Origin of the sequence: Prochlorococcus marinus str. MIT 0917, from assembly GCF_027359575.1 — a bacterium.
Taxonomy (GTDB): Bacteria; Cyanobacteriota; Cyanobacteriia; order PCC-6307; family Cyanobiaceae; genus Prochlorococcus_B; species Prochlorococcus_B marinus_D.
The window spans coordinates 836997-894667 of record NZ_CP114784.1 but is presented as its reverse complement, the minus strand read 5'-3'; the positions used below and the strand labels follow the sequence as shown (position 1 = coordinate 894667).

57 protein-coding genes, 3 tRNA genes and 1 other RNA gene (2 of these 61 cut by a window edge) are annotated in these 57671 nt (G+C 35.7%); 29 read left to right on the top strand and 32 right to left on the bottom strand.

Annotated elements, in window-relative coordinates:
• On the bottom strand, window positions 1-999 hold the 5' portion of the coding sequence (purD, locus tag O5637_RS05270; protein ID WP_269606714.1) for a phosphoribosylamine--glycine ligase. 306 nt of this gene lie to the left of the window's left edge; the window shows 999 of its 1305 coding nt (coding positions 1-999); the start codon lies at window positions 997-999; the stop codon falls past the left edge of the window.
• A 189-nt stretch (window positions 1000-1188) separates the two neighbouring features.
• Between purD and purC the strand changes: the two genes are divergently transcribed.
• From purC to msrA, 7 genes are all read left to right on the top strand, one after another.
• Window positions 1189-1932 carry a phosphoribosylaminoimidazolesuccinocarboxamide synthase gene (purC, locus tag O5637_RS05265; RefSeq protein WP_269606712.1) on the top strand — a complete coding sequence of 248 codons (744 nt, stop codon included), beginning with the start codon at window positions 1189-1191 and terminating at the stop codon, window positions 1930-1932.
• 51 nt (window positions 1933-1983) lie between these two features.
• Window positions 1984-4287, top strand: a complete 2304-nt coding sequence (locus O5637_RS05260; RefSeq protein ID WP_269606711.1) for a BamA/TamA family outer membrane protein — start codon at window positions 1984-1986, stop codon at window positions 4285-4287.
• Window positions 4287-5132 carry a UDP-3-O-acyl-N-acetylglucosamine deacetylase gene (gene lpxC, locus O5637_RS05255; protein WP_269606709.1) on the top strand — a complete coding sequence of 282 codons (846 nt, stop codon included), beginning with the start codon at window positions 4287-4289 and terminating at the stop codon, window positions 5130-5132. The genes O5637_RS05260 and lpxC overlap by 1 nt, the downstream gene beginning before the upstream one ends.
• A 63-nt stretch (window positions 5133-5195) precedes the next feature.
• A complete protein-coding gene (gene fabZ / locus O5637_RS05250; protein WP_269606920.1) occupies window positions 5196-5603 on the top strand; it encodes a 3-hydroxyacyl-ACP dehydratase FabZ in 408 nt (135 codons plus the stop codon).
• A gap of 4 nt (window positions 5604-5607) precedes the next feature.
• Entirely contained in the window at window positions 5608-6462 is an 855-nt protein-coding gene (lpxA, locus tag O5637_RS05245) for an acyl-ACP--UDP-N-acetylglucosamine O-acyltransferase (protein WP_269606707.1), read from the top strand.
• Entirely contained in the window at window positions 6462-7637 is a 1176-nt protein-coding gene (lpxB, locus tag O5637_RS05240; protein ID WP_269606705.1) for a lipid-A-disaccharide synthase, read from the top strand. The genes lpxA and lpxB overlap by 1 nt, the downstream gene beginning before the upstream one ends.
• A gap of 5 nt (window positions 7638-7642) precedes the next feature.
• Window positions 7643-8245: a peptide-methionine (S)-S-oxide reductase MsrA gene (gene msrA, locus O5637_RS05235; RefSeq protein WP_420063729.1), complete on the top strand. Its 603-nt coding sequence runs from the start codon at window positions 7643-7645 to the stop codon at window positions 8243-8245.
• 67 nt (window positions 8246-8312) lie between these two features.
• Here msrA and O5637_RS05230 read toward each other — a convergent pair whose 3' ends face one another.
• Both O5637_RS05230 and O5637_RS05225 read right to left on the bottom strand, forming a co-directional pair.
• A complete protein-coding gene (locus O5637_RS05230; RefSeq protein ID WP_269606703.1) occupies window positions 8313-9800 on the bottom strand; it encodes a leucyl aminopeptidase in 1488 nt (495 codons plus the stop codon).
• Window positions 9801-9837: 37 nt separating this feature from the next.
• Window positions 9838-10437: a GIY-YIG nuclease family protein gene (locus O5637_RS05225; RefSeq protein WP_269606701.1), complete on the bottom strand. Its 600-nt coding sequence runs from the start codon at window positions 10435-10437 to the stop codon at window positions 9838-9840.
• 318 nt (window positions 10438-10755) lie between these two features.
• Here O5637_RS05225 and O5637_RS05220 point away from each other — a divergent pair, with 318 nt between their 5' ends.
• Genes O5637_RS05220 through pyrF form a run of 3 tightly spaced genes read left to right on the top strand, consistent with a single transcriptional unit; the run spans window position 10756 to window position 13082 of the window.
• Window positions 10756-11073 carry a DUF1825 family protein gene (locus O5637_RS05220; RefSeq protein ID WP_269606699.1) on the top strand — a complete coding sequence of 106 codons (318 nt, stop codon included), beginning with the start codon at window positions 10756-10758 and terminating at the stop codon, window positions 11071-11073.
• 26 nt (window positions 11074-11099) lie between these two features.
• Window positions 11100-12347 (top strand): tyrosine--tRNA ligase, encoded by a 1248-nt coding sequence (gene tyrS / locus O5637_RS05215; protein ID WP_269606698.1) that lies wholly within the window; start codon window positions 11100-11102, stop codon window positions 12345-12347.
• Window positions 12348-12356: 9 nt separating this feature from the next.
• Window positions 12357-13082 carry an orotidine-5'-phosphate decarboxylase gene (gene pyrF, locus O5637_RS05210; protein WP_269606697.1) on the top strand — a complete coding sequence of 242 codons (726 nt, stop codon included), beginning with the start codon at window positions 12357-12359 and terminating at the stop codon, window positions 13080-13082.
• On the opposite strand, the gene plsY is transcribed toward pyrF, so the two are convergent.
• The 5 genes from plsY to O5637_RS05185 are packed head-to-tail and all read right to left on the bottom strand — an operon-like array spanning window position 13075 to window position 17291.
• Entirely contained in the window at window positions 13075-13683 is a 609-nt protein-coding gene (gene plsY / locus O5637_RS05205; RefSeq protein ID WP_269606695.1) for a glycerol-3-phosphate 1-O-acyltransferase PlsY, read from the bottom strand. The genes pyrF and plsY overlap by 8 nt on opposite strands.
• A gap of 20 nt (window positions 13684-13703) precedes the next feature.
• Window positions 13704-14732, bottom strand: coding sequence for a DUF3086 domain-containing protein (locus O5637_RS05200; protein ID WP_269606693.1), 1029 nt, complete (start codon window positions 14730-14732; stop codon window positions 13704-13706).
• Between the two features lie 34 nt (window positions 14733-14766).
• Window positions 14767-15177 carry a DUF3119 family protein gene (locus O5637_RS05195; protein WP_269606692.1) on the bottom strand — a complete coding sequence of 137 codons (411 nt, stop codon included), beginning with the start codon at window positions 15175-15177 and terminating at the stop codon, window positions 14767-14769.
• Between the two features lie 4 nt (window positions 15178-15181).
• Window positions 15182-15931: an MlaE family ABC transporter permease gene (locus O5637_RS05190; RefSeq protein ID WP_269606690.1), complete on the bottom strand. Its 750-nt coding sequence runs from the start codon at window positions 15929-15931 to the stop codon at window positions 15182-15184.
• A 4-nt stretch (window positions 15932-15935) separates the two neighbouring features.
• Window positions 15936-17291: an MFS transporter gene (locus tag O5637_RS05185; RefSeq protein WP_269606917.1), complete on the bottom strand. Its 1356-nt coding sequence runs from the start codon at window positions 17289-17291 to the stop codon at window positions 15936-15938.
• Between the two features lie 137 nt (window positions 17292-17428).
• Between O5637_RS05185 and O5637_RS05180 the strand changes: the two genes are divergently transcribed.
• Window positions 17429-17499, top strand: a tRNA-Gly gene (locus O5637_RS05180).
• 12 nt (window positions 17500-17511) lie between these two features.
• On the opposite strand, the gene O5637_RS05175 is transcribed toward O5637_RS05180, so the two are convergent.
• Window positions 17512-19572, bottom strand: a complete 2061-nt coding sequence (locus O5637_RS05175; protein WP_269606688.1) for a glycogen debranching protein — start codon at window positions 19570-19572, stop codon at window positions 17512-17514.
• Between the two features lie 754 nt (window positions 19573-20326).
• On the opposite strand from O5637_RS05175, the gene O5637_RS05170 reads away from it, so the two are divergent.
• The 4 genes from O5637_RS05170 to O5637_RS05155 all read left to right on the top strand — a co-directional run bounded on the left by O5637_RS05170 (window position 20327) and on the right by O5637_RS05155 (window position 22191).
• Entirely contained in the window at window positions 20327-20602 is a 276-nt protein-coding gene (locus O5637_RS05170; protein ID WP_011295240.1) for an HU family DNA-binding protein, read from the top strand.
• Window positions 20603-21257: 655 nt separating this feature from the next.
• On the top strand, window positions 21258-21530 hold the full coding sequence (locus O5637_RS05165) for a hypothetical protein (protein WP_269606685.1): 273 nt from the start codon (window positions 21258-21260) through the stop codon (window positions 21528-21530).
• Window positions 21531-21705: 175 nt separating this feature from the next.
• A complete protein-coding gene (locus O5637_RS05160) occupies window positions 21706-21894 on the top strand; it encodes a hypothetical protein (protein ID WP_269606683.1) in 189 nt (62 codons plus the stop codon).
• Between the two features lie 57 nt (window positions 21895-21951).
• Window positions 21952-22191, top strand: a complete 240-nt coding sequence (locus O5637_RS05155; RefSeq protein ID WP_269606681.1) for a hypothetical protein — start codon at window positions 21952-21954, stop codon at window positions 22189-22191.
• On the opposite strand, the gene O5637_RS05150 is transcribed toward O5637_RS05155, so the two are convergent.
• The gene (locus O5637_RS05150; RefSeq protein WP_269606679.1) at window positions 22188-22400 is read right to left on the bottom strand and encodes a hypothetical protein; all 213 of its coding nucleotides are present in this window, start codon (window positions 22398-22400) and stop codon (window positions 22188-22190) included. The genes O5637_RS05155 and O5637_RS05150 overlap by 4 nt on opposite strands.
• 56 nt (window positions 22401-22456) lie before the next feature.
• Window positions 22457-22750 (bottom strand): high light inducible protein, encoded by a 294-nt coding sequence (locus tag O5637_RS05145; RefSeq protein WP_269606677.1) that lies wholly within the window; start codon window positions 22748-22750, stop codon window positions 22457-22459.
• 468 nt (window positions 22751-23218) lie between these two features.
• Here O5637_RS05145 and O5637_RS05140 point away from each other — a divergent pair, with 468 nt between their 5' ends.
• From O5637_RS05140 to O5637_RS05130, 3 genes are all read left to right on the top strand, one after another.
• Window positions 23219-23671, top strand: a complete 453-nt coding sequence (locus O5637_RS05140) for an NAD(P)H-quinone oxidoreductase NdhF (protein WP_269606676.1) — start codon at window positions 23219-23221, stop codon at window positions 23669-23671.
• Window positions 23672-23804: 133 nt separating this feature from the next.
• On the top strand, window positions 23805-25037 hold the full coding sequence (locus O5637_RS05135) for a glycosyltransferase (RefSeq protein ID WP_269606674.1): 1233 nt from the start codon (window positions 23805-23807) through the stop codon (window positions 25035-25037).
• 49 nt (window positions 25038-25086) lie between these two features.
• Window positions 25087-25839, top strand: a complete 753-nt coding sequence (locus tag O5637_RS05130) for a sugar transferase (protein ID WP_269606672.1) — start codon at window positions 25087-25089, stop codon at window positions 25837-25839.
• A 2-nt stretch (window positions 25840-25841) separates the two neighbouring features.
• Here the strand turns inward: O5637_RS05130 and cbiB are convergent, their stop codons facing one another.
• The 5 genes from cbiB to O5637_RS05105 all read right to left on the bottom strand — a co-directional run bounded on the left by cbiB (window position 25842) and on the right by O5637_RS05105 (window position 30461).
• A complete protein-coding gene (cbiB, locus tag O5637_RS05125; RefSeq protein WP_269606915.1) occupies window positions 25842-26837 on the bottom strand; it encodes an adenosylcobinamide-phosphate synthase CbiB in 996 nt (331 codons plus the stop codon).
• A gap of 15 nt (window positions 26838-26852) precedes the next feature.
• Window positions 26853-27848, bottom strand: a complete 996-nt coding sequence (ilvC, locus tag O5637_RS05120) for a ketol-acid reductoisomerase (protein WP_269606670.1) — start codon at window positions 27846-27848, stop codon at window positions 26853-26855.
• 129 nt (window positions 27849-27977) lie between these two features.
• Window positions 27978-28580 carry an ATP-dependent Clp protease proteolytic subunit gene (locus tag O5637_RS05115; RefSeq protein ID WP_269606668.1) on the bottom strand — a complete coding sequence of 201 codons (603 nt, stop codon included), beginning with the start codon at window positions 28578-28580 and terminating at the stop codon, window positions 27978-27980.
• 58 nt (window positions 28581-28638) lie between these two features.
• Window positions 28639-29313, bottom strand: a complete 675-nt coding sequence (locus O5637_RS05110) for an ATP-dependent Clp protease proteolytic subunit (RefSeq protein WP_269606666.1) — start codon at window positions 29311-29313, stop codon at window positions 28639-28641.
• A 38-nt stretch (window positions 29314-29351) separates the two neighbouring features.
• Window positions 29352-30461, bottom strand: coding sequence for a PIN/TRAM domain-containing protein (locus tag O5637_RS05105; protein WP_269606664.1), 1110 nt, complete (start codon window positions 30459-30461; stop codon window positions 29352-29354).
• 108 nt (window positions 30462-30569) lie between these two features.
• On the opposite strand from O5637_RS05105, the gene hemW reads away from it, so the two are divergent.
• Entirely contained in the window at window positions 30570-31799 is a 1230-nt protein-coding gene (gene hemW / locus O5637_RS05100) for a radical SAM family heme chaperone HemW (RefSeq protein WP_269606662.1), read from the top strand.
• Here hemW and panB read toward each other — a convergent pair.
• The gene (panB, locus tag O5637_RS05095) at window positions 31786-32559 is read right to left on the bottom strand and encodes a 3-methyl-2-oxobutanoate hydroxymethyltransferase (protein WP_269606660.1); all 774 of its coding nucleotides are present in this window, start codon (window positions 32557-32559) and stop codon (window positions 31786-31788) included. The genes hemW and panB overlap by 14 nt on opposite strands.
• Before the next feature lie 42 nt (window positions 32560-32601).
• Between panB and ffs the strand changes: the two genes are divergently transcribed.
• Window positions 32602-32698: signal recognition particle sRNA small type (ffs, locus tag O5637_RS05090), an RNA gene on the top strand.
• 25 nt (window positions 32699-32723) lie between these two features.
• On the opposite strand, the gene ftsZ is transcribed toward ffs, so the two are convergent.
• The 6 genes from ftsZ to O5637_RS05060 all read right to left on the bottom strand — a co-directional run bounded on the left by ftsZ (window position 32724) and on the right by O5637_RS05060 (window position 37897).
• Window positions 32724-33821, bottom strand: a complete 1098-nt coding sequence (gene ftsZ, locus O5637_RS05085) for a cell division protein FtsZ (protein WP_269606658.1) — start codon at window positions 33819-33821, stop codon at window positions 32724-32726.
• Between the two features lie 169 nt (window positions 33822-33990).
• The gene (locus O5637_RS05080; protein WP_269606655.1) at window positions 33991-34821 is read right to left on the bottom strand and encodes a cell division protein FtsQ/DivIB; all 831 of its coding nucleotides are present in this window, start codon (window positions 34819-34821) and stop codon (window positions 33991-33993) included.
• Entirely contained in the window at window positions 34809-35219 is a 411-nt protein-coding gene (locus tag O5637_RS05075) for a hypothetical protein (RefSeq protein WP_269606653.1), read from the bottom strand. Before O5637_RS05075 ends, O5637_RS05080 begins: the two co-directional genes overlap by 13 nt.
• Window positions 35220-35255: 36 nt before the next feature.
• Window positions 35256-36317, bottom strand: coding sequence for a D-alanine--D-alanine ligase family protein (locus O5637_RS05070; protein WP_269606651.1), 1062 nt, complete (start codon window positions 36315-36317; stop codon window positions 35256-35258).
• A gap of 53 nt (window positions 36318-36370) precedes the next feature.
• On the bottom strand, window positions 36371-37762 hold the full coding sequence (miaB, locus tag O5637_RS05065; RefSeq protein WP_269606649.1) for a tRNA (N6-isopentenyl adenosine(37)-C2)-methylthiotransferase MiaB: 1392 nt from the start codon (window positions 37760-37762) through the stop codon (window positions 36371-36373).
• A gap of 62 nt (window positions 37763-37824) precedes the next feature.
• A tRNA-His gene (locus tag O5637_RS05060) sits at window positions 37825-37897 on the bottom strand.
• 206 nt (window positions 37898-38103) lie between these two features.
• Between O5637_RS05060 and O5637_RS05055 the strand changes: the two genes are divergently transcribed.
• Both O5637_RS05055 and O5637_RS05050 read left to right on the top strand, forming a co-directional pair.
• Window positions 38104-39423 (top strand): amidohydrolase family protein, encoded by a 1320-nt coding sequence (locus tag O5637_RS05055; protein ID WP_269606647.1) that lies wholly within the window; start codon window positions 38104-38106, stop codon window positions 39421-39423.
• Complete coding sequence (locus O5637_RS05050) at window positions 39416-40768, top strand: FAD-binding oxidoreductase (protein WP_269606644.1); 1353 nt, start codon at window positions 39416-39418, stop codon at window positions 40766-40768. The genes O5637_RS05055 and O5637_RS05050 overlap by 8 nt, the downstream gene beginning before the upstream one ends.
• Before the next feature lie 21 nt (window positions 40769-40789).
• Here O5637_RS05050 and O5637_RS05045 read toward each other — a convergent pair whose 3' ends face one another.
• The 4 genes from O5637_RS05045 to murA all read right to left on the bottom strand — a co-directional run bounded on the left by O5637_RS05045 (window position 40790) and on the right by murA (window position 44694).
• The gene (locus O5637_RS05045; protein ID WP_269606641.1) at window positions 40790-42028 is read right to left on the bottom strand and encodes a bifunctional folylpolyglutamate synthase/dihydrofolate synthase; all 1239 of its coding nucleotides are present in this window, start codon (window positions 42026-42028) and stop codon (window positions 40790-40792) included.
• Window positions 42007-43188 (bottom strand): aspartate aminotransferase family protein, encoded by a 1182-nt coding sequence (locus tag O5637_RS05040; RefSeq protein ID WP_269606639.1) that lies wholly within the window; start codon window positions 43186-43188, stop codon window positions 42007-42009. The genes O5637_RS05045 and O5637_RS05040 overlap by 22 nt, the downstream gene beginning before the upstream one ends.
• An 8-nt stretch (window positions 43189-43196) precedes the next feature.
• Window positions 43197-43278: transfer RNA gene (locus tag O5637_RS05035), tRNA-Leu, on the bottom strand.
• Window positions 43279-43317: 39 nt separating this feature from the next.
• Window positions 43318-44694, bottom strand: a complete 1377-nt coding sequence (gene murA / locus O5637_RS05030) for a UDP-N-acetylglucosamine 1-carboxyvinyltransferase (RefSeq protein ID WP_269606637.1) — start codon at window positions 44692-44694, stop codon at window positions 43318-43320.
• A gap of 243 nt (window positions 44695-44937) precedes the next feature.
• On the opposite strand from murA, the gene O5637_RS05025 reads away from it, so the two are divergent.
• The 3 genes from O5637_RS05025 to trpC are packed head-to-tail and all read left to right on the top strand — an operon-like array spanning window position 44938 to window position 48142.
• A complete protein-coding gene (locus O5637_RS05025; protein WP_269606635.1) occupies window positions 44938-45774 on the top strand; it encodes a TrmH family RNA methyltransferase in 837 nt (278 codons plus the stop codon).
• A complete protein-coding gene (lpdA, locus tag O5637_RS05020; protein ID WP_269606634.1) occupies window positions 45771-47213 on the top strand; it encodes a dihydrolipoyl dehydrogenase in 1443 nt (480 codons plus the stop codon). The genes O5637_RS05025 and lpdA overlap by 4 nt, the downstream gene beginning before the upstream one ends.
• A 41-nt stretch (window positions 47214-47254) precedes the next feature.
• The gene (gene trpC / locus O5637_RS05015; protein WP_269606632.1) at window positions 47255-48142 is read left to right on the top strand and encodes an indole-3-glycerol phosphate synthase TrpC; all 888 of its coding nucleotides are present in this window, start codon (window positions 47255-47257) and stop codon (window positions 48140-48142) included.
• Between the two features lie 33 nt (window positions 48143-48175).
• On the opposite strand, the gene sodX is transcribed toward trpC, so the two are convergent.
• From sodX to O5637_RS05000, 3 genes are all read right to left on the bottom strand, one after another.
• Window positions 48176-48553 (bottom strand): nickel-type superoxide dismutase maturation protease, encoded by a 378-nt coding sequence (gene sodX / locus O5637_RS05010; RefSeq protein ID WP_269606630.1) that lies wholly within the window; start codon window positions 48551-48553, stop codon window positions 48176-48178.
• Window positions 48528-48998, bottom strand: coding sequence for a superoxide dismutase, Ni (sodN, locus tag O5637_RS05005; RefSeq protein ID WP_269606914.1), 471 nt, complete (start codon window positions 48996-48998; stop codon window positions 48528-48530). The genes sodX and sodN overlap by 26 nt, the downstream gene beginning before the upstream one ends.
• Before the next feature lie 94 nt (window positions 48999-49092).
• Complete coding sequence (locus tag O5637_RS05000; protein ID WP_269606628.1) at window positions 49093-49650, bottom strand: FKBP-type peptidyl-prolyl cis-trans isomerase; 558 nt, start codon at window positions 49648-49650, stop codon at window positions 49093-49095.
• 164 nt (window positions 49651-49814) lie between these two features.
• Between O5637_RS05000 and O5637_RS04995 the strand changes: the two genes are divergently transcribed.
• Window positions 49815-51293 carry an apolipoprotein N-acyltransferase gene (locus O5637_RS04995; protein ID WP_269606626.1) on the top strand — a complete coding sequence of 493 codons (1479 nt, stop codon included), beginning with the start codon at window positions 49815-49817 and terminating at the stop codon, window positions 51291-51293.
• Here O5637_RS04995 and mnmA read toward each other — a convergent pair.
• Window positions 51290-52504, bottom strand: a complete 1215-nt coding sequence (gene mnmA / locus O5637_RS04990) for a tRNA 2-thiouridine(34) synthase MnmA (protein ID WP_269606624.1) — start codon at window positions 52502-52504, stop codon at window positions 51290-51292. The genes O5637_RS04995 and mnmA overlap by 4 nt on opposite strands.
• On the opposite strand from mnmA, the gene O5637_RS04985 reads away from it, so the two are divergent.
• The gene (locus tag O5637_RS04985; RefSeq protein ID WP_269606622.1) at window positions 52504-54096 is read left to right on the top strand and encodes an NAD(P)H-hydrate dehydratase; all 1593 of its coding nucleotides are present in this window, start codon (window positions 52504-52506) and stop codon (window positions 54094-54096) included. The genes mnmA and O5637_RS04985 overlap by 1 nt on opposite strands.
• 157 nt (window positions 54097-54253) lie before the next feature.
• The gene (locus O5637_RS04980; RefSeq protein ID WP_269606620.1) at window positions 54254-55195 is read left to right on the top strand and encodes an RpoD/SigA family RNA polymerase sigma factor; all 942 of its coding nucleotides are present in this window, start codon (window positions 54254-54256) and stop codon (window positions 55193-55195) included.
• An 18-nt stretch (window positions 55196-55213) separates the two neighbouring features.
• Here O5637_RS04980 and pdhA read toward each other — a convergent pair whose 3' ends face one another.
• On the bottom strand, window positions 55214-56290 hold the full coding sequence (pdhA, locus tag O5637_RS04975; RefSeq protein ID WP_269606618.1) for a pyruvate dehydrogenase (acetyl-transferring) E1 component subunit alpha: 1077 nt from the start codon (window positions 56288-56290) through the stop codon (window positions 55214-55216).
• A 115-nt stretch (window positions 56291-56405) separates the two neighbouring features.
• Between pdhA and O5637_RS04970 the strand changes: the two genes are divergently transcribed.
• On the top strand, window positions 56406-57671 hold the 5' portion of the coding sequence (locus O5637_RS04970) for an IMS domain-containing protein (RefSeq protein WP_269606616.1). The gene runs 789 nt beyond the window's last position; only the first 1266 of its 2055 coding nucleotides appear in the window; its start codon is at window positions 56406-56408; its stop codon lies off the right edge, out of view.

Genomic DNA, 57671 nt, shown 5'->3' with positions numbered 1-57671 from the left:
AAGTTTTGGTGCTTTTTCAATCTCTCCTCGAGCGCAAGCAAAAAGTACAGAAGCAAATTCCTCTCCCATTAATGGCATTAAAGCTTGACATTCTGGATCACCAAAGCGGCAATTAAATTCAATAACTTTTGGTCCAGATGAAGTAAGCATTAAGCCCACATAAATGACGCCTATATATTTGATTTTCTTTTTTTTCAAGCCTTTTAAAGTTGGGTTAAGAACAAGCTCCGTTAAGTCTGCAAGATCTTTTTCATTAATTAAAAGCGCAGGTGCATAAGCTCCCATTCCTCCAGTATTTGGACCATTGTCTCCATCAAGTAATCTTTTGTGATCTTGAGCTGGTGGAAGAACAATTAATTTTTCTCCATCACATAAAGCAAAAATAGAAACTTCTGGGCCTTCAATTTTTTCTTCAAGGATCACTTTATTTCCCGCAGAGCCAAACTTTCCAGAAAATATCTCCTTAATTGCTTCCTTAGATTGCTCAATGGTTTCGCAAACAGTTACACCTTTGCCTGCCGCAAGTCCATCTGCTTTGATAACAAGAGGTTGGTTAAATCTTTTAAGAATTTCTAGTGCTTCCTCCTTAGATCCTGTAGACCAGTACTTGGCTGTAGGGATATTGTTTTCTATCATAAGAGCTTTAGACCACTCTTTACTTGCCTCTAATTGAGCACCGTCTTTGCCTGGACCAAAAACTGTTAATCCTTCTTCACGCATTTTATCGGCCAAGCCCTCGGCTAAAGGGACTTCAGGACCAATTACGACTAAATTAATTCCAAGTCTTTGACATTCCTTAATGATCGTTTTTGCATCTTCATGTTTAGGTTTTAGGCAAATACATTTTTCAAAGTTGGTGGTACCTCCATTCCCAGGACAAACATATATTTGTTCGATAGATTGATTTTTTGATAGCGCCCAAGCAATAGAGTTTTCTCTTCCTCCACTTCCAACTATTAATATTCTTTTTAATTCCTCAGTGTTTTGATTCTTTGTCATAGTTTTACTTTCGCTTGAATGAAAAAATAGTTTTAGTTGATCTTTAATTACCTTTTGATTATTAGTTAATACATAGGTTGAAGAGAAGTTGTTTAGTTGTTAGGAGTTTAGGTCTTAAACAAATTTGTCTTGATTGAGGTGATTTTTTTAGCATTCTCTATTTATACTAATTAGATATCTGAGGTGTTAATGAATCATATCCAAGGATCACTAATTTATGAAGGCAAGGCAAAAAGAGTTTTTGCTAGTGAAAATCCAAATAGGGTTTTAATAGAGTTCAAAAATGATGCTACAGCTTTTAACGCAAAAAAACGATCAGAGATTGACGGTAAAGGGCGTCTGAATTGCAAAATTTCTGCGGCCCTTTTTAAATTGCTCGAATTGAATGGAATTCCAACACACTTTCTAGAACTTCAATCGGAAACATTCATGATTGCGGATAAAATTAAAGTAATTCCTCTAGAAGTTGTTATTCGCAATATTGCTACCGGTTCATTATGTAGAGAGACACCAATCAACCAAGGAACAATATTAAATCCACCACTCCTCGATCTTTATTATAAAGATGATGAATTAGGAGACCCTATACTCACAGAAAGAAGATTAAAGTTGCTTGATTTGATTACTCCTTCTCAGATGGAAGAAGTGGAGAAAATTACTAGAAGTGTAAATAAAATTTTAAAAGAATATTTTGATTCACTTGATTTATTATTGGTTGATTTTAAATTAGAGTTCGGTTTTAACTCACTAGGTAAAATTGTGTTAGGTGATGAAATAAGTCCAGATAATTGTAGGTTTTGGGATAAAACAAATTCTGATCCTAAGGGACGCATCCTTGACAAAGACCGCTTTCGGCAAGATCTTGGAGGTGTGAAAGATGCTTATGAGGAGATTTTGAAACGTATAGAAAAAGACTCTTCTAATGCTTCTTAAGCGAATCATTCTTAGCTAAGTCCTTCATTTAATTGAATTGATTTGAAATTTATGTTAAAAAGATCCTCCAGACCTAATCAAAAATTAATAAGCAAAAGTGCATATGCAATTGCTTTAGTAGTACCTTTGATTAGTATTTTTGGAGAAACAAAAGCCTCCAAAATAATCTCAAGTGAAAATCAATTTTTTGTTGAAAATAAGATTGGTGAAAGTTTTCAATTTAATCATCAATCAAATAATAATAAATTTAATCTAAATCTCGATAATTTTTTTATTTCAGAGGGAGAAAATCAAAATGATGAAAAAACTATTATTGAAGAACAAAGAGTATTAATTTCAGAAATTCTTATTGAGGGACTTGAAGATCATCCTGATAAAGAGCGCTTGGAAGATATTGCTTATGATGCAATGTTAATTAGTCCTGGTAGTAAAGTTACTAGTGAAGAAGTTAAGAAGGATTTAGATCGAATTTATTCAACAGGGTGGTTCTCTGGTGCAAAAATCGAGTCTTTGAATAGTGCTTTAGGAGTTAAACTTTTGATTAAAATTGAACCTAATCCCATATTAAATAATATAAGTATTCTTCCGCTTGAAAGGAAAATATCAAATACAAAATTAAATGAGATTTTTAATAATGATTATGGTAAAACCTTAAATCTGAATACCTTGAAAATAAGGATTAAAGAAATTAAGGATTGGTATAGTAGTAAAGGATATTCTTTGGCAAGGATTTCTGGTCCAAGTCGTGTAACGAAAGAGGGAAGAGTTGAACTTAATATTCAAGAAGGATACATTTCTGGTATTGAGATAAGTTTTATAGATGAAGATGGTAATACAGAAGACGAAAAAGGCAGGTTAATAAAAGGAAAAACAAAGACATGGGTAATTGAAAGAGAATTAATAACCAAAGTTGGAGATATTTTTAATAGAAATAAATTAGAATCAGATATTAAAAGATTATATTCAACGTCACTCTTTAATGATGTAAAAGTAACTCTTAAGCCAGTAAGTACTGAGCCTGGAAAGATTATCATTTCATTAGGTATAACAGAGCAAAGAACTGGATCTTTGACTGGAGGCCTTGGTTATAGCGGAGGCCAAGGTGTATTTGGACAGATCGGTTTGCAAGAGTCCAATCTTGTTGGAAGAGCATGGTCATCAAATATGAATTTAACTTATGGTGAATATGGAGCACTACTAAATCTTTCTTTATACGATCCCTGGATTAAAAATGATAAACATAGAACATCTTTTAGAACTTCATTATATTTAAGTAGAGAGGTCCCTCAAGAATTTAGAAGTCAAGAGGGAGGAAGTATTAGAGGAGTTACAGATAGATATGAAGCACCTAATTCATTAATAAGTTACGACACCAATCAATCTCAAAACTTAGACATAAACCATAATAATACTTTAATCGAAACGGGTCCATTTACTAATCTTTCCTCCGCGCAGTTATCTGCACCTCAGTTTAGCTGGTTTGATTATGAGGGTGATTCTATTGTCTTAGAGCGAACAGGAGGAGGCTTCTCTTTTGCAAGACCTTTGAATGGAGGTCAGCCTCTAAAAAAGGTACCTTGGAGTGTACTTATTGGTGCGAATTTACAGAAAGTTAAGCCAATAGATTACGCAGGAGATAAAAGACCCTATGGTGTAGCATCAACAAATTTTATAGACGGTAAAGTTCCTGAGAATGAAGTTATTTGTGTCGCATATAATTGCTCTACAGAAAATACATTAGTTAGTTTAAAAAGTGCTGTAACTTACAATAATTTAGATAATTCAAGAAATCCAACCTCTGGAGATTATTTAAATATTGGCTCTGAACAATTTATTAGTTTAGGTGAGAATTCACCGACCTTTAATAGAACCCGGGTTAGTTATTCTCGCTTTTATCCTATTAATTGGCTGAAGTTTCATAAGGGTTGTCGTCCCAAGTCTGGTGAAAAATCAGATTGCTCTCAATCGATAGGTTTTCAAGCAAAGATTGGAACAATCATTGGAGATTTACCTCCTTATGAAGCATTTTGCTTAGGAGGAGCCAGTTCTGTTCGAGGTTGGAACTCTTGTGATCTAGGCGTCGCAAGAAATTTCGGAGAAGCAACAGGAGAGTACAGGTTTCCTATTTGGCGACTGGTTTCTGGAGTCCTATTTGTTGACGTAGGATCTGATTTTGGTTCCCAATCAAATGTCCCAGGGAAGCCTGGAAAAATTCTAGAAAAACCTGGATCTGGTTTTTCTGTTGGACCTGGAGCCGTTATTAATACACCTGTTGGCCCAATTCGGATAGAGGCAGCGAGTCAAGATTTCAGTGGTAATTGGCGATATAACATTGGAATTGGCTGGAAATTCTAGTGTTCTCCTTCCCCCACAACTATGAAGAAGGTTGGACGCTTCAAAAAGAAATTAAAAAAGATGGTATTGGATTGCATACAGGTCTTGAATGTACGGTCATTATTAAACCAGCAGAATTAAGCGGATTTCATATCTCTTTTTCGGAGGAGCCTAATAAAGTTATTCCCATAGATATTTCGCAAGTAAGGAATACTCCTTTATGTACAACTCTTGTTCTGAATGAAAAAAAAGTAGCTACCGTTGAACACTTGTTGGCGTCACTAATTGGAGCAGGCTTGACTCATGCACATATAGAAATAAATGGCAGTGAGATTCCCTTACTTGATGGTTCTGCTATTGGTTGGATCAAGGAAATTCAAAAGGTAGGAATGGTTAAAACCATGACATCTCCTAAACCAAGGCCAGAACCCAAATCTCCAATTTTTGTCAGCAAAGGAGAAAGTGTGATTTTTGCAATACCATCAAAAAAATTGAAATTAGTAGGTTTGATTGATTTCCCATATAAGGCAATTGGACAGCAAATGTTTTCTATTGAGCTATCTCCAAATAATTTTGTTAAAGAAATTGCACCTGCACGAACTTTTGGCTTTCTTGATCAGTTAGAAGAATTAAAGAAAGCTGGTCTAATTAAAGGAGGAGCTCTTGAAAATGCGTTGGTTTGTAATGGTGATTCTTGGGTGAATCCACCCTTGAGATTTGCAAACGAACCAGTGCGTCATAAATTGCTTGACTTGATTGGAGATTTAGCTTTTGTTGGATTACCGAAAGCGCAAATTTTTGTTTATAAAGGGTCTCACGCTCTTCATGCTGAATTTGCAGCTTCTCTTCAAAAGGTATTAACTTAATTAAATCTAATTTTGACTGACATTTCTTCTTCTCAACCTCTTGTTTTAAATAGCGAGCAAATAATGGGGCTTTTGCCACACAGATATCCCTTTGCACTTGTTGACAGAGTGATAGAACATGATCAAGGCAAGAAAGCTGTGGCAATAAAAAATGTCACTCTTAATGAGCCTCAATTTCAAGGCCATTTCCCCGATAGACCGCTAATGCCAGGAGTCTTAATAGTAGAAGCAATGGCTCAGGTAGGTGGGCTTATTGTTTCTCAAATGCCTGATCTTCCAAAAGGGCTTTTTGTTTTCGCTGGGATCGATTCAGTTCGGTTTAGGCGCCCAGTGGTTCCTGGAGATCAATTATTGATATCTTGTGAGTTGATAAGTATCAAAAGAAAGAGATTTGGGAAAGTTAGAGGAGAAGCAAAAGTGGATGATCAGTTGGTTTGTTCTGGAGATTTGATGTTCTCTCTCGTGGACTGAAGTGATGAGTGAACTTCAATCTTCTCAAAGCTTGATTGCAGATAACAAAGCAAATATTCATGACTTTGCAGACGTCTCTCCAAAAGCTGAACTTGGAAAAGGTGTATGTGTAGGCTCAGGGGCTGTTATTGGTCCAGATGTGATCGTTGGTCCTAATACTTGGATAGGTCCAAATGTAATAATCGAGGGAAAAGTAAAAATAGGATCAAATAATAAGATTTTTCCAGGAGCATGTATTGGATTAGAGCCCCAAGACTTGAAGTATAGAGGAGATTCTACTGATGTTTTAATTGGAGATAATAATACTTTTAGAGAATGTGTAACTATTAATAGGGCCACCTTTGAAGGGGAAAAAACTATTGTTGGGAATCAGAATTTGTTAATGGCTTATTCTCATTTAGGACATAATTGTGATATTGGAAACAGTGTAGTTATAGCTAATAGCGTACAGATTGCAGGTCATGTTGTTGTTGAAGATAGAGCTGTTATTGGAGGTTGCTTGGGGATACATCAATTTGTTCATATTGGTTATCTAGCTATGGTTGGAGGGATGACAAGAGTTGATAGAGATGTTCCTCCATATTGTTTAGCAGAAGGTCATCCTGGAAGAATGCGGGGACTAAATCAAGTTGGAATTAAACGGCAAAATATAGATAAAGAGAATAAAGAAGAATATTTACAATTGAAAAGAATTTGGAACTTATTATTTAAATCTGAATATGTAATCTCTGATGGCTTAAAAATGGCAAGACAAGAGAATTTATTACAATCTTCCGCAAGGTTATGTGGATTTATAGAACTCTCTATTGGGAAAGGTAGAAGAGGTCCAATGCCTTATTATATTTCAACTAATAAATAATGAAGTTATTAATCAGTACAGGTGAAGTCTCTGGAGACTTGCAGGGAAGTTTATTGATAAATTCGTTAAAGATTAATGCAGAAAAAAGAAAAATTGAATTAGAGATAGTTGCTTTGGGTGGTGAAAGGATGAGAGAAGCAGGGGCTCAATTGATATCTAATACTTCTTCAATAGGTGCAATTGGCTTTTTAGAAGCTCTTCCTTACGTTCTGCCAACTTTGAATGCACAATCAAAAATCGATCATTACCTAAGTTCTTCCCCTCCTGATGCAGTTGTTTTAATTGACTATATGGGACCAAATATTCGACTAGGCTTAAAAGTAAAAAAAAAGTTCCCTAATGTTCCAATAATTTATTATATTGCGCCTCAGGAATGGGCATGGAGATTAGGTGATTCGGGTACAACCGATTTGATTGGTTTTACAGACAAAATATTAGCTATCTTTGAACAGGAAGCCGAATTTTATTCAAATAAGGGAGGAAATGTAAAATTTGTGGGCCATCCAATGTTGGATTTTTATAGAAAGATACCTACTAGAGAAGAATCATTGAGAAAAATAGGATTAACTTCTGATAAAAAACTTCTTCTTATCATTCCTGCTTCTCGGAGACAAGAACTTAAATATATTTTACCCACATTGTTAAAAGCGGCTAAGCTTCTTCAGGAAAAGGACCCTTCTATTACTGTCTTTATACCATCTGGATTAAAAGAATTTGATGAATTATTAAATAGTTCATTGAAAGAATATGGTGTATCTGGAAGGATTATTTTGTCGAATGAAGTTGATGATTTAAAGCCATTTTTATTTTCAGCGTCTCATCTTGCTTTGGCTAAGTCTGGGACGATAAATATGGAATTAGCTCTAAACTCAGTTCCACAAATTGTTGGATATAAAGTAAGTAGAGTTACTGCTTTCTTCGCAAGATATTTATTGAGATTTAATGTTAAATATATTTCCCCAGTGAATCTTCTTTTAAATAAAATGTTAATACCAGAGTTCATACAAGAGGACTTTAAAGCTGAAAAGATTTTTAATGCAGCAATAAGAATCCTCGAAGATACTTCGACTAAAGATGAGATAATGCTTGGCTATAAAAGATTAAAAGATAAATTAGGAAAGCCCGGAGTTACAGATAGAGCATCAAAGGATATTCTGGACTTATTAGTTAAATAATTACTATGAATGAAATTGTCAGAAAACTGATAGTATTTTGTATGTTGCTTCAACTTTCAATAGCTTGCCCGATCCAAGCACTTGCAGGATCAGAAGAAGCTGTTTTTGCAGGAGGTTGTTTTTGGTGCCTAGAACATGATCTAGAGAAACTAGATGGAGTAGTTTCGGTAGAAAGTGGATACTCTGGAGGAGATCTGATTAATCCGACATATGAAAATCATAGTGGTCATCAAGAGGTTGTGAAAGTTATTTTTGATTCTGATATTATTAGCTATAAAGAGTTACTTAAACAGTATTGGTTTAATATTGATCCATTTGATAATAAGGGACAATTTTGCGATAGAGGTGATTCATATAAGCCTGTTATCTTTACATCGAATCAAACACAAGAGCGAGCTGCAAAAGAGAGTCAAGAAAATATTTCTGTTGGATTAAATATACCCTTAGATCAATTAAAAGTTGATATTATTGATTCCAAATCCTTTTGGATAGCAGAGAAATATCACCAGGACTTTGCTGCTAAAAATCCACTTAAATATAACTTCTATAGAACAAGTTGTGGTAGAGATAATAGACTTAAAAAGGTTTGGGAAAAATATAAATCGTAATCAATTACTTATGATCCAAAGATATTAAATATATATATTTAATATCTTTGGATCATAAGTGAATATATTATTGTGCTTTAAGACTCAATTCCTTTATCCAATTAACTAACATTCTTACTCCATAACCAGTTGCACCCTTTGGATTTATATCTCTATCTTTTTCAGTCCAACATGTACCTGCTATGTCAATGTGAGCCCATGGAATGCTTGAGTTCACAAATTCTTTTAGAAACAATGCAGCAGTAATTGATCCCCCTGGCCTAGGACCTGTGTTTTGCAAATCGGCAATAGATGATTTAATTCCAGATTTGTATGAATCTTGCATAGGCATCCTCCAGATACCCTCTCCGGCTTTACTTGCCGCTTTAGTTAATTGTTCAGATAGTTGATCATTGTCAGTCCATAACCCTGCTATCTCATCTCCTAACGCAATCACGCAAGCTCCAGTAAGAGTAGCTAGATCTACAATGGCATCAGGCTTAAGTTTGCACGCATAAACCAAAGCATCAGCTAAAGTTAATCTTCCCTCTGCATCGGTGTTATTTACTTCAATGGTTTTTCCGTTCGAGGCTTTGATGATATCTCCAGGATGCAATGCAGAACCATTAATCATATTTTCGCAAGCAGCAACAATAAAATGAACCTCGGTGTTGATTGGTTTAAGTTCTGCGATTGCTCTTGCTGTTCCAAGAACAGCAGCACTTCCTCCCATGTCGTACTTCATTTTTTCAATTTGAGAAGCACCTACTTTTAAGTTATATCCACCAGAGTCAAAAGTTAAACCTTTGCCGACTAATACGACTTTGTGTTTTGCGTTTTTTGAAGAATATTTTAAGTGTATAAAATTAGGCTCTAGATCTGATCCTTTAGCAACCGCTAAGTAAGCTCCCATTCCTTGCTCTTCGCACTCTTTTTTGTCAAGAATTTTTAAATCTAGATTATAATCACAGGCTAATTTTTCAGCCTCTTTCGCCATTTGATGTGGGGTAAGAACATTTGGGGGGGCTGAAACAAGCTCTCTTGCAAATTTAACTCCTTCGCAAATTGGATTTATTTCAGCAATGGCTGATTTAGTGATTTTAGGTTCCAAGCCTATCAATTCAACTTCATCAATTGGAGCAGTCTCTTTTGAGTCTGATTTGAATCTAAGATCTTTAATAGATGACAATCGAACTGCTTCTCCAACTGCGCATACAGCTGAGGAAGGGTCAAATGCATCCCAGGGAAAAAATATTCCTAATTTTTTCTCATGGCTTGAAACTTGACGAGTACAGATTGAAGCTGCCTGCCTTAGATCATCAATTCGAAGCGTTTCGGCCTTGCCTAAGCCTACAAAAATTACTTTTTTTATTTTGCCTTCAATAAGCTCAATTGATAATTTCTGACTTTTTTTGCCTTCGAACTTTGAATCAATAAACCTTTGGCTTAAAAAAGTATCTTTTATTATTGTCTTAAATAAATTAATTTGGCTTTCGATTGTTCCCTCCAAAATCCCAGCAATAAGAACTGATCCTGACCATTCGTTAATTTCTTTGGAGACTGCTGAAATTTGCATTTAATTTTTATACTTGTAATTATGATAACAATTTTTATTAATTGATTTGAGAAGTAAATGGCGTTGCCCATATTTCCCTTGTCTCTTTATTAAATGGTGGAAGCCAAGCTTGAATAAGCTTTTGTTCTAATTTTCTTCTCTCCTTGGTTTTACTTGGAACATCGAGCCAAAAACGAATATTTAATTTGGTTGACATATTTGCTTTATTGAGAGAATCGGAATAATTGGAAAGATAATTTTTACAGTCATGTTCCCCTTTCCACCTTTTCTCTGCGGAAATTGTTTCTCCGATATATAAAATTATATTTTGATCTGAATCAATAATTTTATCCATTACAAAATAAACCGCAGGTCCTTCATGCATTGCTTTTGGCCATCTCCAAAAACTTAAAGGTAAAGGAGTAAGATCAATTGGATTGAAAAGTTCGTTTAACTCTTCTGAGCTAGATTCAAATAGTGAAGATTGATTTACATCTCTATAACCGTATTTGAAAATAGGAGATTGATGGTTAATGATTTTTTCTTGCCATTCCATAATTATTTTCTTGTCAATGTATATATCTTGAAGAGGATCTTTTGCTGAAAAATCTAAATCATTATTATTAAATAAATCATATTGACGGTTTAATTTTATCATTTTCAAAAAGTTAAAATAAAAAGATGATGTTCAATTAATATTTTCATTGTGAAATGGCTAAGATTTTATTTTATTTTGGTTGAGAACAGTTTGAGGTTAGCTTGTGAAGATCAAATTAAAAGTGTTTTTCTTCATTAGTAAGTTTTTATGTAACTTGAGTAATAATTATATTTTTTGGTAGTGTGGCTATTTACACTCCCTAAACAAATGTTTTTGTGTGGAAATGGTCTAAGGTTAATCTATGTTTTTGATGTTATGATCATTGGAAGTCTTTGAATTCAAAATCGAGCTATTGATCTATCAACTTGGTTTAAGGATATGAGTTTTTTCGAGTCCGAAATTGTTCAGGAAGAGGCAAAAAAACTTTTCACTGATTATCAGAATCTGATGAAATTAGGCTCTGATTATGGAAAATTTGATAGAGAAGGGAAAGTAATGTTTATTGATAGTATGGAGAATTTAATGGAGAGGTATAAAGTATTTATGAAACGATTTGAACTTTCAGAAGATTTTCAGGCGAAAATGACTGTAGAGCAGTTAAAGACCCAATTGAGTCAATTTGGGATTACTCCTGATCAAATGTTTGATCAGATGAATAAAACATTGGTAAGAATGAAATCAGAATTGGATAAATGATTATTAACCTTTTTAATATTTAGACTATGTTAAATAAATTCAATGAATTACCTGATTGGATCTCTAGAGGTTTAGATGATCTTTTCCCTTATGATAATTCAGAAGATACAGATCAAAGTTTTCAAAAAAGATTAGAACTTGCCTCTACAGAAGGAAATCCTTTACGTGTAAAACTTGGAATTGATCCAACAGGGACTGATATTCATATAGGTCATAGTATTCTTTTTAGGAAATTAAGAGCTTTCCAAGATGCTGGACATACAGCAGTACTAATAATAGGAGATTTTACAGCAAGGATTGGAGACCCAACTGGAAAAAGTAAAACTAGAATTCAGCTTTCAAAAGATGAAGTTGAAGCAAATGCATTGAATTATCTTGAACAATTAGGCTTAGGTAAAGAACCCAAAGATTCATTACTTGATTTTACAACACCTAGTCGTTTAGAGATAAGAAGAAATAGTGAGTGGCTTGAAAATCTTAATTTGTCTAAAGTTATAGAACTTTTGTCAAATTCAACAGTTTGTCAAATGCTGGCTAAAGAAGATTTTAGTAATCGATATAAATCTGGCACTCCCATATCTCTTCATGAATTTCTCTATCCACTTCTTCAAGGATATGATTCAGTTGCAATCAATTCTGATTTAGAACTTGGTGGTACAGATCAGAAATTTAATATTGCTATGGGACGAGATTTGCAAAGAGCTTTTGGACAGAAACCCCAATTTGGAATGCTATTACCTATTTTGGTTGGGTTAGATGGAACACAAAAAATGAGTAAAAGCTTAGACAATATTGTAGGCATAAATGAAGATTCATTATCTATGTATTCAAAATTAGAAAAGGTTCCAGATAATTTAGTTTTTAGTTATTTAAATTTACTAACTAATGAAAACTTAAAAGAATTAAGTGCAAATCCAAGAGAAGTTCAAAAATTCATGGCCTTAAAAATAACATCTAATTTTAAAGGAATTGAGGCTGCCCAAAAAGCTCAGTCTAATTCTGAAAAATTAGTTTTAGGTACTCAAGAATCTCTTGAGGAAATTCCAGAAGCCTCGCTTTCTAATGTGAATTTTCCAGCTAAAGCATTTTATTTGTTTAGTAAAATGGAAATGTGTTCAAGTAGTAGTGAAGCAAGAAGACAAATTCTTGGAGGAGGAGTAAGAATTGATGGAAAAAAAATTATTGATCCTAATTTAGAGTTTGATACTCCAGATGATCTCATAGGAAAAATATTGCAGGTAGGAAAGAAAAAATTTCTTCGTGTTTTAAATTGATAGAATGTTATGAAAAATATTGATAATCCAAGTGAAAAGATAATTATTGCCTTAGATGGTATGGATAAGAATAATGTTTTCAATCTACTGGAAAAAATACCTGAAATTATCTGGGTTAAAGTTGGCCTCGAATTGTTTGTTAGTGAAGGACCAGATATATTGTCAATATTAAGGGATAAGGGGAAAAAGATATTTTTAGATCTTAAATTTCATGATATTCCTACTACAGTTGCTAGAGCATGTTTCGAAGCATCACAAACGGGTGCTGAATTTATTTCTTTGCACACTTGCGCAGGAATAAGGGCTCTTAAGATGGCCAATGAAGCAGCACAGGAAGGAGCCGCTAAAGTTAATTTAATGCCGCCAAAATTATTGGGAATTACAATCTTGACTAGTTGGACTAACGAAAGTTTCGCTAGCGATCTATTGATTAATCAATCTATTGATAAACGTGTTAAGCACCTAGCAGAGATTGCTTCGAAGTCTGGCTTGGGAGGATGTGTCTGCAGTCCTAGAGAGGTTCAATCTCTTCGTGAGGTTTATCCTGAGGCCTTTGAGCTGGTAACACCTGGAATACGCTCATTGGGTTCAGATGTCAACGATCAATCCAGGGTCTCTGATGCGTCCGAAGCTATCAAGATGGGAGCTTCAAAATTAGTTATTGGTAGAGCAATAACTAAATCAAACGATCCTGCATATATATTCAAAAGTTTTTGTGATAAAGTTGTTATTTAATTTCTTGGTTTTGCCCAATTCTTGGCTCCTTACCTTTAATTAGTCTGGCTATATTTTCTCTATGTCGCCAAATTACTAAAGCCATGGCTAATAGTGATATAATTAAAAATGGTAAAGAAAAATTTGAAGTTTTAAAGCTTAAAAACATTATTAAAGGTAGAGCTAAAGCTGCACTAACACTAGCAAGTGAAACTATTCTGAATATTGTAATTATTGCTATGAAGATGCCTAGTGTGGCAAGTCCAACTTGCCATGAAAGGCCAAGAAATACCCCCAATCCTGTCGCTACAGCTTTACCACCTTTCCAATTAAGCCAGACAGGCCAAATGTGGCCAATTAAAGTTGATAGGCCTATGGCTACTTGCCATGTATCATTTAGTAGAAAATATTTTGCTATTAAAATAGATATAACTCCTTTTAAAACATCTAGTGTAAAGACTGTAATTGCTGCGCGCTTTCCAATCTGTCTTAATACATTTGTTGCTCCTGTGGAGCCAGAACCTAATGAACGAATATCAATTCCTTTGGTAATTCTTCCAGCTAGATAACCACTAGGAAAAGATCCAAATAAATATCCTAAAAGTAGAATTAATAGATTCAAAATAATTTCAATAGGAATTTTTATATTAATCCATCTTCTTCGTAAATTTCATTGGGACTTCCTGCAAAAGCTAGCCAAATGGGAAACTGAAGAATTGGAATCTCTACATTAATTTCAGCCGCATCAATAATTATCAAAGGCAACTCCCCTCTTTCTTCAAGTCGATCTGCCCTTTCAACTAGTCCATCTGATCTCTCGAAAAGGACTATCCCGCTATTTGGTCCAAAATCCTCACGGTTAAGTCCTAATGAATCTTGCAGACATCGTCTCCATTCTCCGAGTCGCTCTGGTTGACTTGCTAAAACCAAAGTCTGAAATTGTTCTCCGTATAATTCACCTAATATTGCAATAATCCCTGCGGCAACTAAAGCATTTTTTGGCCTACTCCCTCTACTTGGCTGAGCTCCTCTTCCTCCCATGCTGAAGAACCAATCTTCGAGCATTTCTATATCAATGGATTCAAGACTCCTTCTAAGTTTCCAAGGCTCAGCATAGAAATCGGGTTGCTCTAGAAATTGACTAAAGCATCTTCTGATTAAACTCTCGTCAGGTTTAAAAGTATCAGAAACAGCATGGATAACTTCTGGCTCTTTAGAAGGCTCAGCTTTTTTATTTTCATCAAGTGGTGATGGCTTCACTATTACAGGAGGTACAACAAGTTCTAGTTGCTCTGCCGACTGAGCTAAGTCTTGTAACGCACCAGTTAAATATTCTTGAAAGCCTTTAACTTTCCTAGCGATTGCATCAGATTGACCTGTAAATGAGCTTTTAAGTTCAGTATCAATTTGTTCTTTCTTTTTAGAAAGTTCTTCTAATTCTTTTTCTAATTGCTCACGTGAATGCTGAAGATCTTTAAGAGCAAGATCAATGAAAGCCTTTGACTGTGAGTTAGAGATTTTTTGATCGTTTGCAGGACTAATGACACTTTTTGATTTAATTTCCTTCTCGAGAGGCTTTGGGGGTGTATTTTTTAATGAAGAAGCATTTTTCACAGAAATATTCTGTTCTGAATTTTGTTTTTCTTTAGATAGATTCTCTTCGGTTTCCATATGTCAAAAACTTTAATTAAGTTTTAGATTTTGATTAGTCTACTTCTTTTTGTATTTCTAAATCCTTGACCTTTAACTTTAGCTGTTTTCTCAATGAGTTGACCTCAAAAAGTATTGGCAATAGATGTGGGCTAGCTTCTTCTCTAAAATAAAGAAAACCTGGCAATTTTGGTAATATAATTTTCCATGCAATCCAATTCTTAAAAGGAAATCTTCTTAGTTCATTGCCAAGTTGTATCACAATTAAATCGTCCTTAGTAAATTTTAGTTTTAAAGTAAAAGATTGAAGTAGTAGGAAAAAACCGAAACTGCTAATTACTATCGTTGGCCATGGATGAAACGGTGTTATCAAAAATAATAAGCCTACAAATATTATAAAGATGGGTAAACGATAAGAAGGCGATAAAATCACACCATCTTTGTCGAGAAGATTTTCAGAAGACATAGTTTTATCCAAAAAGAACTTGGGTGAGCAAAACATCTATCAAAGAAACGCTTATCAGAGTCATTACTACTGCTCCAGTAGTGCTTGATCCTACTTCTTTTGGTCCTCCTCTTGTAGTTAATCCCCATCCGCAAGCAATGATTGATATTAAGAGACCAAATACCAATGCTTTCACCAGCATAAAGGGAAGATCAGATGTTATGAGCCATTCTCTTACCGAATTCCAAAAGATGCTTGGTGGAATCTGATAGAGAATGGTGCTGCTAAATTGGCCACTAAATAAAGCTATGGAGAAAAATAGTAAGCATTGAATTGGCGCCATTAATACCATCGCGCACAACCTTGGAACAACTAGATATTCAACTGGATCTGTTTGTAGCATCGTAATAGCATCAATTTGCTCAGTAACTTTCATTGTCCCTATTTGAGCAGCATAAGCAGTTGCAACTTTTCCAGTTAGCAGAGTTGCTGTTAATAAAGGAGCTATCTCTCTTGCCATACCAATTGCTAAAAGTCCTCCAACGGCTGAACCTAATCCTTGTTTACTCAATTCTGCGGCGACCTGAATATTGAAAACGGTCCCTGCTGCAATGCCTGTAATTAGAACGATAAGGAAGCTACCTGGACCGGCTTCCATTAATTGATCTATCAAATCTGATTTATTGATTTTCCCTTTGGCTATTGATGCAATTGCTTGTCCTCCGATTAATAGGCTGCTAAAAAATCTTCTTAGCCAACGAGGTGAGTAATTCATTGACTTACGGGCTTACGCTTCTAGATTGGAAATCTAAACTTTGCCAGGGTTTCATAGTTATTAAACCAGCAATTACGAGAAAAGAAGGTATTAATCCCATGCATAATCTAATAGTAATAATTGCTGTTAGAGGTTGATCTAAGTCTTCTAAACTTGATAAGCAATTAGTCGATGATTTATATCCTGATAAAGATAAAAGAACACCCAAAAATTGAACGCTTAAACCAATACCAATTTTCTGAATAAAGACCATCCATGCTGTATATATTCCTGCAGGTTTTTCGGGATCTTGATCAATAGCATCAGGAAGTAAAGACCACGGAATTAGATATGCTGTTGAAGCTCCAAATCCCACTAAAATAATTATTAATAAAAGAATTAGCATCTTTATTCCTTCAATATTGCCAAAAGATAATAAATTATTGATACTTATCCCTATAGTCAATGGGGGCATTAACATAACTAAAAGGCAAGCTAATATCCATATTTTACCTCCTTTGAATAGTGCTGATATCCTTCCGTATTTATTGGAGTAAAAGCTCCAAAACTGTAGTCCTAATAGAGTACTAATTTGAAATGGTATTGGTATCCATTTTGAAATTTCTATTGGAACAAGCATTACTTGCTCAAGATAGATTAATGAAACGGTTTGCATTAATTGCAGTCCGCACCAAAGAAGCAAGTAAAGAGCGATAATTCGTGTGAAAAGTTTATTATTTAAAACTCTTTTTAGTTGCTGATTAAAAGGTTCTGATTGAGAAGTGGGCTTCCTAGCTTTTTTAGCAAATGGGGCGAGTCCCCAGCAAGCAATTAATGTAGTAAAGGTAGCAATAATTCCTGTTACTCTGCCCATTGAAGTATAACCTTCCACTCCTTGAGATAAGAAGCCGGCAGCCACTATTAATCCAGTGGTTCCAGCTATAATAGAACCCGTAAATCTTGCAGCATTGAGTCTTGTTCTAATGGCTATGTTTTCAGTTAGCTCGGTAGATAATGCGGCAAAGGGTAGATTTACTGCTGTGTAAGCTGTCATCAAGAAAATAGCAGCGAATACGTAATAAGTTGTTTTCACATCTATGTCTCCTGGAGGGACCCACCACATTGCTGCAAGGCATAAGCCAAGTGGAACAGCACCTCCAATCATCCATGGAAGCCTTGGCCCCCATCTTGATCTGGTGTGATCACTCATCCATCCAATTAAAGGATCATTTATCGCATCCCAAAGTTTTGAAACCATGAGAAGGGAGCCTGCAATAAAAGCAGGAATTCCTGCAGCACAAGTGAAAAAAAGAAATAGATAAGTACCTAACTGTATTGCGGCTAATCCGGTTCCAGCATCTCCCATTGCATAAGAGATCATGAGTCTCGTGCGATTATTTCCTTCGTAAAGCGATGTAGACTTATTCACTCTTTTTTGGATAATGGGACTCGCAAGGTAATAATGGAGGAAGCTGAATTAATTTTTACTCCAACATTGAGTAGATCTTTAGTTTTAGCGCGGGCGTAGTTTAGTGGTAAAACCTCAGCCTTCCAAGCTGATGATGCGGGTTCGATTCCCGCCGCCCGCTTGATTTTGATTCTCATAGCTTAATTTTTTTTGAATACTCGCTGGAGACCATCAGCACAAGACTGTTACTTTCAATCTGAACATTTGATTGATTCGCTAAAGGTTTTTTAGAGACGTTTTTAGTTTTCAAAATAGAAGTATCAATGTATTTCTTCCAAGGAGAAATTGGGGTTGGCAAGTCAAAAAGCATTGATTCTTTGTAAGCATTTAAGCCAAGCCAAATTGCTGAGCCTTCATTGTTTTTGTTAATGCTAAATCCAAGAGTATGTGACCAGTCACCCCAGTCAGGTTTATTAACTTTAATGCCATGCCACTGAATCCAAAAATGCGATGTTTTGGCCTTGGTATTATCTTTTTGACAATCATAAATACTATCAGGGCTGAAAAACTCAGGTAGTTGTTTCCTTAGAGATATCAGCTTTAATACAAATTCTTTTAAGTCATGATCCCAATTCTTTTGATTCCAATCCATCCATCCAAGAGGGTTGTCTTGACACCATGTGTTGTTATTGCCTCCTTGGCTTCTACCTACTTCGTCTCCCATTAAAACCATCGGTATTCCAGGAGATAAAAGGAGTGTTGCAAGAAGATTTCTTTGTTGTTTTTGCCTCAAATTATTTATTTCTTTATTAGTAGTTGGTCCTTCAACTCCGTAATTACAACTATTATTATTGTTCTCCCCATCTCTATTGTTTTCGCCGTTTGCAAGGTTATGCTTTTTGTTAAAGCTTACTAGATCTTTTAATGTGAATCCATCATGAGAAGTGATGAAATTAATACTAAATATATTTGCTAAATTATTATCTTTATATAGTGATTTATTCCCTATTAATCTATCTTTAAGTGGCCATATTGTTCCTTTTTCCCCTTTCCAAAATCTTCTAATATCATCTCTAAAATAACCATTCCATGTTCTGAATTCTTTCGCTGGAAAATCACCTAGTTTGTAAAGACCGCCACAATCCCAGGGCTCACTGATTAATTTAACATCACTTAGTTTAGGATCTGCTTCTATTTCTTCAAATAAGGGAGGTTTGTCTAAAGGAATTAAATTTTCGCCTCTACTCAAAGCAATACCTAAGTCAAAACGAAATCCATCAACTCCTAATTCAATTGCCCAACACCGCAATGATTCTAATATTAATTTTCTAACTAAAGGACGATTAGCGGCAATACTATTTCCACATCCACTCACATCTTGATAATTTTCCTTTTCATCTTGATGGTAGTAAGTTTTAGGACCAAAAATTTTCCAACTTATACTTGGACCATTTTGATTACCTTCTGTTGTGTGATTATAAACAACATCGATTAATACTTCTAGCTCATTATCATGGCAAACTTCTACAAACTTTTTGAATTGTTTCCTTGCTTCTAATGGATTACAACTATCTACAAAACCTTGATGTGGTGTAAACCAATTGATAGGGCTATAACCCCAATAGTTAACTAGTCCTTCAGGGGCATCATTAGAATCGAAAGCGAATACCGGAAGTAATTCAATAGTTGTAATGCCAATGCTTTTAAGATAAGGTATCTTTTCAATTAAACCTCTAAATGTCCCTTTTTTACTTTCGCTAATATTTGAATAATTACTTTTAGTAAAGCCGCCAACATGTAATTCATAAATAATTGTTTTATTCCATGAATGTTTAGGCCTTGGGTGAGATTTGAAATCAAAATAGTCTCTTTTAGTTACTACTCCCTTTAGGCAATTAGCATAACCTTTATTTACTTTCTCTTTTTGATTCCTTATGTAATTTACCCACCCTGTAATTGCTCTGGCACATGGATCTAAAACAATATGTTCCTTGGCAGATATTTGCCCCTCAATTGATATTTTATAGCCATATAACGTTCCTTCAGTTAATCCCTCTATTTCAACGTGCCAATAATCCCCAGACCTATTTTTCTCATCTAAGGATATTGTTTCTTTTGCGAACTCGTCATCTTGATCCTGGAATATTAGTAATTCTACATTTGTTGCATGTGGTGCTGCTATAGAGAAATTAACCCCATCAAGAGTAATTGAGCTACCCAAAGGCCATGCTGAACCAACTTTTACTTTTCCCAATTGTGTTTGTCCTTTATAAAAATAATCAAGTAACTTTCCCTATAAGTTAGGTGGTTAGTTTGTTTTAACAAGTTATGAAAAACGAAATTCAATGTTAAAAGGAACTTGTGTTAAGCATTTGATTCTTTTTCAAATGAATACTAAATCGTTTTAGAGGGAAAACTTCGTTGTTTTGCTATTTGGGTTTTGAAATGAGTTCAAACACATTCTATTCCAATTGCAAATCAAATCTTTTGAAGATTTAGGGAAAAAGGTTAAGGAAGCATTTAGAGCATTATTTAGGGATTACAGCTTCAAAATGGATTTCTTCGAGCTAAAAAAAATTGATTTGTCATTTGTGACTCTCTTTTTTGTGTGGGTATTATTTTGTAATACCAATAAATGTGCTGTTCTGCAGACCTTTGTTAATTCAAGAGAATTCAATAAAATGTTTGATTTTTGTTGGAAAAAATAATTAATTCCAAATTCCAACGCTGTTCTTGATGAAAAATGTGAAAACCCATCTTTTCAGAAACCTTGCACTGACAAGCTTCTTGGGAAAGGTGCCTCTTTATGACGCTGTTTAGTCCAAATCTTTGAGACATTGTTGAATCGATAAAAAATGCACATATATTTTTAGAAAGCTTACTGTCACAAGCTCTTTGGGTTGCAGGCAAGTGATTTGCTCCATACGATTAGCAAGATTGAGTTTTTTGGAAACTAATTATCTATTGGTTTCCCTCCTCTTACTCCCTGCTACATACAAACCTTTCCAATGAACAAAGCAGATTTAGTCAACCTAGTTGCAGCTCGTACTGAGCTAACGAAAACAGACGTCTCTCTGGTGGTTGATGCCGCCATAGATACAATTATTGATTCTGTAGTGGAGGGTAAGAAAGTCTCCATTCTAGGGTTTGGCTCTTTTGAGCCTCGCGATCGTTCTGCTCGTCAGGGATTAAACCCTAAAACTGGAGAGAAGATAGCAATCCCTGCTAAGCGAGTTCCTGCTTTTACTGCTGGGAAGTTGTTTAAGGACCGTGTTCAGGGATGAGTCTTTAAAAAGCTGTTTTGCTTACTTACATTTCGTTTTTGTTAGGGACTCTTTAAAAATGAGTCCCTTTTTTTGTAAAAATCTAAAATTTTATGATTAAGAAAATAATCTTTGTTTTTTTGCATAGGTATTGCTATTCATATTCAAATAATCATTAACAAATTATTTTGGAGATTATGTTTTGATTAATTATTCATTTGAAAAAATTAAATTCGTGTCCGTTCTTTTTATATACATATTTATTCCTCTAAATCATATGATAGCAAGTGAATCAAACAATTATTCGGAGATTGATATGCTGATATTTAGATGTTATAAAGACATAAAATATTGTAAGAAAGCATTATTCCAAGTAAATGATTATCAAAAAAATGCTGCAAAAAATAAAAAATTTGCTTGTCAAACCAGATTACTAGGTTTAGAGTCAAATTTAATAATGGCTACGAATTCTAATTTTAAAAGAAAAGAAGCTAAAAGTATTATTGATTATATAAAGAAATATTGCTGAAAATAATCAATAAATTGATCAGTTTAGGATTGATTTTTGACTTAGTTAACAAACTAATGTGAAAAACTAGAACAAAATAGGTTTTTATCTGATTTGTCTAAGTAAGCTTAGAACTATAAAGATAAAGAAATTCTTCTAACTAAGAAAATGGGCTCCAAATCTTTTAATTCCAAAAAAACTAATGATAAGGCAACTAAGACAAATAAGGTCAAAGACAATAAGTTTAAGAAAATAACTGCTAATGATCCAGATGTATTAGTTAATCTACCAGCTGGCATGAAATATAAAGTCCCAGGTAAGCGACAGAGAGTTATTATTGGTTCGATAGTAATTGGTTTGAATGTCTTGTTAGTTATTAGTGTGCTTGTTTACTTTTATAATCCTGCATTTCAAGAGTTTGTTTATAACTTCGGTCGATGATTGTGGTTTTACAAACCAAATATTTTAATCATTAGTAGCGATTTGGTGGGATTTATAAAAATAGTAAAATATTACTATTAAAAGAGTAAAAGTAAAGTTTGACTAAGAATTTTTTCTTGAGTTCTTATATAGAAACTCTATATTTTAATGTTTTATTAGAGGCATTTTAGTAGTAATGGTCCAAAAAAGAAGCGAGGAGAACAAGGCGAAAAAGATTCCTCAACAGAGAAAGACAACTCTTAAATGGGGAACCAATGGGGAGCTGTCAGAACTTGATATGGTTCGTATATTGGACCGTTTAAATGATCATGATTTAACTGAATGTGAGATACCTTTAGAAACGGTAAAAGAAAAAAAATTATAAATTCTTTTTTTTGTCTACGAGAAAAGCTAATATATTATTAATTATTGATTAGCTTTCATGAAAATAAGCATTGTGTTTATATCTTTGATAGCAATAATTCTTGGGTATTTATATTTTTTTACTGGCTATAAATCAGCCTTTGAAGCTGATCAGCAATGCCATTATGAATTGCGATTGAAATCTGTTGAATTAGAAGGATTGGGCTGTGATCATGATCTTGAAACTAATCAATGGATCCTTTATCAGAAAGGAATTAATGACAAGCCTTCTCAAGTTGTTGAACGTTATCGTTATTAACTTATGAATTTATTATTTATTGTTGGGAAAATATATATAGCAATAATTGAAGAGAACAAGGCTGTAATTATAAATGTTGAAAACTGCCCTAATGATCCTGGAAGATATGTGCTTTGAAGGAAATAAAAATCAATAAGTGAACCGATTGTTCCCCAAATAATTACCCAAGCAGATACGTATGAAATACCAACCAATGTTTTTTTATTCATAGCTTTTAAGAAATCAAGTATGTTAATGGAATAAATATAATATATAGATTTTATTTTTAGCTGATTCCAAAAATTTTAAGCGTTGCTGGTTCGCCACCAAAAGCTAATTCAGTTAGGATAAGCATTAAAAATCCGATCATAGCTACTCTCGCATTAACAAGTTCAGCATTTTCATTAAAACCAAAAACTTGTTTTACCTCTTCGCCTTTATTATTTATCCATTTAGGGTATGAATTGAGGTTTTTGCTTTGATCAATTAGTTTTGGATCATTTTTAGGTTCAATTGTTTCTATATTACCTGGATCTGAATCGAAACTATGATTATTGATCTCTGAATCATTCTCAGACATTTTAATTTAAAACATAATTATATACTTAAATTATAAGCCTTTTTTTTGGATTTTACTCTTTTCTAAGTTTAGCCATTTTCTTTGACTATTTAAAGTGGGTTTTTGTTTTTATTTAGTAAGCAAAGTTAATTAAACAAATAATTATTAGAAAATTTTATATTTAATAAATAAAATTGAATTATATATAAGTCATATATTTAGAAAATATATGACTTATATATAAAAAAGAAAAGAGCTATATAAAGTTAAAATTATTTATTATTACCTTATTAAGTTTTGTTTGACTATTAATTGATACCTTGTTTTTACCTCAATTCCTTGCTAGAAAAATATTAAAGGTTTTTACTAAATGAATAGAGCTGTTCAGATTGCTATTGTTTTATCTTCACCTCGATTTTTTATGTTTTTTCTTTCAGACCCATTAAAAAAACTTGCATCTACCTATAAAATGAAGCTTGTTTGATAACTATGTTATTAAGTATTACTTGGCTTATCCCAGGTCTACCAATAATTGCATCTATTTTCATCGCGTTGCTTTTATTGAGTTTTAGTAAAACAATGAATAGGCTTACAAAGCCAGTATCATATTTTCTTATTGCCAGTCTTGCTCTTTCTGAACTGATCAACTTTATTTTATTTAAAAATAAAATAACGGGTAATTATGTTTTATTTGGTGACAGTTTCGAGTTGGCTATTGATCGACAAGCCTTGCTATTTTCTGAATCAATAGGTTTTATTATCTTATTGATTATGCTTTTATCAGTTGCTAAATTAAAAAGAAGAAGTGGCTATGTTCGATACTTTATTTTTCTAGGATTCTTTAGTGGTTTTGTTTATTTATTCTCTTTTAGTGGCAGCTTATTTCATAACTTTTATGATCCACTGATATCATCTTTAGATAAAATAGGTATTACTTTTTAAAGAAGTTATTAGATCATCTAATTCGTTTAGTGAAAAATAATTAAGTTTTGCATGATTGATGCTTTGATTTCATGTTGTCATAATATCTAAGCTGTAATAAACTAAAAATAATCTTAGGATTTAAGGTTTTACTTTGAGTGTAAATTCGTCTTTAGATCTTCCAAGCAATATTGCATTAGTACATGAATGGTTTACTCCAAGATCAACTGGTGGCGCTGAGAATGTTGTTCAGTTGATTGATGAATTGTTAACTGAAATTTCATCGCAGCCAGAACTTTTTTCCTTAGTTAATGAAGAGAACTTGTATGAAAATAGCTGGTTGCTTAAACGAAAAGTAAAAACTAGCTTTATTCAGAAATTACCATTCGGGATTTCGCATGTTCAAAAATATTTGCCTCTTTTGCCTTTCGCAATTGAACAGATTGATTTAGATGGATATCCATTGGTTATAAGCAGTAGTCATCTTGTTGCTAAGGGTGTTTTGACTTCGCCTGACCAACTTCATATTAGTTATGTTCATACACCGGTCAGATATGCTTGGGATCAAATGAATACATATTTGAAACGATCTTTTTTTAGCAGAATTGGCTTAGGCCCATTGATTAGATGGCAATTGCATAATTTGAGGCAATGGGATCAATTAAGTGGCTCAAGAGTAGATTACTTGCTGGCGAATTCAAATTTTACAGCAAAGAGGATTTGGAAGTATTGGAGAAGGCGTTCAGAGGTTCTACATCCTCCCGTAAATGTAAATCGATTTCAATGGAATAAACCTAGAGAAGATTTCTATTTGAGTGTTTGCAGATTGGTTCCTAATAAAAGGGTTGATTTACTCGTTAGGGCCTTTAATAGGCTCAAATTACCTTTGATAATTGTTGGCGATGGAGTCGAAAAGTATTATTTAAAAGAGCTTGCAGGGCCATCAGTTCAAATTCTTGGTTTTCAAAGCAAAGAGAAGATTGAAAATCTAATGAGCAGATGTAGAGCCTTTGTTTATTCAGGTATTGAGGATTTTGGCATAGCTCCTGTGGAGGCAATGGCCTCAGGAGCACCTGTAATTGCTTTAGGTAAGGGAGGGGTTTTAGATACTGTTAAATGCTTTAACTCTAATTCAGTTAAAGAGGCAACTGGACTTTTATTTCCTACTCAGACTGTGAAGTCATTAGTTGAAGCAATTGAATTTTTTAAGGAAAAACAACTTTGGAGAGATTTAAACCCTGAGTCGATTAGAGATTGGAGTAATTCTTTTTCTCAAGATTCATTTAAAAATAGATTTGAGAAAACCATAAATAGAGTTTGGAGGGAGCATATCAAATCTTGTGACATTGCGACTAGTGACCTTGGTGCTTCATCAAGAAATTACTAATTAAGTAGTCTGTAAATCTGGAGTCTTGAGATTACTAACTCAATAATTTGTGCAAACTAATTCAAGAAAATCTTTATTACGTTGGTCTGAGTTTCGTAAAGGATCTCCAAGAATTCCTTTTGAAGTAATCTCAAAAGAACCTTCTTCTTTGCTTGCTGTAGAAATAATAAGAAATCAAAGTCGTTATGGACGGACATTAAAAAGAATAGGTGATGTCATTTTTTCTTTGCTAGTTTTAACTCTAGGTTCACCAGTATTTATCTTAATTGGAATCTTAGTAAAGTTAAGTTCTTCAGGATCTGTTTTTTATATTCAAAAAAGAATAGGAAGAAACTATAGAGAATTTGGATGTATTAAGTTTCGTACTATGTATAAGAATGCTGATGATTTGCTTCCAAATTTATTAGAGAAATATCCTCTTATGAGAAAGGAATTTGAAAAAGATTTTAAATTACGTAAGGATCCTAGGATAACAAAATTAGGTAGATTTCTTCGACGATCTAGCCTAGATGAATTACCCCAATTCTTTAATGTTTTAAAAGGAGAAATGAGTGTTGTTGGCCCTAGACCAATAGTGAGTAATGAAATAAACAAATACAGCCTTTTTATGGAAGAAGTTATATCTGTTAGACCAGGCCTCACTGGCTTATGGCAGGTTAGTGGTAGAAATAATCTTAGTTATAAAAAAAGGGTTGAATTAGATTTAGCTTATGCAAGAAATAGAAATTTTATACTTGATTTGGAAATCATTATTCTTACATTAGGAGTATTAATTTTTCCAATGGATAGAGGGGCATATTGAGCTTACAAATTAATATATTTTATTATTATTGAAAAACATAATAGCCAAGCGATTTCAAGTCTAATACTTAGATTAAGGATCTTTTTTACAGAATTTATACTTGCTATTGGATAAGATTTTGCAATTATGGGCTTTATATTTTTTACCCCTTTGTAATAGTTTAATCCTCCCATTCTTACTTCTGCGCAATAAGCAAATATTGCTTCAGAAATGCCTGAGTTTGGCGAGGAATCTGCTATTCCATCCTTCCAGGAATATCTTATCGTTTTTAAAATTGAATGCTTTGGTTTACAGCAAAAAGGAAGAGTAATTAATACAATTCTTGAAGGAATCCATACCATTAGATCATCCAGCTTCGCACCTGTGAAGCCAAGCCACTTTAATTTGCCATCTTTGTATCCAAGCATTGAATCAATGGTGCTAGATGCTTTAAAGATCCATGCCATTGCCAATGGCCCTGGAGTGGATAGATTAAATTCCCAGAAAATAGTTCCTATAAACATCCAAAATAATGGAGCAAAAATACCATCCACAGAATTTTCACTCGCTGTTTCAGCCGAAGCTCTAAGAATTTCATTTGTATCTAAATTCTCTACATCTCTGCCAACTATAAGACTTAATTTTTGTCTTAAATTACTTAGATTATTTTCAGGATTTTTGTTTCTTAGTAAATTTAGAATTTCTAAAATACTTTTATTTAGACTTCTCGAAGCAAGAGAACTACTTAAGATAAATGCAAAGCATAATGTACTTAATATTGGATTTTTTACTTTATAAAATAAAAATAATCTTTCTAAAAGCCATCCAGATAAACCACTTAATGATAATACTATCAAGGTCAATATTAAACCTCCTATATATAATTTTGATTTATTTTCGTTCGCAATACTTTCAGCTAATCTTCTCAAAAAACTAATAACCACACCCATTAATTGGACAGGGTGTGGCAAGCTTTTAGGGTCGCCTATTAAAAGGTCGAGAATAACTGCAAGTGAGATTATATGAATGATATTTTAGTCTGATTTAAGCCAACTAAACATAGAACGAAGTGTTTTTCCTACTTTTTCTATCGGTAGTTCTGAGTCTGTTTGGCGAATCCTTTTCATTTCAGGTTTTCCAGCCTCGCATTCTTTTACAAAGTTTTTAGCAAAAGTACCATCTTGAATATCGGCAAGAATATTTTTCATTTCCTCTTTTGTCTCTTTAGTTATCAATCTTGGACCGCTTACGTAATCTCCATATTCAGCAGTATTTGAAATCGAATCCCTCATTGCCGTTAGACCTCCTTTAACCATGAGGTCAACTATTAATTTGACTTCATGCAAGCATTCGAAGTAGGCCAATTCAGGCTGATAGCCTGCGTCTACAAGAGTTTCAAAACCAGCTTTGACTAATTCTGATAGGCCTCCACACAAAACTGCTTGTTCTCCAAATAGATCAGTTTCTGTTTCTTCTTTGAAGTTAGTTTCTAGAATTCCAGCGCGTGTTCCTCCAATACCTTTTGCATAAGCCATCGCAAGTGATCTGGCTTTGCCTGAGGCATCTTGCTCAATGGCAAATAAAGCAGGAACCCCTTGACCATTCTGATACTCCCATCTGACAGTGTGCCCAGGCCCTTTTGGTGCAATCATTACAACATCGACAAACTCAGGTGGTTTTATTAATTCAAAACGAATATTGAAACCATGAGCAAAACTTAGTATTTTCCCTGGTTTCAAATGAGGTGCTATCTCTTTGGTATAAACGTCTTTTTGAAACTCATCAGGTAAAAGTATCATAATCCAATCTGCCCTCTCGGAGGCCTCTGATACGCTTAAAACTTCCAATCCATCAGAAGTTGCTTTACTGGCTGAGCGACTTCCTTCATAAAGTCCAACAACAACGTTGATGCCACTATCTTTTAAATTCAATGCATGCGCATGGCCTTGAGATCCATAGCCGATAATTGCAACGGTTTTATCTTGAAGAAGACCTAGGTCTGCATCGGAGTCGTAAAAAAGTTTTGCCATGTGAGTGGGTATTTCAGAACTGTATTAAGGCTGAGCTTACGAAATAGAGTGCTATCGAATCCACTTTCATTGATATATTTTTTTGACTATCAAGACAATTTAATTTATGAGAACAACAAACTTTTTATCTTAACTTTCATTTGGGTGGGTTATCACTCGGTCGATTAGGCCATAATTTTTTGCTTCTTCCGCACTCAAAAAGTAATCACGATCAGTATCTTTTTCAATCTTTTCAAATGTTTGTCCAGTCATCTCTGCCATGGATTTATTGAGCATTTCTTTTATCCTGAGAATTTCTCGGGCTTCAATTTCTATGTCACTCGCTTGTCTTTGAGCAGTACCGCCAAGTGGCTGGTGAATCATGATTCTACTGTGAGGTAATGCAAGTCTTTTACCTTTTGTCCCTGCAGAGAGTAAAAAGGCACCCATTGAGGCCGCTAATCCAACACAAATGGTTACAAGATCACTTTTTACATATCTCATCGTGTCATAGATCGCTAATCCTGCTGTTACGGAGCCTCCAGGACTGTTGATATACAAATAGATGGGCTTACTACTGTCTTCAGAATCAAGATAAAGCATTTGCGCTACGAGGCTATTTGCAATGCCGTCGTTTACTTCTTGACCAAGAAATAGAATTCTTTCCGCACCAAGTCTTGTATATATATCAACCCATCTTTCAAATTGACTTCCTGGAAGACGGTATGGAACGCTTGGAGTACCTATTGGCATGGCTGATTGATTTTGAGTTGTTTAGGGTGATGATTAAAAAATTGAAAATTATTTTTACTTATGTGGGCAAAACCTTTTCGCCTGGTAAGTCTTTTCTACTGGTAAGAACGCGATCTATAATCCCGTATTCAACTGCCTCACTAGGGTTAAGATAACTCATGCGATCTGAGTCTTTGGATAATTGATCTACTGATCTCCCAGTGTTATGACTGAGGATTTCTAGCATTGCTTTTTTGTTGTGAATAACCTCATTTGCTCTGATTTGAATATCAGTTGCTTGGCCTTGAGCGCCACTTCTGGGCTGATGAAGGACAATTGACGCATGAGGTAATGCTGCTCGTTGCCCTTTCGTACCGGCCGAGAGTATTACTGCTGCGGTCCCCATGGCTTGGCCTATGCAAATAGTATGAACTGGAGGCTTCACGTATCTGAGAGTGTCGCAGATCGCAAAGGCCTCGGTTTCAAATCCGATTGCATCTCCTGTGTACCAACTCGTTCCAGTTGAGTTAATATAAAAATAAATAGGTTTTTCAGAATTATCAAATTCGAGAAAAAGAAGTTGGGCAATAATTAGTTCAGTTACATCCATTCCAAGCTGCCTTTTGGCATCATCATCGGAAAATAGTGGCAAGCCTAAATAAACTATCCTTTCTTTCAGGAGAAGCGATGGTAAATCAGGGGGCGGTGTTCTCATTACGGCAGAATCGCCATAATACGGGGAAGATGCAGTCATATGAAGTTAAGTCTTCTTGGATTCGAGCCTAGCTAGATCTAGCCTTGAGATGCTTTTGTTTGTTCAAATTTGTTCGGGGGCTGATCATTTGAAGCTTTACTAAAAACCATTCGGCCCGTCGGTGTTTGTAATGCTCCAGTCACAACTACTTCTATTCTTTTACCAATCCATTGGAGACCCTCCTCGATAACTACCATTGTGCCATCTTCAAGATAAGCAATCCCTTGTGAGTTTTCCTTACCTTCTCTAACTACTTTTAAATTTAACTTTTCACCAGGTTGAACTTCTGGTCTAACTGCAAGTACTAGATCGCTTAAGTTAAGAACTTTTATTTCTTGGACTAGAGCTACTTGAGATAAGTTGTAATCGACAGTGATTAATATTCCTGAGATATCTGAGGTTAATTTTAAAAGAATTTCATCAGTTCCTTCCCCTTCATATTTTGTACTGTTAATAACTAATCTTCTTCCATAACTTTCTCTTAATTGGTTAAGTAATTTTAGTCCTCTCCTTCCTTTTCCTCGCTTTTCGTTGTTACTTGAGTCAGCTAGTTTTTGTAGCTCATCCATAACTGATTGAGCTACGATTATTTGCCCTTCTATAAGTCCAAATCTAAGGAGAGACTGAATGCGACCGTCAATTATAACGCTGGTATCTAAAACTTTCGCACTAGCTGGAGTTAGAATACCATCTGCCATTAACAAAGATTCAGTGCTATTTGGATTGAAAAGGCGTAAAACTGTTCGCCCGTGAACATCGGCAAGGTTATATCCAAGTACTCCAAAAAAAATGTTGCTAAGTACAGCAAAAATAGGCTTTACAAAAAACAATTCAGCGGGTAACGGTAAAAGTAGTACAGGTACTAATAAAAGAGTTGCAATGATAAGTCCAAGAACTATGCCAATAGATCTACTAACCAGAAGATCTGTTGGCATAGTTCTTATTCTTTTTGTTAATTTATTTCTAAATTGCTGAAAAAGGAAGGCTATTAAAAGTCCTACAAGAGCTGTTAATCCTGAAAGAGCAATTTTTAAATTTTTTAAATTAGTAATATGATCTAAAGTCTCATCAGGCAACCAATTCACACCAATCCATCCGGTGATTGCACCTGATATAAGAAATAAAACCAGAATAAATAGGTCTGCCATATATTCAGGTTATGCTTGCTTCTCGTTTTTTACTAAAGCTTTATTTATTTTCAAAGATTTGGATTGTAAAAGTGACCATTTATTTGGGTTTGTATATTTAGAGCTCAAATGGTAGCCCCACCAAGAAGTGCATATTTGCACATACCCTTTTGCCATAAAAGATGTTTTTACTGTGATTTTTCCATTATCCCTTTAGGTGATAGCGTTCAAGCTACAGGTAGTCCAGGGATAACTTCTATTAACTCATATTTGGATTTAATTAATAGAGAGATTTCAATTTCCCCTAAAGGTCCTGCACTTTCAACAATTTATTTGGGTGGTGGAACCCCTTCTTTATTGAAAAAAAATGAGCTAGGTGGTTTATTAAAAAATCTTCAAAAAAAATTTGGATTTCAAGATGGTGCGGAGATAACTATGGAGGTTGATCCAGCAACATTTTTGAAAAATGATCTGAATGGATATGTAGAAATTGGAATCAATAGATTTAGCTTGGGAGGACAGGCCTTTGATGACACAATTTTAGCTTCTATTGGTAGAAAACATAATCGTTCACAATTAATTGAGGCGTGTAATTGGGTAAATAACTTATATAAAGAGGGAATGCTAAAAAGCTGGAGTCTTGATTTGATTCAAAATCTTCCAGGTTTAAATTTGTCTAAGTGGATTGAAGAGTTAGAACAAGCAGTTAAAACGGAAGCTCCTCATTTGTCAATATATGATTTAACTATCGAACCAGATACGGTTTTTGGAAGAATACACAAAAGAGGTAAGTTGAATATCCCAATTGAATCTGAAGCTCAAAAAATAGATTTTGAAACTAATAGATTTCTTAAAAGTAGCGGTTTCTCTAGATACGAGATTTCAAGTTATTCATTACCTGGACATGCATCTAGACATAATCGTATGTATTGGAGTGGTTCTGGTTGGTGGGGCTTTGGGATGGGCGCAACAAGTTCTCCTTGGGGTGAGAGATTCTCTAGACCCAGAACAATTGCTGGTTATAAAAATTGGCTTGAGCAACAAGAAAGTCAATTATTAGAGAAAACTTTGTTAAATGAAATTTCAACACCGATGCCCTTGGATGAGCTTTTGATGATTGGTCTGAGGAGACGTGAAGGTGTTCATTTTGAGGAACTTGCTAAAAATGTTGGATGGACTCAAAAAGAATGCGACAAAAATTTAAAATTACTGGAGGAATATTGGCTTAATTATTTAAAAGAAGGATCTATATTAAGAAACAATGGAAGATATTTTTTAAGTGATCCCAAGGGGATGCAAATTAGCAATCAGATTTTGATTCAGATGTTTTTATGGTGGGATTCACTTAATCAAGATTAGTAGATTTTATCCAGTCTCTTAGGGCATCTATGCAAAGTTTGCGTCCTGCAATTAAAGGCTTTGCAAAAGGAGGCTGTGCAATTGAAAGGCCAAGAATATCAGCTGTAACTCTTACCTGCCCATCGCAATCACTGCCTGCTCCAATGCCAATTACAGGAATGGCTAGATCTTTTTTTAACCGGCTGGCAATTTCTCCTGGGATATGTTCAAGAACTATTGCAAAACATCCTGATTCTTGAAGCATTTTTGAATCTTTGAAAATTTTATCTTGACTATCTTTATCCCTTGCTTGAGATTTATATCCAAGTTGATGAACTGACTGCGGAGTTAAACCAAGATGACCCATTACTGGGATTCCCATTCTGATAAGTCTTTTAATTACCAGTAAAGTTTCAGGTTCCGCTCCTTCAAGTTTCACTGCTGAAGCTGAAGAATTTTTAAGGAGAGTTCCAGCAGCTTCAACGGCTTTGTCCTCTCCACATTGATAACTTAGAAAAGGGAGATCACAAACTACTAATGGTTGTTCGTGAAAAGGCTTGCAAAATCCCCTGCAAACAGCTTGTGTATGGTGAAGCATTTGATCAAGCGTGACAGGAAGTGTAGTTGCGTGTCCTAAGACAACCATCCCAAGTGAATCTCCCACTAGAACAACATCAGCACCTGCGGCCTCGACTATTGAGGATGAGATGGCATCCCAAGCAGTTAATACAGTTATCTGTTTGCCCAACTTTTTAAAACGAACCAATTCTGTGGTTTGCATTTAATTCTTAATAACGTGTTTAGCTATTGCTAGAATATTAGTGACTCGGCCCCATGCGGCTGTGACGCTCAAACCTGGTCAGGACCGGAAGGTAGCAGCCATATGGGATGCTCAAAGCAGGCGTGGACTCCGGGTCACCTTAATAAAAGAGGAATTTGATAATTTCAACGATTTTGTCTTAGACGTAAAAACTCTGGTATCGAAGCCCCTGATTCTCTAGCTTCTGCTTGTTCGTAGAGTGATTGAGGCGAAAGTCTTGCTCTATTTCGTTCATTTGAATAAATTTGATTACTGTCAAATCCTGTAGCAATAACAGTTACTTGAATCTCTCCCTCAAGTTTTTCATCAACTACAGTACCTACAATGATATTTGCTTCTGGATCTACTACATCGGATATGACCTCAGACGCAGATGTCATATCTTCAAGAGTCATATCTTTGCCTCCAGTTATGTTTATTACACATCCTTTCGCTCCATCTATTCGAGCTGCTTCTAAAAGAGGACTGTTGATAGCTGCTTGAGCTGCTTCTAGAGCTCTTGACCTTCCAGAGCCTAAACCTATACCTAAAAGCGCAGTACCAGCTTCTGTCATCACAGAGCGCACATCAGCGAAATCTACATTAACCAATCCAGGACAAGTGATTATGTCACTTATTCCTTGAACTCCTTTCATAAGAACATCGTCAGCGCTTCTAAAGGCTTCTTGCAAAGGCGCTCCTGAAATTACGTCTTTTAGTCTGTCGTTTGGAATGACAATTAATGTATCAACATTCTCTGCAAGTCTTGCTATACCTTCATCAGCTTGTCTTAAACGACGTTTCCCTTCAAAACTGAATGGTTTGGTAACAATCCCCACTGTCAAAGCACCACTCTCTTTGGCAACTTGAGCAACGACAGGGGCTGCCCCTGTCCCAGTACCTCCTCCCATGCCAGCAGCAATAAATACTAGGTCAACTCCTTCTAGGGCTTGTTGAAGGTCAGCCCTAGACTCTTCAGCTGCCTTCTGCCCAATGCTTGGATTGCCACCTGCTCCAAGACCTCTAGTTAAGCTTTGACCAAGTTGAACTCTATGAGTTGCGGATGATTGAATAAGCGCTTGGGCATCTGTGTTGAGCACCCGATATGTGACTCCATCAAGATCACTATTAATCATTCGGTTGACGGCATTACTTCCGCCGCCACCAACGCCAATAACCTCAATACGTGCAGATTGACTGGGTAGGATTCCTTCATCCATGTTGAAACTAGATTTGTTTCCCATTCCCATCACCATATTCAGGATTAGAACTCGTTTTGGGCATTATGAACATCATCCATGAATTCTGTTGGCTTATAGGTTCAAATTGATTAACAAATTAATTTCCATGATTGCCCGTGAATTGATGACAGCATATTAAACATTTCTAAAAAGTCATGTCATAGCAAGGCTTTTACCTCTCATCATCCAGTATTTTTTCTATTTTTAATTCTGGTTTGCTTGGATCTCTAAGATCCACGATTTTTACTTTTGTGTTGATTAAAAGATTTGGTAATGATTTTTGTAGCTGGTTGAGTTTATTTATTTGCTCAATTAAACGATCAGTTCCTGAGCCTAAAAGGACTGAATCGAAGTGCTCGGTTTTTATGCTGATTTCTTGAAGAGGATCTATTTTGATTTTTTGAAGAGGACTTTGAAAAATAAATCTATTTTTAATTATTAAAATAATTTCCTTTTTTTTATTTGGATTCCAATTTTCTATAGATAATTTAATTTGATTTTGCTTTGATTTATTTAAGAATTGAAGAGGTATCCACGATCCTTCAATATCAATCATTCCTTTTTCAATATTGTTTGAAAGAAGACGACTGGCAAAAGCTATTGGCTCTCTTTCTAAAATATTTAGATGAATTTCGGGAGGGAAAAACTTTCTACTTACTGAAACTCCTTTAATAGGAAGCTTTTTTATTAAATAGGATTCAATTTCTTTGGGATTTAATTCCAACAAATTTCTAGGATAAAAAATACTAGTTGTTTGTTTGAGATCGTTTTTTGATATTCCAGAGAGACCTGTGATTTTAGTTTGATCAAAACTTATTGGTTTCCATGCTTGGTTTAAAAATGTAAGAATCAGAAAAATTGAAGTGCTTGAAAAAAAAATTAATTGCCAAATTTCAATTAGAAAATCTTTATTTTGAAAAATATTCGAGACTTTTTTAGTTGATATTCGGTTATTTTTAATTAATTTTCTGTTTTTCCTTTTATTTGATTTCAAAGGTCGCATCTTGCTCTTGACATAAGTTTGTCCATCCATTGACGAGCACGCTCAGCATCTGAAAAAGGCACATCTATTTCTCTCCCTGAGCCAACAAGCCTGAGTCGACAACGTCCTTCAGATTCTTTTGTCAGTGGTGCTTCACCTGAACTGAGAGCCATCAGCTCAACCATTTCTAATTTCTTAACTTCGAAAGTTGCTTCCTCCTTGAAGCTGCCAGCCTCAAAGCTGCTCCAGCATAAAATGCCAGCTTTTAATCGAGCAGCTCCTGTCCCATCAAGCTTGGCGAGCTCTGAACCTTTAGCCCAAATCAGATAGAGATTCTGTCGCCTTCTCTCTATCCAGCCAAGGGAAGCTATGAGAATAAAAGCCATCAATAATGGCAACCAAAGGAGACCGTGAATCATTTTTTGAAAAATAGATCTAAAAATGTCATGGTTAATTCATTCTTTAGCTGTTTCTATGAGACTAGCAACAAGTTTTTCTAGTTTTAATCCCGAAGCTTCCCACAATGTTGGGTACATGCTTGTTTTAGTGAAGCCTGGCAAGGTATTAACCTCATTTATAAAAATCTGTTCCGTGCTTTCTTGGTAAAAAAAATCGACTCTCGCCAAGCCATAAGCATTAATAGCTTTACATGCCTCGATAGCTAGCTTTTGTATCTTATTAACTATATCTATGTTTAAATCAGCTGGGATAATTGTACTGCTTAGATTCTCATCATATTTGGATTCATATGTATACCAATCGGTTTGAAATTTAACTTCGCCAACAACTGATGATTTCATTATAGATTTTCCTAATACTCCACATTCAAGTTCTCTCCCTTCAATATTTTTTTCTATTATAATTCTTTCATCATATTTTGCTGCAGTTTCTATTCCGGTAATTAGCTCTTTTTTTGAGTATGCTTTAGTTATTCCAATAGAAGAGCCCAGATTGGCTGGCTTTACAAAACATGGATAATTTATTATTTCTTCTATTTGATTATATATCGACTTCATGAATGATTTGTCTGATAAATTCACTTTGTGTAAATAAGTATATGGAGCTTGAGGAAGATTAAATGATTTAAAAATAGATTTCATTGCTATTTTATCCATGCCTAAAGATGAACCTAGAGTTCCTGATCCAACAAAAGGTTTTCCAGTTAATTTAAACAATCCCTGAATAACTCCATCTTCTCCATTTGGACCATGCAATGCGGGAAACCACACATCAACTTTGTTACTTTCTGCTGGAAAGTTAGCGAGATTATTCATAGACTTTATATTGCTTTTTATTGTTTTGGTTGATTCCTTTTCTCCTAATAAAATTGACTTTGAGTATTCTGAATCCGACCAAAAACCATTCTTGTCTATATAAATTGGATTTACAATAAAACGTTCAATATTGCAAGAATGAGATAAGGCGACGTAAATAGTTTCAGCTGATTTGATAGAAACTTCATGTTCACTTGAATAACCACCAAAAACTAGTCCTATAACTTGCTTTTTATTCGACATGTCTATTTTGTTCTCAATATTCTATAAACGTTGTTAATTGAATTAATCAACATTTATAACAAGCTCCCAGTTAATGAGAATGGACGTATTTCGTTGATTTTTATATTCACTATTTGTCCAGGTTGAGGTGATTTGCTATCAATTGAGGATTTTGGAAAAAATGTTAGTCGATTTGTTCTAGTCCTTCCTAGTAATTGGGAATTATCTTTAGAATTTATGCTTTCAACGAGTATTTCCTGTAAGGAGTCTTTGTACCTTAAGTTTCTTTTCTTCGCAGTCTTTTCTACTAAGTTATTAATCTCTCTTAGTCGATCTATTTTTATTTTTTCAGATAATTGATTAGGCCATAAGGCGGCTGGAGTATTTGGTCTGGGAGAATAGGCTGCAGTATTAACCAGGTCAAATTTAACATCCTCTATAAGTGATAGCGTCTCTTCGAATTGATCTCTCGTCTCTCCCGGAAAAGCTACAATTGCATCAGAAGTAATTGACGAATCAGGCATTATTTGTTTTATATAATTGACAATTTCTTTATAGGTTTGAACTGTATACCCTCGACCCATATTTTTTAGTATTTTATTACTTCCACTTTGGACTGGGATATGAAAGTGTTCACAAACTTTAGGAAGCTTTGCACATACATCTATTAATTCTTTCGTGAAATACCTAGGATGACTTGTGGCAAACCTTATACGCTCTATCCCCTCAATATCATGAATATATTCTAATAAATATGAAAGTGTTAATTGCCCAGATTTATTGAATTCATAAGCTTTAAAGTCTCTGCCATAAGCATCTATATTCTGCCCTAAAAGGGTTATCTCTTTATACCCAATTCTCGCTAATTCTTCTATTTCATGTTTAATACTTTGCGGTGTTCGTGATTGTTCTTTACCTCTAACTGACGGGACTACGCAATAAGTGCATCGCTCATTGCATCCATAAATAATGTTAACCCAACCACAGATGGCGCTCTCTCTTCTTGCTGTCGCAATGTCTTCGTAAATGTGCTGTTCATCAGTCGCTAAAACTTGGTGTCCGTTATCAACTTGATTAAGAAGAGTCTCCAGTCGATTTGCATGCTGAGGTCCCATTACAAGATCTACTTCAGGAACTCTTCTTAAAAGTGTTTCCCCTTCTTGTTGAGCTAAGCATCCTGCAATGATAATTTTTAAATTAGGATCTGATTTTTTCCTTCTAGCTTGCCTTCCTAAATAGCTGTAAACTTTCTGCTCAGCATTATCACGAATAGTACATGTGTTGTAGAGAACTAAATCTGCCTTAAGTTCCTCTTCTGCAAGCTCATATCCCATCGTTTGCAAAATGCCTGACATTCTCTCTGAATCAGCCTTATTCATTTGACAACCGAAAGTGGTAATCCAGTAGCTTCCTCTAGGGCTTTTAAAAGAATTGCTTTGTTTAGTAGGAACTATGGTTGTTGTCATCGCAGATGAATTTTTTTCCTTGGGGAAAAAGATTTTTGAGATTGTCCTAAAAAATGTTCAAGGGCGAGCGAGGGGATTCGAACCCCCGAATAGCGGCGCCACAAGCCGCTGCCTTAACCACTTGGCGACGCCCGCCTTGTGCTTTTAATCTACCAATGATTTGTCATTTTGAAATTCCAAAATGATTTTGGTAAAAAAAATTAGCTTGTGAGTATTGTAGATAGTACGGATTGAAAATATCACTTTTTATATCTTGATCAAAACGCAATTGACAGGTATTGAAGTTACTGTGTAAGCAGAACCCGTAATAGTAAAAGTTCGGTATTGTAATCTATTCAAAAGTGAATTTCGCAAAAGATGTTGAATTGATTGCAAGTCCTCCAAAGTCTGGGCGCGTAGATGTTCTTGTCCCAAGATGTTTGATTGGCAATGGAAAGGATGTTTTAGGAACATCAATTGATCAAGAAGGCTTGTCCTCTATTCAAATTGAGTGGAGGGATGGAACGATTACCTCTATTAAGGGTTTAAGCGAAACATCTAAAGTTCCGGAGGAAATCCTTCTGCCAAGATTTGCGGAACCTCATGCTCATATAGATAAAGCATTTTCATGGTCACGTTCACCTAACTTGAGGGGTAGTTATCAAGATGCTCTAGCAGCAAATCTCCGTGAATATGAATTGAGGTCCGAAGAAGAATTAATTTTCAGAGTTGAAAAGTGTCTCAATCTAGCTCTTGTTAATGGGATCAGGGCAATTAGATCTCATATAGACAGCTTTGGAGAGACAGCAATGAGAGATTGGGATCTGATAGAAAGTATTAGAACAAAATGGCAAGAGAAATGTTTTTTACAGTTTGTGGCTTTGGTTCCATTAGATTTTTGGCAAAGTGATGAAGGTGAGCGTTTAGCTCAAAGAGTTGCTCTAAATGGAGATCTCTTAGGTGGGGTAATAGCGCCTCCTTTCAATAAGAGGAAGACTTTTAAGTCCTTACTTCACCTAGTGCAACTTGCAAATAGACTTAAGTGTGATATTGATCTTCATATTGATGAGTCTCAATTCTGCCAAGCTGGGGGATTAAAATTACTTCTAGAAGTATTAGGCCAAGTTAAAAATGATATATCAATAACTTGTAGTCATCTAAGCAGCATGGGCTTGTTAAGAGAAAAAGAGATTTCATTTTTAGCGAACAAAATGGCTAAGAACAGATTAAAAGTTGTTGCTTTACCATTAACTAATTCTTGGCTTTTAGGAAGAAAAGATCGATCCACTTTAACTAAAAGACCACTAGCACCAATTTTTCAACTTCAAAAAGCAGGAGTCGATGTATCTGTAGGAGGAGACAATATAAATGATTCATGGTTCCCTTTGTCTAATTTTGATCCAATTCATTTAATGACTTTGTCCATGCCAATTGCTCATCTATCTCCCTGGGACAGATTGGGCCTCTCTCCATTTACTTGGTCTCCAGCAGATTTACTTAGCCTTAAATGGGATGGCCTTTTTCAAAAGGGAAGCCCTGCCGATTTTATTTTGTTAGATTCAAATAGTTGGGTAAAAGCTTTGTCTCATAAACCTAAACGAAGAGTAGTAGTTAATGGTGAATTCTTGAATGAATTGCCTAAAAACAAAAAACAACATTCACAAATCAAGAGTCATGACTAGTAAAGAGAAAATAGAATTGCTATTAAGTGAACTAAAACAAGTATCTCATCTAGAGATCTATCAAAAAACTAGTGATTTAAAAAGGTTCTCTAAAGATTTCTTTGATTATTCACCAATATTGATTAATGAATTGAAAGATTGCTTGGCTGACATAGTTGTCCGACCACTTTCAGTAGATGTAATTATTGATGTTGCTCGAATTTGTAATAAGCACTCAACTCCTTTGACCCTTAGAGGCTCAGGAACAGGGAACTATGGGCAGAGTGTTCCCCTTGAAGGTGGAGTAGTTATGGTTATGTCTGGCCTTAAGAAAATTAGAAATTTCGATTTAAAATCAGGTGAAATCACAGTTGAATCTGGTTGTTTGCTTAGAGATATCAATGATGAGTTGATTAAATATGGCCGTCAATTACGGTTGCTACCAAGTACATGGAGAAGCGCCTCTGTTGGCGGCTTCATTGCTGGTGGTTCAGGTGGGATTGGATCCGTTCGTTGGGGCTTCCTGCGAGATCCTGGCCATTTGCAATCCTTAGAAATAATAACTACTGAGGAGTCTCCAAGAAAACTAGAATTGAACGCAAATACTTCTGAGGCATTGAACCATGCTTATGGCACTAACGGAATTATTACTGCGTTGACATTAACAACTACTCCATTTGTTGAATGGCAACAAATAGTTGTCGATTGTTTTGATTGGGATCAGGCTGTTGACTTGTTATCCAAAGTTAATTGTGCTGCACTAGAGCTTTATTTGGGAACCTTATTCGAGAAAGAAATTGTTAATTGTCTTCCGCATTGGTCTGGTAAGCCTTCAGGCAAACATAGGATTTTATTGTTGGTCTCGCCTGATGGTGTTAGTACAATTGAGCGACTTGCAAAGTCGGCTGGTGCAGATTTTGATGATTTAGGTCCGGAAAACCTGAAGGCTGGGAAAGGCCTTCGAGAGCTTTCTTGGAACCATACAACTTTACATATGCGTGGCATTGATCCTGATTGGACCTATTTGCAAATGCTTCTTCCTCAGCCTGAATCTGAAATGATGAGAAAATTGAAATCCGAGTGGGGATTCAATCTTTTATGGCATTTGGAATGTGTTCGTCAAAATGGAGTTCAAAGAATAGCTTCACTCCCACTTGTGAAATGGCAAGGTGAAGAGGCTATGAATCAATTAATCAGTCAATGTAGAGACCTTGGTGCAGTGATTTTTAATCCGCATACAATCACTGTTGAAGATGGAGGCTTAGGTGTAATTGATTCTGATCAAGTGCAAGCTAAGAGTAATTTTGATCCAAAAGGGATTCTCAATCCAGGTAAACTCAAAGGGTGGAATCTTAAAGGCAATTGATTTAATTGCTTATTAAACAATTTAACTTGTCAATATTTTCCTTTGAAAAAGATCACCTATTAAATATAGCGATCCTGAAATGATAGGTGGTGGAGATGGCCATCTAGGTTGTTTTTTAAGTGCAGATAAAACATCTTCCACTCTAAGAGCTTCTTTGATTTGGTCTTTGAATTCAGGGCAAAAGCTTAAAATTTGATCTTTAGACCAGCTCTGTTGGCCTGGAACAGGAACTATCCAAGCTAAATCTTTTTCTCTAATTAGCTTATGCAAAATGCCTATCATGTCTTTTCTTTTTTGAATCCCTAGTATCCAAATAATTCCACTTTCTTGATCTGTCCATGCGTCTCTTTCAATTGATAATTGCTTAGCCGCATGAGGATTATGTGCGCCATCAACAACTATGGGCATCCCTTCCCATTTTGTTGTTTGGAGTCTTCCAGGCCATTTGGCAAGAGATAAGCCTTCTCGAAGTTGCCCCTCAGAAATATTCCATCCAATATTTTTTAAGGATTCAATAACCCCTTTGGCTACAGCTGCATTTTCTTTTTGGATTGCTCCTGATAAGCCGAGTTCCCAGTCTGATGGAATTGGATCTACCCAATGAATGACTGCTTGTTTCCTTTTGGCAGTTTCTTCGAAAACTCTTTTTACAATATTGTGTTGAGTAGCTGTAATGACAGTACTTTTTGTAGTTATTACAGCTGCCTTCTCGATAGCTATTTTTTCTAGACTATTGCCTAAGTATTCACAGTGATCAAGCCCAATAGCTCCAAATGCAATAATAGGTCTATATTGATGCGCGGTTGTTGCATCAAGTCTACCTCCAAGCCCTACTTCAAGGATAAGAAGTTCAACTTCCCTTAAAGTAAAATATTTAAGTGCTATTGCAATAAGATATTCAAAAGGTGTCAAGCTATATTTTTTTGCAATTGGAGAAAGAGACAGACTTAATGATTGAAATTCTTCTTTTGATATTGGAGTCTTGTTGATACATATTCTCTCGACCCAATCAACTAAATGGGGGGAAGTTGTAACTCCAGTTTTGATATTAACTAAGCTAAGAACACTATTAATAAAAGCCGCAATAGAGCCTTTGCCATTTGTTCCTGCTATGTGAATAGCAGGTGTTTCTTTGCAGGGATCTCCCATGTCGTTAATAGCCAATGACATACGATCTATGCCCAGATTCATATCTTTATATTCTTTGCTCTTGCTTTCAAAAATGAAATTCGATTGTTCTATGAAAGTTTCATCAGACATTTGTCCAGTCTCGATAAAAGCTCGTTGATTTCTTTTTTTGTAATAGTTAAAGGAGGGACTATCCTTAATACTTTTACACCAGCTGATACTAGAAGTAGTTTCTCTTCTAAGGCGGATTTGACAATATCAAGAGATGTTGTTTTGATATTGTCTTTTATAACGAGACCTTGAATAAGCCCAACGCCTCGAGTGGAAATAAATATGTCTGAATATTTATTTGAAAGTTTAATCAATCCTTCTTTTAATTGAGCACCTCTCTCGGTAACTTTATTTAGGAGATCTCTTTTTTGTATTTCTTTCCCAACGGTTAGAGCTGCTCTACAAGCGAAAGGATTCCCTCCAAAAGTGCTGGCATGATCACCGGGCTGAAAGATATCAGCTAATTGATTAACCAATAGAGCTCCAATGGCATGTCCTCCACCAAGCCCTTTGGCTAGTGTGAAAACATCAGGTTCAATCCCCAGTTGCTCATATCCCCAAAGAGTACCTGTCCTTCCCATTCCAGTTTGGACTTCGTCAAATATCAATAAAACATTGCTGTGGGTACATTTTTTTCTTAGGAGCTCAAAAAATGATTTTTCCCCAATATTTATTCCTCCCTCACCTTGTATCGGTTCAATAAATACAGCTGCAATTTGAGGACCTGTTTTTTCTAAATCATCAAATAGATTTTCAAAAGATTCACTGTCGTTATAAGAAAAAAACTGAAATCCCTGAACCATTGGCTCGAAACCTTTGTGATATTTCGGTTGTCCCGTAGCACTTACAGCTGCGAGTGTTCTTCCATGAAAGCTTTCTTTTGAGCAAAGAATTACTGGATTGTCGATATTACGTTCTATATGTCCATATTTTCTTGCCAATTTAATTGCAGCTTCGTTTGCTTCAGCACCGCTATTACAAAAAAATACACTCTTGGCAAAACTTTGTGAAGTTAACCATTGAGACAGTTCTTCTTGCTCTGGTATCCCGTAGAGGTTGGATACATGTTGAAGTCTTTTTAATTGTTTCGATAAGGATTTGATTAATGCTTTATCACTGTGGCCAAGTGAACAAGTTGCAATACCAGCCACAGCATCAAGATATTTCTGACCTTTTTTGTCCCACACCCATGAGCCTTTACCCCTGATGAGGTCTAAAGGAAAACGATTGTAGGTTTTCATCAATGAAGTGGGAGCGGTCGGACTTGAACCGACAAACCCGAAGGTGCCGCATTTTGAGTGCGGTGCGTCTACCAATTCCACCACGCTCCCATACGTTTATTTTATGTCAAAGCTAGCAAAAATATGAAACTAAGCTGCATTTTTTTGGGTATCAATATTGTCTTTATTAATTATTTTGTTAGAGAAAGAACTTTGAGATGTTGTTTGATCAAATTTTCTAGAAATTATAGAACCTGCACTAGTTAATTTTTCTTCTAATTTTTCATAACCTCTATCTAAGTGTTCGAGACCCGTGAAAATACTATTTCCTTTGGCAGATAGACATGCAAGGATAATGGCAGCAGAAGAACGTAAATCTCCTCCCTCTACATTTGAACCTACAAGTTCTTTTACTCCTTTTATATAAGCAGTATTGTTTTCTAGATAAATACAGGCGCCCATTTTATTTAGCTCTAAAACGTGTTGCATTCTCTTCTCGAAAACTCTTTCTTTGATTTTGCTTGAACCTTTAGCGGTGGCCATTAATGACATAAATGGAGCCTGAAGATCAGTTGGAAAGCCAGGGAATGGACTTGTGGTTATGTCAACTCCTGAAATCTCTCTTGGAATGATTTTTAAATGATGATTCCCATGATGAGATATTGAACAGCCACATTCCTGTAATTTTGAAATAACAGCGCTCAAATGATTTGGGATTACTGGACCAATAATGAGAGGCGATCGTGTTATTGCTGCTGCAATAAGAAAAGTTCCTGCTTCTATCCTGTCGGGTATAACACAATGAGAAGTCCCGCTCAAAGATTCAACTCCAAGGATTGTGATTCTTTTTGTTCCAGCGCCAAAAACCTTTGCTCCCATTGAATTAAGCATTTTAGCGAGATCCTGTATCTCTGGTTCTCTAGCGGGATTCGATATTGTTGTTTTACCTAAAGCTAAACAAGAAGCCATCAAGATGGTTTCCGTGGCTCCAACGCTGGGATATTTTAGAGTAATATTTGCTCCACGTAATCTTTTGTCTTTGGTTGAGACTTGAGCTTTTACAACATCCTTTATTATTTCAACTTCCGCCCCTAAAGCTTTTAGACCATTTATATGTTCATCAACAGGTCTTGCTCCAATATTGCAACCACCAGGTAAAGGAATTTTAGCTTCTCCAAGTCTTGTAAGTAACGGCCCAACACAGAAAAAGCTTGCTCTTAAACTATGAACCAGTTGATAGGGTAATTCAACGTTATGAATGGACTCCGAATTAATCTCGATAGAATTATTTGTTTTAGTTAACTTTGCGCCCAAATTGCGGAGAATCTCTGACATGACTTCGATGTCAGTAAGTTGTGGGACATTTTTAATGAGGAGTTTTTCTTTCGTAAGAAGAGACGCAGCCATTAAAGCTAGCGAAGAATTTTTTGCTCCACTAACTTTTAAGATCCCACTAAGCGGATACCCTCCTTTCACCTCCAGATGTGGCGGAATAATATTCCTTTTAATTGTCGCCACACTACTCATATTGGAGCGAACTGCTTACCCAGCCATAATGCCAAGTGGATTTCAAATAGTCCAGTCAACCTTATTGAAAATTGATGGGTTCAAATTAAATATTGATAATGTTGCAAGTTTGAATAAAATTTTTAATATAGTTTTTATTGGATTTAATAAGAAAATTCAATGTTTGTTTAAACGCAAGAAACTTTTCTGCTTTTTAAAAATTAAATAATTTGAGGTTGGAAAATTAATAATTCATATTCTCCATTGATTACAAGTAAAAGGAACCCTTTGGTTAGGAGATTGAGGGGCCTTTTAAAAAAAACTGGACGTGATGAGCATTCTTCTCTTTTGCTTGAGGGGTCTCATTTGTTAGAAGAGGCTTTGAAAACAAATTTTTTGCCATCAGAAGTTATTGCAACTCCTGAATGGTGTGATGAGCATGAGGAGGTTTTAAAAAAAATAGCTTCGAAATCTTTATTAATCCAGGTAAGTACCAATGTTTTAGAAGCATCTTTGTCAACAGTGACACCTGATGGTGTCGCAGCGATATTCCCAATGTCAGGGTTGCCAAAACCGGGAAAAACCCCAAAACACATTTTAGCTTTAGATAGGATTCAAGATCCTGGTAATTTGGGAAATTTATTCCGATCAGCCCTTGCTGCTGAATATGAAGTTATTTGGTTAGCTTCGGGAGCAGATCCACTAAATCAAAAGGTTTTAAGATCCTCAGCTGGCTCAGTTCTTCATTTACCTTTTCAACGGATTGGAGATTCATCTTCTTTAAGTATTGAAATGCTTGTTTCAAAACTCAATAATGCAATTGATAAAAATTATCAAGTAGTAGGAACGATTTCACCTAATAAAATTACTAATAAGAAAGTGAAACCTTATTGGGAATTAGACTGGGATCTCCCTACTGTATTGGTTCTTGGTAATGAAGGCTCAGGTGTTCATTCTTCAATTGAAGCCTGTTGTTCAGACTTTGTTACGTTGCCTCATAGCTCATTAGTTGATTCACTAAATGTGGCATCTGCGGCAGTTCCTCTCTTGTTGGAGCGACAAAGAGTAAAAATGGTTAAGGGTATCCAAAAAAAACCGTGAGTGAAATTTCTTTTGACTTTGACTTGATTGTTGTCGGAGCTGGATATGGAGGTTTTGATGCTGCTAAACATGCAGCAGAGGCTGGCTTGAAAGTGGCGATTGTCGAATCAAGAGATATGGGTGGAACCTGTGTTAACAGAGGCTGTGTACCGTCTAAAGCATTACTAGCAGCCAGTGGTAAGGTTCGTGAGCTTGCAAATGTTCCTCATCTTGCTGAATTTGGTATACATTCCGCTCCGGTTAGATTTGAACGTAAAAAAATTGCCGAACATGCAAAAAACTTAGTTGAGACAATTCGAAAAAATCTAACTAAAACATTAGAAAGATCGGGAGTTGAGATACTTAGAGGAGAAGGACGATTAGAAGGAAATCAAAAGGTCGGTTTAAGAGAAACAAATGGAGTTGATAGAATCTTTTCCGCCAGAGATATTATCTTGGCTACAGGCTCAGACCCTTTTGTGCCGCCAGGTATTGAAATTGATGGACGAACGGTTTTCACAAGTGATGAGGCTATTAATTTAGAGTGGTTGCCAAGATGGATTGCAATAATTGGTAGTGGCTATATAGGTTTGGAATTCGCTGATATTTATACAGCTTTAGGTTGTGAGGTAACCATGATTGAAGCTCTCGATAAAGTAATGCCTACTTTTGATCCTGATATCACGAAAATTGCTTCAAGAAATCTAATTGATAAAAGAGATATTGAAACTCGAGCCGGAGTGTTCGCTACTAAAGTTAAGCCAGGTTGTCCCGTTGAGGTCGAGCTTACAGATGCAAAGAGTCGAGAAGTTGTTGAGGAGTTACAAGTTGACGCGGTTCTGGTCGCAACAGGCCGGGTACCGTCGACTAAAAATCTAAATCTCCAATCAGTTGGAGTTGAAACAACGAGAGGTTTTATTCCAATTGATGATCAGATGAGAGTATTGGTAAATGAAAAACCAATTCCTAATCTATGGGCAGTGGGAGATGTTACGGGTAAGTTGATGTTGGCCCATACCGCTGCAGCGCAGGGGAGTATTGCTGTAGAAAATATTTTAGGAAAAACAATTGAAATTGACTACAGAAGTATTCCTGCAGCAACTTTTACTCACCCTGAGATAAGTTCCGTTGGACTTTCGGAAGAAGAAGCAAAAGATTTAGCAAAAAATGAAGGCTTTGAACTTGGAATCGTTAGAAGTTATTTTAAAGCGAACTCTAAGGCCTTGGCTGAATTGGAAAGTGATGGAATTATGAAGTTGATTTTTAGTAAAGATACGGGAGAGGTCCTTGGGGCTCATATTTATGGATTACATGCGGCTGATCTGATACAAGAAGTTTCTAATGCAATTTCTAGAAGACAACGAGTTAATGACTTAGCAAAAGAAGTTCATACGCACCCAACATTAAGCGAAGTTGTAGAGGTTGCCTATAAACAGGCATCTTTGCAAATAAAGAAGTAGTAAATCAAATTTTATTTTAAAGATCATTAATTATTTAAATTATGGAAATCAGAAGAAGACCTCCTAACCCAAGTATAAAAGTAGCTAATTTAGAGTATGCAATCCCTCACCCAGATTCAAAACCTAAAAATATTTTGGAGGAAATTGTTTGGGAAAAACATCTAGAAGTTGAGATTGCAAGAAAAAAAGTTTCGCTAGAAGATTTAAAGAAAAAGATCAAGGATTTACCAAAAACAAAAAAATTTATAGATGCATTAAGAAATAGTAATTCAAAACCAGCGCTAATCTCAGAAATAAAAAAAGCTAGTCCAAGTAGAGGAATAATTAGAGAGGACTTTGACGCAAGAATGATAGGTAAAATGTATCAAGATGGAGGTGCTAATTGTATATCAGTCTTAACAGATAAAAAATTTTTTCAAGGTGGTTTTGATGTATTAGTTGAAGTTAGAAAGGAAATCACAATCCCAATCCTATGTAAGGATTTTATTCTTTATCCCTATCAGCTTTACCAAGCAAGAGCTGCTGGCGCTGATGCTGCACTTTTGATAGCCGCAATCCTGACTGATTCTGATTTAAAGTACTTATCTAAGGTTGCTAAACATTTGGGACTTACAATTCTAGTAGAGGTTCATGACTCAGAAGAACTTGAAAGAGTCCTAAATATTAATGTATTTAATTTAATAGGCATTAATAATAGAAATTTAAAGAGTTTTAAAACTGATCTTGAAGTTACCAAGAAGTTGGCTAAGAATTATGCTAACCAAATCAAGAAAAAATCTATTACTTTGGTAAGCGAGTCAGGTTTATTTACTCGTGAGGATTTGGATTTAGTAAAGAGTTATGGGGCTGATGCTGTTTTGGTTGGTGAATCTCTTATGTCACAGGAAGACATATTAGCTGGAGTTAAAAAATTAATTGGTAAGTTATAAATTTAAGAAAAGATCCATGCCAATCTCTTAAATCTATTTAGAGAAAATTTTGTCTACTTTCCCAATGATTAAATCTAATTCAATTAAACCCAATTCTCTACTGTCAGTGCTTGCTAAGGAGTTATCTCCCCTTAAATCAAATTTGTTTTGATAAATCCTATGAATTCTTTTAATTATTAACTTATTTTTTGTTTTTGGATGAGAGGCAACAACGATATCGCCAATCTCTAAGTCAATATTTTTTTGGTTTAACTTTTTATATGTTACTAAATCTCCCTCTTTAAGAGTTCTTTCCATAGAAGTACCGACAACACGTAAATGTTGTCGGTAACCGATTATTAAAGTAAATAAAGTAAATAAGTCTGGCTTGTGGAAAAGACTTTTATCAGCTTGCGGTAACCCAGCTATCACTTCTACCTTTTGAAGACCAAAACATCGAGTGAATCTTTTGTACGGCTGCTAATAATTCTTCTGCCTTGGTTTGATCAATATTTACCTTGCATGCACTACAAAGCTTTGCTGCTTTCCAAAAAGTGTCATGAAGATCTGGATATGTAGCTAAGTGTTCAGGCTTGAAGTAATCAGTCCAGAGGATTAAAAGTTCTTTTTTGGTTTTTTGTGATTCTTCTTCTTTAATCGCAACGAAGCGAGAAAAAGTATTGTTATAAGCTGAAATGGAAGCTTGATCGTTACCAGCTGGAGCTAGAGCAATAAGTTTTTTTGTCATAGACAAAACTGCTTCTGCGGCAACCCTCGCAGAAGCAGGGTCGTATACACCGCAAGGTCCGTCACAGTGAGCGTGAACAGATTTTGCTGGTAGCTTGTTAAAGATTGATGTAAGTGTTTCGCTCAACATCTGAAAATAATTTGAGAACTTTTTTTTTACATTAATGGCGTTTGTCAACAAACGCCATAATTTTTTCTAGAGCTTTCTGAATAATTTAAGAAATTTACTTAACACCCAATAATTCCACTTCAAAAGTTAAAACCGAATTAGGGGGGATTGGACCTATTCCTCTACTGCCATAACCCAACTCTGGAGGGATGACTAATTTTCTTTTACCTCCAACTTTCATTCCTGCGACTCCCTCATCCCAACCCTTTATCACCATCCCTGCACCTAAAGAGAATTCAAAAGGACCTCTTCCATAACTGCTGTCAAATTCTTTTCCATCATCAAGAGTACCCTTGTAATTTACTGAGACACTTGTTCCTGGAGTAGCTTCTTGACCGTCGCCTAAAACTAATTCAGTAATTTTCAGTCCACTTGAAGTTACTTGAGATGCTCCTATCTCAGCCCTTCCGAGAGGGGAGTTGCTTGCACTGGTTTTGTCTGAAGCCATGGTAAAAAGTGATGGATTAGGGTCTTCTGGGTCTAATTCAAATGGATTAGTAGTTACATTCTCGCTGGCTTTTGTGGATTGCCTTACATCAGCTTGGATTGGCTCGTTGATTTGTAAGGCACTTGTTGGAGTTGGTGAGATGATTTGGCTGATCAATGCAATCATCAAGCAGCTGAGGCAAACAGAAAAGCTAATTAAGATTTCTCTCACAGCAATATTAAGCAGTCGGAAATATTCTTACAGATTAATACCCAAATTACATCCATTTAAAAGATAACTAACCAGAAAGTATGGATTTTGTCGGTGTATATTTTATTTAAATTAGATTTATGAATAATATCTACTCTCTTTTTTTTAAAGCTTTTGCTGGGGGGTCTCTAGCAGGAATCTCCCTGAGTGAAGGAAATTATATATTTATGCTCTTGGGAATATCTTTACTTTGGCCTGCCAGTAAGAATCCATGGGGAGGCTTTTGTTGGGGTGCGATGGCTATTTTATGGAGTCATAAGTGGTTGCTATATTTGCACCCAATCAGTTGGGTAGGGATAAACTCAAATTTAAGCTTACCTATTACCATTTTTATATGGCTTTTTTGTGGAGCCTTTGGAGGGGCTCTGGTTTTTATTTGGTCAGCTTTGAGTGGCTTTTTGGCTCCTGGAAGACGGCAGTTTTCTAAATTAGAGAATAAGTTTATTTATGCCGTCTTATTGTCAACAATATGGGGGCTAACTGAAGAACTACTTTCTAGAGGCCCTTTATTTTGGATGGGCATAGGTCCAAGTTTGTTGCCACAAGATAGATATTTGGCTGGATTGGCAAGATGGATAGGTTCAGGCGGTTTGGCCTCTATCCATCTTTTAGTTGGATGGTGGATTTGGCAACTTTCAATTGCTTTTGAAGCTAGAAAAACACTTAAGGAATTGATTTCTCTCGGCGTTGTTTATTTGTCTTTAGCTCATTTAATTGGATTTATTTTGTTGTTGGATTCTCCAACTGATTCGTCAGAAAAGGTAGCAATGTGGCAAACAAATATTCCAATAAGACAAAAATTTAGTCATGAAGAAATAAATGCTTTGCCTTCAAAGGTAAATAGAGCATTAACTGATGCTGCTGAAATGAATGCATCTTTTTTAATTGCTCCAGAGGGAACGTTGCCTTTGGATAGATCAAAGATTCGAGATTTTCCAATTAAATTTCTCACTGGAGGTTTCAGAAAGATAAAAGGTTCTCTACGAAGTTCACTATTAGTTTTTCATCCAGATGAAGAGTCTTTTTCGGATGTATTGGACAAATCTAGATTAGTCCCGCTAGGAGAATGGATCCCTGCATTGCCAAGCTTTTTGAAAAATGGCCTTTCTGCAGTAGGTGGAATTGAAAGTGGGAATCCATCAAGACTTCTTGATTGGGAGGGCCCATCTTTTGCAGGTGCTATTTGTTATGAGTTGAGTAACGGGAAAGCCTTAGCTAAAGCAGTAAATCAAGGGGCTCAATGGATTTTAGTGATTGCAAATTTAGATCCCTACCCTATTTCTTTGCAGAGTCAATTTTTATCTATTGCTCAATTAAGGAGTATTGAAACATCAAAAAATTTAATCTCTGTTTCCAATACTGGACCAACATCTTTGATTAAAAGTAATGGTAAAATTGATACTCTTCTTGAACCAAATAAAGAACTTGTTAAACTCGTTGATCTGGAGTTGAATGGAAAGAGAACATTATATATATTAATGTGTGACGTACCTTTGATCTCAACTGTTTTTATAAGTTTAATAGGCGTTTTGCGATTGCGTAAATATGGGTATTATTAATACTCTTTAGAAATAAGTCCTCCTCCTAATACATAATCACCCTTGTAAAATACTGCTGCTTGTCCAGGAGTAATTGAAAATTGATCTTCTTTAAAATGAATATGACATTTATAACAATAATTTTCTTTAGTACTATCAATAATTGGTATTAGCTTTGCTTCCACTGCTTTACTTCTATATCTAATTTGGACCTCAATTTCAATTGGTTCTTGAGGCGCTTCAATTGATACCCAATTTATATCTTTTACAATACATTCTGACTTCCCAGAATCTTCTCTTGGTGCAACAATTACTCTGTTTAAAGAGGCATCAATTTCAACAACATGTAAAGGCACTTCCCAAGCAATACCTAATCCTTTCCGTTGTCCTATAGTGAAATGCTGAATTCCATTGTGGGAACCTATAACTTCACCGTTTTTAAGGACAACCTCTCCTTTTTTTTTGGGTAAATACTTATCAATAAATGCATTCATTGATCCGTAATGTTCAGCGAGACAAAGGTCTTGACTTTCTGGTTTTTCGGCAGTTTTTAATGAATGTTTCAAAGCTTCGATTCGTGTTATCTCTTTAGTTAATTCTCCAAGAGGAAAAATTGTTTTTCCTAAGATTTCTTGTGGGAGATCATATAAAAAATAGCTTTGATCTTTGTTGAGATCTTTACCTCTTAAGAGCTTATGTCTTTTGATTCCATCACTCGGAAGATCATTTTTGTCGAAAGATTCATTTGAATATCTAATCCTTGCGTAATGCCCTGTAGCGATCTTTTCGACATTTTTATTTTCTTTAACCCATTTCAGCATTTCTGAGAATTTGACTGATTTATTGCAGCGAGAGCAGGGTAAAGGTGTAATGCCTTCTTCATATCCTTTTACGACATTATTGATTATTTCTTTTTGGAAAATTTCTTTTGAATCTACTACGTGATGCTTAATTCCAAGTTGATCACATATCCCTGCTGCATCAATTAATCCATCTGAGCAGCAAGACCCTTTCCCTTTCATTAGCCATAAAGTTAAACCAACTACATCCCACCCTGCTTCACAGAGTAGAGCAGCAGTTAGGGAGCTATCTACGCCTCCGGAAAGCCCCACTACAACCGAATGATTTCCAGAAAATGCTTGCAGTCTTTTTAATGTTTTCGCGACTGTTTCTTCTGAAGTCAAATGATTTAAAACTTTTTTTGTTTCTCTTGTTTCCACATTCATGGGCATTGATAGTAGCTTCTATTCATAGTGGGTTTGGTTGCTTTTTGATTTTGAATTGGCCTCAATCTGATTCGGAACATTTGATGGTTTCTTCAGAGCAGATGCAAAACATAGAAAAAGAAATGTTTTCTTTGGGTATGCCTGTTGAATCTCTGATGGAAAAAGTAGGGATTGGTATCTCTACATGGATATTAGACAGACAAGGATTGATTGAAAATGGTGCAATCGTTTTAGTAGGGCCAGGTCACAACGGAGGAGATGGACTTGTTGTTGCAAGAGAACTTTATCTGGCAGGCGTTGATGTCTCTATTTGGTGCCCATTTCCATTGAAAAAAGAATTAACACAAAAACATTTCGACTATGCAATTCGAATTGGTATTGAAAACTTGAAGCAAAAACCTGATTCGAATTCTGATTCATTATGGATTGAGTCATTATTTGGATTAGGTCAATCAAGAATTATTTCTGATGAAATAGTTCACTTGTTGAATACGAAGAAAAAATCTAGTCCTGATAAATTAATTAGTATTGATGTTCCTGCTGGATTAGACTCAGATAATGGAAATACATTATCAAATAAATCATGTAAAGCTTCTTCAACTCTATCTTTAGGTCTCTTTAAGACTGGGTTGATTCAAGATTCAGCTATTGATTTTGTGGGTGATTTAGAGAGAGTAGATATTGGGATTCCAGATAAGGTTTTAGCTCATCTTCCTGAAACACAGCCTCTGAGGATTTCATTTTCAGATTTATCTGATTTCGTTTGGCCTAAGCCAAGTAAAAGCAAAAGTAAATATCAAAGAGGAAGAGTTCTTGTGATTGCAGGAAGTGAGAAATACAGAGGAGCAGCATCCCTTGCTTTGAATGGGGCTTTAGCAAGTGGAACAGGTAGTGTTAGCGCTTTTTTGCCTAATTCAGTTTCATCTGCTCTTTGGACTGCGCAACCTGAAGTCTTATTGCTTGGAGATCTAAATACTTTTAAGGACGGTTCTTCAGGGCTTTCTAAAGTTTTAGATAAAGTTGACTTGAATAGGTTTGACTCGATTTTGCTTGGGCCTGGATTAGGGATTGCAGAAGAAAAAGATTGTTTTAGCTCTGACTTGCAGGATTTCAAAGGCCTACTTGTTCTAGATGCTGATGCAATCAATAGGCTTTCGATAACTTCGAAAGGCTGGAAATGGCTAAATGATAGAAAAGGTGCTACCTGGCTTACCCCTCATCTTGAAGAATTTAAAAGGCTATTTCCTTTAATTGATTGTTCGAATCCATTGAAGGCTGGAATTGAAGCTGCAAAAATTTCCAGTTCTTCGGTCTTATTAAAATGTGCTCATAGTGTTATTTCTGATCCAGAAGGGAAAACGTGGCAAATAGGGCAAGTGAATTCAAGTGTTGCAAGAACTGGCCTTGGTGATGTGCTGGCTGGGTTTGTTTCAGGGATGGGTGCCTCTGGACTTGCAAGTGATAAAAGATTGGATACAAGTTTGCTGGCTGCCTCAGCGTTGATGCATGCATATGCAGGGGCTTTTTGCACAAAAGGCAGCACAGCGAGTGCTATTTGCACTTTTCTTAGTGAATTAATAAAAAAGGAAAGCACTTGAAATGTTTTGAAACAACCATTTACAGCGCCTTAAATGGTTGATTTGGTGTCATTTGTTAACTAATCGTCAACAGAATCTGAAGCATTCATGAAACCTAGGCATCTTTGACGTTTTCTGTAGGAAAGTCTTACAACTTTAATAAACGGGTCTAGAAACAATGGTTTCATCTGCACCCAAGCCTGCTGAATCCCAAAAACGACGCAGCAGTGATCCAATTAGTTGGTACCTTTCCTCAATAGGAAGAGTTCCTCTTTTAACACCAGCAGAAGAAATTGAACTTGGTAATCAAGTTCAAACAATGATGAGCCTTACCGAGGATGGTCAGATTAAGGAAGAGAGCAAAGAATTTAATTCACATCAAAGAAGATTGATTCGAATTGGAAGAAGGGCAAAAGAAAGAATGATGAAAGCCAATCTTCGATTGGTCGTAAGTGTTGCAAAGAAATATCAAGGAAAAGGCCTTGAACTTTTGGATTTAGTCCAGGAAGGTTCTCTTGGATTAGAAAGAGCAGTAGAAAAATTTGATCCAACTCGTGGTTATAAGTTTTCTACTTATGCCTTTTGGTGGATAAGACAAAGCATGACAAGAGCGATTGCTTGTCAGTCAAGAACAATTCGATTACCTGTTCATTTAAGTGAGAGATTAGCGACCATTAGAAAAGTCAGCTTAGATTTGGCTCATAAGCTCGGTGCAATGCCTAGCCGTATTGAAATAGCTGAGGCAATGGAAATTGAGTTAGAAGAACTTGATTCGATTTTGAGACAAGCTCTTACTACTAGCAGTCTTGATGCACCCGTTAATGGTGATGAAGGTCGCAGCTTTTTAGGTGATCTAATAGCCGACGGCTCTGGTGAAGAACCGCTAGATAAAGTTGAACAAAAAATTCATCAAGAGCAACTTGGAAGATGGCTAAGTCATCTAAGCGAACAAGAACAGCACGTTATTAGGCTTAGATTTGGCTTAGAGGGGAATGAAAGACATACTCTCGCAGAAATAGGCAGATTGTTACAGGTCACTCGTGAGAGGGTTAGGCAAGTTGAGTTAAAAGCTTTAAGAAAATTGAGAAATCTCACGAGAAAGCTTCCTAGTGGAATTTGAATTTTATTAACTTTAGTTTTAGTTCTCTGCCCAGATATATTTAGTTAACTCACTAGGGTCAGGCTCTGGAGCTTTTAGAGCAAATTCAACAGCATCGTTAACTTCCATATCAATTTCTTTCTCAATATTTTTTAACTCTTCATCAGAGACGAATCCAGAACTACTTAAATCATTTTTTAGCTTTTTAATTGGATCTTTTTTGGCCCAGAATTCCTTCTCTTTTTCAGACCTAAGTTCGTCTGGATCAGCTAGAGAATGGCCTCTGAATCTGTAGGTAAGGCACTCTATTAAAGTTGGCCCTTCCCCATCTCTTGCCCTTTGTACAGCCCTTTGAGCAGCCCCTCGCACTGCTAAGACATCCATCCCGTCTACCTCTTCTCCTGGCATGCCAAATGCTGAAGCTTTTCTCCATATCTCAGTCTCGCTAGTTGCTCTGTCATGGGCCATTCCAATTGCCCATTTATTATTTTCGACTACGAATATGATCGGTAATTTCCATAATTGAGCCATATTTAAACATTCATAAAACTGACCAATATTGCAAGTACCATCTCCAAAAAATGCTGCAGTTACAGAATCACTATTTTCCTTAAGAGCCTCCCTTTTGTATTTACTGCTGAAAGCTGCTCCAAGGGCAACTGGAATACCTTCACCAATAAATGCATAACCGCCAAGTAGATGATGTTCTTTAGAAAAAAGATGCATAGATCCACCTCTTCCTTTACTGCAGCCTGTCTCTTTCCCAAATAGCTCGCTCATCACCTCTTTCGCAGGTACTCCAGCACTTAAAGCATGAACATGATCTCTATAAGTACTGCAAAACCAGTCATGTTTGCGTTTCATTGCCCCAATAACACCTGTACTTATAGCTTCTTGTCCGTTGTAAAGATGAACAAACCCAAACATCTTCCCTCTGTAATACATTTCAGCGCATTTATCTTCAAATCGTCTTCCCAAAGTCATATCTTTGAAAAGATTTAAACCAATTTCTCTATTGATTTGAGCTGGTTTTGTGTCGCCAAGATTGCTTAGTCTGTCGGCGTGTTCCCTGTGCTGAATAGGGTCTTGGCTTGTTTTGTCCTGGTTGTGAGACATGACTTTGTTCATATTCACTTATCAATCCTTTTTAGACTTTAAGCGTCAATGGATGCAAAATGGTTAAAACCCCTTACGATGCCTAGAGCTTTTTTTTCTGATTACCTAGTAGCGATTGGAATTACCTATTGATCATTTTCGCTTATTGGGGGTTAGCCCTTCTGCAAATGCTGAAGAAGTCCTCAGGGCTTTTCAGCTAAGGCTAGATCGTCCTCCAAAGCAAGGCTTTACTTATGAAGTTTTAGCTCAGAGGTCTGAGCTTCTAAGGCTTTCTGCTGATCTTTTATCTAATCCTGTCGAACGACAATCTTACGAACTTGCTCTGATTGAGGGTTCTTCAGGACTTGAATTGTCATCAAATAGAGAAGTTGCTGGTTTACTTCTCTTGTGGGAATCAAATGCTTCTTTTCAGGCTTTTAAGCTTGCAAAAAAAGCGTTGCAACCTCCACAAGCCCCAGCCTTGGGCAGTGGTAGAGAGTCAGATTTAACATTAATAGCAGCTTTATCTTGTAGAGACGCCTCTATTGAGGAGCAGGCTTGCAGAAGATACGCTTCAGGAGCTGATTTGCTTCAGGAAGGTATTCAATTACTGCAGAGGATGGGAAAGCTTGTTGAAGAAAGAAAAACCCTTGAATTTGATTTAGAGACTTTACTTCCATATAGAATTCTTGATTTATTAAGCAGAGAGAAAGAAGATGAGAAATCTCATCAGGAAGGCCTGATGTTGTTGGAAGATTTTGTAAATAAAAGGGGGGGACTAGAAGGGAAAAGAAATTCAGAAAAAATAGCAGGATTAAATCAAAATGATTTTGAGCTATTTTTCCTTCAAATTAGGAAATTTTTGACTGCAAAAGAGCAGTCGAAAATCTATGTGAATTGGTATCGAAGGGGGTCAGAAGATGCAGGCTTTCTTGCAGCTTTTTCCTTGATAGCTTCTGGCTTTTCTTATCGGAAACCAGAACTCTTTCAAGAAGCTCGTAAATACCTGCGAAATATAAATATTAATGGTTTTGATCCTATGCCCTTAATTGGATGCCTAGATCTTTTATTAGGGGATGTACAGCAAGCAGAGTCTCGTTTTAGAAGTAGTTCAGATGAGAAATTAAAAGATTGGTTAGATAATTATCCAGGCGAGACACTCGGAGCTCTTTGTGATTACTGTATAAATTGGTTGAAAAAAGATGTATTAGTAGGTTTTAGTGATGTTGAAATACAAACTGTAAATCTTGATGATTGGTTCGCTAGCCAAGAAGTTCAAATTTATGTAGAGCAGTTGGAAACAAAAGGGGCATTAGGCATTGCAAAAGCGGGATTTTCATTCTTATCCTCACTGGCCCCTGAACAACAAATTGACAATAATTCATCAAAAAAACTGGAGGAA

What these genes read in the sequence shown, in the direction of transcription:
- O5637_RS05150 (WP_269606679.1), bottom strand. Translation starts at nt 22,400, where the DNA reads ATGAATAAAAAAACATTGGTTGGTATTTCATACGTATCTGCTTGGGTA.
- O5637_RS05070 (WP_269606651.1), bottom strand. Translation starts at nt 36,317, where the DNA reads ATGTCGAATAAAAAGCAAGTTATAGGACTAGTTTTTGGTGGTTATTCA.
- O5637_RS05115 (WP_269606668.1), bottom strand. Translation starts at nt 28,580, where the DNA reads ATGCCAATAGGTACTCCAAGCGTTCCATACCGTCTTCCAGGAAGTCAA.
- O5637_RS05110 (WP_269606666.1), bottom strand. Translation starts at nt 29,313, where the DNA reads ATGACTGCATCTTCCCCGTATTATGGCGATTCTGCCGTAATGAGAACA.
- ftsZ (WP_269606658.1), bottom strand. Translation starts at nt 33,821, where the DNA reads ATGGGAAACAAATCTAGTTTCAACATGGATGAAGGAATCCTACCCAGT.
- O5637_RS04995 (WP_269606626.1), top strand. Translation starts at nt 49,815, where the DNA reads ATGAATAATATCTACTCTCTTTTTTTTAAAGCTTTTGCTGGGGGGTCT.
- O5637_RS05185 (WP_269606917.1), bottom strand. Translation starts at nt 17,291, where the DNA reads ATGATCTCTTATGCAATGGGAGATGCTGGAACCGGATTAGCCGCAATA.
- msrA (WP_420063729.1), top strand. Translation starts at nt 7,643, where the DNA reads ATGAATGAAATTGTCAGAAAACTGATAGTATTTTGTATGTTGCTTCAA.
- lpxB (WP_269606705.1), top strand. Translation starts at nt 6,462, where the DNA reads ATGAAGTTATTAATCAGTACAGGTGAAGTCTCTGGAGACTTGCAGGGA.
- trpC (WP_269606632.1), top strand. Translation starts at nt 47,255, where the DNA reads ATGGAAATCAGAAGAAGACCTCCTAACCCAAGTATAAAAGTAGCTAAT.
- sodN (WP_269606914.1), bottom strand. Translation starts at nt 48,998, where the DNA reads ATGTTGAGCGAAACACTTACATCAATCTTTAACAAGCTACCAGCAAAA.
- pdhA (WP_269606618.1), bottom strand. Translation starts at nt 56,290, where the DNA reads ATGTCTCACAACCAGGACAAAACAAGCCAAGACCCTATTCAGCACAGG.
- O5637_RS05155 (WP_269606681.1), top strand. Translation starts at nt 21,952, where the DNA reads ATGAAAATAAGCATTGTGTTTATATCTTTGATAGCAATAATTCTTGGG.
- pyrF (WP_269606697.1), top strand. Translation starts at nt 12,357, where the DNA reads ATGAAAAATATTGATAATCCAAGTGAAAAGATAATTATTGCCTTAGAT.
- ilvC (WP_269606670.1), bottom strand. Translation starts at nt 27,848, where the DNA reads ATGGCAAAACTTTTTTACGACTCCGATGCAGACCTAGGTCTTCTTCAA.
- murA (WP_269606637.1), bottom strand. Translation starts at nt 44,694, where the DNA reads ATGAGTAGTGTGGCGACAATTAAAAGGAATATTATTCCGCCACATCTG.
- O5637_RS05220 (WP_269606699.1), top strand. Translation starts at nt 10,756, where the DNA reads ATGAGTTTTTTCGAGTCCGAAATTGTTCAGGAAGAGGCAAAAAAACTT.
- O5637_RS05200 (WP_269606693.1), bottom strand. Translation starts at nt 14,732, where the DNA reads ATGGAAACCGAAGAGAATCTATCTAAAGAAAAACAAAATTCAGAACAG.
- O5637_RS05105 (WP_269606664.1), bottom strand. Translation starts at nt 30,461, where the DNA reads ATGGCAGACCTATTTATTCTGGTTTTATTTCTTATATCAGGTGCAATC.
- O5637_RS05080 (WP_269606655.1), bottom strand. Translation starts at nt 34,821, where the DNA reads ATGCGACCTTTGAAATCAAATAAAAGGAAAAACAGAAAATTAATTAAA.
- O5637_RS04980 (WP_269606620.1), top strand. Translation starts at nt 54,254, where the DNA reads ATGGTTTCATCTGCACCCAAGCCTGCTGAATCCCAAAAACGACGCAGC.
- O5637_RS05170 (WP_011295240.1), top strand. Translation starts at nt 20,327, where the DNA reads ATGAACAAAGCAGATTTAGTCAACCTAGTTGCAGCTCGTACTGAGCTA.
- O5637_RS05075 (WP_269606653.1), bottom strand. Translation starts at nt 35,219, where the DNA reads ATGATTCACGGTCTCCTTTGGTTGCCATTATTGATGGCTTTTATTCTC.
- mnmA (WP_269606624.1), bottom strand. Translation starts at nt 52,504, where the DNA reads ATGCCCATGAATGTGGAAACAAGAGAAACAAAAAAAGTTTTAAATCAT.
- O5637_RS05050 (WP_269606644.1), top strand. Translation starts at nt 39,416, where the DNA reads ATGACTAGTAAAGAGAAAATAGAATTGCTATTAAGTGAACTAAAACAA.
- panB (WP_269606660.1), bottom strand. Translation starts at nt 32,559, where the DNA reads ATGCAAACCACAGAATTGGTTCGTTTTAAAAAGTTGGGCAAACAGATA.
- O5637_RS05165 (WP_269606685.1), top strand. Translation starts at nt 21,258, where the DNA reads ATGGGCTCCAAATCTTTTAATTCCAAAAAAACTAATGATAAGGCAACT.
- lpxA (WP_269606707.1), top strand. Translation starts at nt 5,608, where the DNA reads ATGAGTGAACTTCAATCTTCTCAAAGCTTGATTGCAGATAACAAAGCA.
- miaB (WP_269606649.1), bottom strand. Translation starts at nt 37,762, where the DNA reads ATGACAACAACCATAGTTCCTACTAAACAAAGCAATTCTTTTAAAAGC.
- O5637_RS05040 (WP_269606639.1), bottom strand. Translation starts at nt 43,188, where the DNA reads ATGAAAACCTACAATCGTTTTCCTTTAGACCTCATCAGGGGTAAAGGC.
- O5637_RS05145 (WP_269606677.1), bottom strand. Translation starts at nt 22,750, where the DNA reads ATGTCTGAGAATGATTCAGAGATCAATAATCATAGTTTCGATTCAGAT.
- O5637_RS05230 (WP_269606703.1), bottom strand. Translation starts at nt 9,800, where the DNA reads ATGCAAATTTCAGCAGTCTCCAAAGAAATTAACGAATGGTCAGGATCA.
- O5637_RS05000 (WP_269606628.1), bottom strand. Translation starts at nt 49,650, where the DNA reads ATGATTGCATTGATCAGCCAAATCATCTCACCAACTCCAACAAGTGCC.
- O5637_RS05045 (WP_269606641.1), bottom strand. Translation starts at nt 42,028, where the DNA reads ATGTCTGATGAAACTTTCATAGAACAATCGAATTTCATTTTTGAAAGC.
- hemW (WP_269606662.1), top strand. Translation starts at nt 30,570, where the DNA reads ATGGTAGCCCCACCAAGAAGTGCATATTTGCACATACCCTTTTGCCAT.
- fabZ (WP_269606920.1), top strand. Translation starts at nt 5,196, where the DNA reads ATGGGGCTTTTGCCACACAGATATCCCTTTGCACTTGTTGACAGAGTG.
- O5637_RS05190 (WP_269606690.1), bottom strand. Translation starts at nt 15,931, where the DNA reads ATGAATTACTCACCTCGTTGGCTAAGAAGATTTTTTAGCAGCCTATTA.
- tyrS (WP_269606698.1), top strand. Translation starts at nt 11,100, where the DNA reads ATGTTAAATAAATTCAATGAATTACCTGATTGGATCTCTAGAGGTTTA.
- O5637_RS05195 (WP_269606692.1), bottom strand. Translation starts at nt 15,177, where the DNA reads ATGTCTTCTGAAAATCTTCTCGACAAAGATGGTGTGATTTTATCGCCT.
- O5637_RS05160 (WP_269606683.1), top strand. Translation starts at nt 21,706, where the DNA reads ATGGTCCAAAAAAGAAGCGAGGAGAACAAGGCGAAAAAGATTCCTCAA.
- O5637_RS05225 (WP_269606701.1), bottom strand. Translation starts at nt 10,437, where the DNA reads ATGATAAAATTAAACCGTCAATATGATTTATTTAATAATAATGATTTA.
- purC (WP_269606712.1), top strand. Translation starts at nt 1,189, where the DNA reads ATGAATCATATCCAAGGATCACTAATTTATGAAGGCAAGGCAAAAAGA.
- O5637_RS05140 (WP_269606676.1), top strand. Translation starts at nt 23,219, where the DNA reads ATGTTATTAAGTATTACTTGGCTTATCCCAGGTCTACCAATAATTGCA.
- O5637_RS05260 (WP_269606711.1), top strand. Translation starts at nt 1,984, where the DNA reads ATGTTAAAAAGATCCTCCAGACCTAATCAAAAATTAATAAGCAAAAGT.